The following is a 55,079-nucleotide window of genomic DNA, read 5'->3' on the forward strand; positions in this document are numbered from 1 at the left end:
CGCGCAAGCCGCGTCAGGTGTTCACCCGCGAGGTGTTGCTCGAACAGGTGTGGGGCTACCGGCACGCCGCCGACACCCGTCTGGTGAACGTGCATGTGCAGCGACTGCGCGCCAAGGTCGAGAAGGATCCGGAGAACCCGGAGATCGTGCTGACCGTGCGCGGCGTCGGTTACAAGGCCGGACCGCCGTGATCGATCACTGCGGGGCGCCGCTGTGACCACTGGTCCAGTGGCGCAGCTGCGGCGATGGGCGAGCCCGATCATGGCCTGGTTCCAGGCCGTCGGGACCGCACTCGGCCACCTGTGGCGCCGATCGCTGCAGCTGCGAGTCATCGTCTCGACGTTGACCCTGTCGCTCATCGTGATCACGATCCTCGGGGTCGTCCTCACCGGTCAGATCACCGATCGGCTCCTCGAAGCCAAGATCAACGCGGCTGTCGAGGAGATGGATCGTGCCCGCAGCACGATCGAGAACAAGATGTCGGGCGTTCCGTCCGGCAACAGCCCGGACCAGCAGCTCGCCGACGCGCGAGCCGCGCTGTCCAGCCGTGGCGGCACCGGGCAGTCCAGCGGCGCCGCGGGCAGTTTCGACTCGGCGCTGGCGATGGTCGGCGGCACTCCGCCACACGAGATCGCGGCCGGACCGCTCGCCGAGGTGCCGCAGGAACTGCGCCGGTTCGTCCAGCGCAACCAGGTCTCCTACCAGTTCACCACCGTTGCCGACCCCGACGGCTACCGCGGGCGCGCGCTGGTCATCGGCAGCCCGAGCGCCGAGATCGCGACCCTGGAGATCTACCTGATCTTCCCGCTGGCCAGCGAGGAATCGAGCCTGTCGCTGATGCGCGGCACGATGCTCATCGGTGGCGTGGTGCTGCTGGTGTTGCTCGCCGCGATCACCGCGCTGGTGACCAGGCAGGTGGTGCTGCCGATCCGGTCGGCGGCGCGGATCGCGGGACGATTCGCCGACGGCCGACTCAAAGAACGCATGCTGGTGCGCGGCGAGGACGACATGGCCCGGCTCGCGCAGGCGTTCAACGAGATGGCCGAGAGCCTGTCGAACCAGATCACCCAGCTCGAGGAATTCGGCAATCTGCAGCGCCGCTTCACCTCCGATGTCAGCCACGAACTGCGCACCCCGCTCACCACGGTGCGCATGGCGGCCGACCTCATCCACGGCTCCAGCGACGATCTCGATCCCGCCCTCGCGCGCAGCTCCGAACTGCTCGTCAACGAGCTCGACCGGTTCGAGGGCCTGCTCAACGACCTGCTCGAGATCTCCCGCCATGACGCGGGCGTGGCCGAACTGCAGGTCGAATCGCTGGATGTGCGGATGTGCGCGCGTGCCGCGATCTCCACGGTCCGCCACCTGGCTCGCGACGCCGAGATCGAGGTGGTGATCGACCTGCCGGAGGAGCCGGTGGTCGCCGAAGTCGACCCGCGCCGCGTCGAACGCGTGCTGCGCAACCTGCTCGCCAACGCGATCGACCACTCCGAGGGCAAGCCGGTGCTGATCCGCATGCGCGGCGACGCCGAGGCCAACGCCGTCGCGACGGTGGTGCGCGATCAGGGCGTCGGGCTGCGGCCGGGCGAGGAAAAGCTGGTGTTCAACCGGTTCTGGCGCTCCGACCCCTCGCGGGTACGTCGCTCGGGTGGCACCGGGCTCGGCTTGTCGATCAGCGTCGAGGACGCGAATCTGCACGAGGGCAGGCTCGAGGCCTGGGGCGATCCCGGCGTCGGCGCGAGCTTCCGGCTGCTGCTCCCGATGGTGCGCGGCCGCAAACTCGGCCAGAGCCCGCTCGCCCTGGAGCCGATGTTGCGCAAGGTCCCCGCGCTGCCGGAAGCCGAACCCGAGCCGACGATCATCGAAGCCGAGCCTGCCGAGCCTGCCGGGCCGACCGCGGCCGAGGCGACGGGGACAGAGCCGACCGGCGCGGAGCCGACCGGAGCCGAGTCGGCTGGATCCGAATCGACCGTTGTCGAACTGACGGTTGTGGAGCCGGAGGTCGAACCGCAGGACGACGCCTCGGCGGACGAGCCCGGTATCGAACCGCCCTCGGCAGGCGCGCATCCGGCGACCAACGGCCGCGACGCGGTCCCCGCCGATGCCGACCGTGACGAGTCGATGCCCACCGACACCAGAGACGGGAAGTCATGACTAGTGCGCGTGGTGATCGTCGGGATCGGCACGGCGCCGCACTGGTCGCGGCGGTTCTGGCCGGGCTGATGGTGCTCACCGGGTGCGCCAGCCTGCCGGAGTCCTCCGCACCGCAGGCACTCGGCACGATCAACCGCGCCCCCACCTCGGAGGGCCCGACCCCGCCGACCTCCGGCCGCGACCCCGACCTGCTGCTGGGCGACTTCCTCACCGCCAGCGCCGACCCCACCAACCGGCACGCCGCGGCCCGCCAATACATGGCGCCCGAGACGGCGGCTAGCTGGAACGACGAGGCGAGCACCACCATCGTCGACGATCGCCCCGACACGCTGCGCGAGTCGCGGTCGGGTGACAAGGCCAGCTACGTGCTGCGCGCCCGCAAGGTCGGCGAACTCGCCCGCGACGGCGGCTACCGTGCCACCGAGGGCACCCTCGAGAACAAGATCGAGATGAGCAAGATCGACGGCGAGTGGCGGATCACCGAGCTGCCACCGGGCGTCGTGATGGGCAACGACGCGTTCGTCAAGTCCTACCACCGCTATGTCCTGAACTACATCGACCCGGGTAATTCGCTGCTGGTCCCGGATCCGCGCTGGATCTCGGTGCCGCGCGCCCAGCTCACCGAGCGACTGATCGGCATGCTCGCCGAAGGCCCGCAGTCCACGATCGCCCCGGTGGTGCGCAACCAGTTGGCGCCGCCGGTCTCGCTGCGCGGTCCGATCACCAAGGCCAACAACGAACCGGGTGACGTCGGTATCGGCATCGGGGGAGTGCGCATCGACTTCGCCGGGATCGGCGGACTCGGCCAGCGCGACCGCGAACTGCTCGCCGCGCAGGTGGTGCTCACCCTGGCCGGCGCCGACATCCTCGGACCGTACGTGCTGCTCGCCGACGGCAAACCGCTCGACGACCGGTACGCGGCCAACGGCTGGTCGGTCGCCGATGTCGACCAGTACAGCGCCTCGGCGCCGGGCCAGAACCGGATCGGCCTGCACGCCCTGCGCAACGGCACCCTGGTGCAGGTCACCCCGGACGGGATCGTCACACCGAGTGGTTCCTTCGGCGAGGCGACCAACCTGCAGTCCGTCGGCATCTCGGCCGACGGCCAGTTCGTCGCCGCGGTCGCCGAGTCCGGCAAACCGCTGCCAGAACCCGCCCGCACCCTGCTCATCGGCAACTACGGCGCCAAGGCGTTCGCGGTCGCCGAGGGCGCCAGCATCGCCCGCCCGTCCTGGACCAGCGACGGCGGCGCCGCCTGGACGGTGATCGACGGTGATCGGGTCATCCGGGCGGTCACCGATCGCGCCACCGGCAATGTCTCCACCGAGGACGTCGACATCACGGCCCTGTTCGAAGGCGCGGGCGCTCCACGCCCGCCGATCAGCGAGGTGGTGATCTCGCGCACCGGGGTGCGCGCGGCGCTGATCGCCGACGGCAAGGTCTATGTGGCGGTGGTCCAACGTCGCCCCGACGGCAAGTACGCGCTCACCTCGCCGCTGCCGCTCGCGCTCGGCCTGAGCTCGCGCGCGGTGTCGTTGAGCTGGGTCACCGGTGACACGATCATGGTGGCCCGTGAGGGCAATGTCGACCCGGTCTTCACCGTCTCCATCGACGGGTCCCAGTTCAGTGCGGTGACCTCGCAGAACCTCACTCCGCCGGTGCGGGTGGTGACGGCGGCCCCGGCCACGCAGTACGTGGCCGATTCCCGGGCCGTCCTGCAGCTACAGACCGCCGATCCGACCCGCAACGACCGTTTCTGGCGCGAGGTACCCGGATTGACCGGAGAACAGGTTGTGCCGGTTCTGCCGAGCTGAGCATGTCGGTGCCCGCTGTCATGCTGTCCCGCTATGAGGACCCTGCTGGACCTGATCCTGCCCGACCGGTGCGGTGGCTGCGGCGCGCTCGGCGCGACGTGGTGCGCCGAGTGCGCGACCGAACTCGGCCGCGATCCCGTCCGGGTGCGGCCGCGCGCTGATCCCGGTGTTCCGTGCTGGGCGCTCGGTCCGTACGCCGGCGTGGGCAAGCGGGCGGTGCTGGCGGCCAAGGAGCAGAGCAGGCGCGACCTCGCCGCCCCACTCGGACTGGCGCTCGCCCGCGCACTGGCCCGCCTGCGCGCCCCCGATCGCCCGCTGTTGCTCGTGCCGGCGCCGACCAGAACCGCGGCGGCGCGGCGCCGCGGTGGTGACCCGGTGGCCCGCTCGGCCGAGGTCGCGGCACGGTGGCTGATCGATTGCCGGAGCGCGCCGCTGCTGCGGATGGGACGCGGTGTCCGGGATTCGGTGGGCTTGACGACGCATGAGCGTAGCCACAATGTGCGCGGCAAGATCATGACCGTCGCCGATCCGGACGAATGGGTCGCCATCGGCGCGAAAGCCCAGGTAGTGCTGGTGGACGATGTGCTCACCACCGGCGCCACAGTCTGCGAATCGACACGTGTTCTCCACCGGATCGGCATAGTTCCGTGCGCCGTTTTGGTGACTTGCGCGGCTTGACTGATGAAAGTTCGCGTGAACAGTGGCGGACTTGCCGATGGCGGACTAGCGTCGCGAGCACACACCGAACCACAAGTTTGGGAGGTGGTGCCGCGGATACAGGTGCCGGGCGATTCCCGATCGGCACAGCTCAATCCCGCCGCCCTACGCTTGTAGTTGTGCGGCCATATCCGGGAGGTACGCGTGACGACTTCTTCACGGGCATCAGTGCAAGATGCTGAACCCACGGCACTCCAGAACGGTGCCACCGAGACGATCGACCTCGAGACCCCGAACGCCGAAGTGGTGGTCTCCGGTCGCAACGTCGAAATCCCTGACCACTATCGAATCTACGTGGCGGAGAAGCTGTCTCGGTTAGAGCGCTTCGACCCATCGATCTTCCTCTTCGATGTGGAACTGTTCCACGAACGCAACCGTCGTCAACGCAAGGCCTGTCAGCGCGTGGAGATCACCGCGCGTGGCCGTGGACCGATCGTGCGCGCCGAGGCGTGCGCCGACAGCTTCTATGCCGCGCTCGAATCGGCCACCCAGAAGATCGAGAGCAGACTGCGCCGGGCCAAGGACAAGCGGCGCGTCGTGCACTACGGCGACAAGACGCCGGTCTCGGTCGCGCAGGCCACTGCCACACTGGTCGACGAGTCGCTGTTCGCCCAGCCGGACGGTTCAGTTGCCCACGACCACGACGAGGCAGCCGACGAAGCGGGCCCCGGCCACATCGTGCGCACCAAGGTGCACACCGCGACACCGATGTCGGTGGACGACGCCCTCTATCAGATGGAATTGGTCGGCCACGACTTCTTCCTCTTCCATGACAGCGAGACCGACCGTCCGTCGGTGGTCTACCGCAGACACGCCTTCGACTACGGCCTGATCAAGCTGGCCTAGAACCCTGACCGATCCGGGCATCCGCCGTGCGGGTGTCCGGATCTTGTTCAGCCGCCGAAGGTCTCGTGATGTACGGCCTCGGTCAACGATCGCCCGGACCGCCAGCCGAACCGTTCCAGGTCCGGCACCTGCTGGAATGCGTCGACGGGGCCCACGCACAGCCAGGCCACCGGTTTGATCGCGGTGGGCAGGCCGACGAGTTCGCGCAGGAATTCCGGATCGTAGAACGACACCCAGCCCACCCCCACCTGCTCGGCGGTCGCCGCGAGCCACAGGTTCTGGATCGCCAGCACCGTGGAGTACACGCCGGTCTCCGGCACACTCGCCCGACCGAGCACCTGTGGGCCGCCCCGCGAATCATCATGTGTCACAACGACACCCGTGCCGCTCTCGACGATCCCGTCGATCTTGATCGGCGCGAATGTCGTCGCGCGCTCGGCGGGCAGCGACGCGCCGAACTCGACCCGCTTGTCCGCCACATGGTCGGCGAAACGGCGCAGGGTCTCGGCCTGCCGAACCACCACGAAGTCCCACGGTTGTGAGTTCCCGACGCTGGGCGCGCGATGCGCGGCGTCGAGGATCCGCAGGAGGGTGTCGTCGTCGACGAGCTCGCCGGTGTATTCGGCGCGCACGTCACGACGCAAACGGATCGCGTCGTAGACGCTCAGTTGATCGGCACTCACGCCGCCCATACAACCGCAGCCGGTCAGGCCACGGTTCGGCGGGCCAGCTTGCGGCCGGCGGCCAGTGCGGTGCGCAGTCCCTGACGACGCCCGGTCACCGGATCGATCGAGGGGGTGGTGTTGCCGGCGAACAGGCGCTCGGACTTGGTCTCGGGCGCGTCGTCGGTGGTGTGGCGCAGGTACTTGTTCGGCAGCGACAGCTTGAGGATGGTGCGCCACGACTTGAAGTACTGCACCGGCAGCGAGCCGGTGGTGTAGGGCAGGTCGTACTTCTCGGCCAGCTCGCGCACCCGCACCGCGATGGCGGCGTAGCGGTTGCTGGGCAGGTCGGGGAACAGGTGGTGCTCGATCTGGTGGCTGAGGTTGCCGCTCATGAAGTGCAGCAGCGGCCCACCGCTGATGTTGGCGCTGCCCAGCATCTGGCGCAGGTACCACTCGCCCTTGGTCTCGTTCTCGATGTCGGCCTTGGTGAACTTCTCGGCGCCGTCGGGGAAGTGACCGCAGAAGATGATCGCGTTGGTCCACACATTGCGCATCACGTTGGCGGCGATGTTGGCGGTGAGCGTGGTGACGAACGACGGGCCGGTGAGCAGCGGGAAGACCACGTAGTCCTTGGCGGCCTGCTTGCCGATCTTCTTCAGCACCAGCGTGCGGTCGGCCTCGAACTGCTTCCACTCGGGCGAGTCCTTGGCCCACTTCTTCTTGGCGACCTTGCCCAGCTCGAGGTGCTGGATCGCCACGCCGTACTCGAACAGCGCCTGCAGCAGGAAGTTGTAGATGGGGTTGCCGAGGTAGAACGGCATCCAGCGCTGGTCACGGGTGACGCGAAGCAGGCCGTAGCCGATGTCGTCGTCCATACCGAGCACGTTGGTGTACTTGTGATGCAGGAAGTTGTGGGTGATCTTCCAGTGTGCCGAGGGGCCCGCGTTGTCCCATTCCCACGAGGTGGAGTGGACTTCCGGATCGTTCATCCAGTCCCACTGCCCGTGCATGACGTTGTGCCCGATCTCCATGTTCTCGATGATCTTGGCGGAGCCGAGCAGGGCGACACCGGCCAACCAGGCCGGGGGCAGGAAGCTGGCGAACAGGACCGTGCGGCCGCTGATCTCGAGCGCGCGCTGTAGCCGGATGACATTGCGGATATAGCGCGCGTCGGCCGCTCCGCGCGAGGATTCGATCTCCCGGCGGATCGCATCGAACTCCGCGCCTAGAGCTTCGACATCCGCTGCGGTGAGGTGCGCGTATTCCTTGACATCCGAGATCGCCATGGCGGCTACAGTACCGTAAGTTACGAGAGCGTAGGTTGGCGATTTCGGCGACGAAATGTGTGATAAGTCCTATTGCGTCATCGAGATGTAAATGTTATCAGGCGTGTCGGGCCATGCGGCGAGCTGCCTTGTCGCGCAACACACCCCGCTCGTGCACAGCGCGTTCGCCCAGTGCACGCTTGGCCTCGCGCAGCGCCAGCTTCTCCTGCCGTGCTCGCGCCTTGAGCGCCACCTTCGCCTCGCGCAGCACTTCCTTCTCGTGCCGTGCCTTGATCTCGAGCGCGACCTTCGCATCGTGCAGCGCCGAACGCAGACCGAAACGCTTGCCGGTCTCCGGGTCGACCCGCAGGCTGTCGGGCAGCGAGATACCGGCGAACTTGCGCTCCGACGACGTCTCGGGCGCATCGTCGGCGGTGCGCTTGAGGAAACGATCCGGCAGCGCCAGCTTGTGGATGGTGCGGAAGGCCAGCAGGTACTGCTTGCCCAGCGAGCCGGTGGTGTAGGGCAGGTCGTACTTGTCGCACAGCTCGCGTACGTGCACCGCGACCTCGGAATACCGGTTGCTCGGCAGGTCGGGGAACAGGTGGTGTTCGATCTGGTAGCAGAGGTTGCCGCTCATGAACGCCATCACCGGACCGGCCTTGAAGTTGGCGCTGCCCAGCATCTGGCGCAGGTACCACTCGCCCTGGGTTTCCCCGTCGAGTTGTTCGGCGGTGAACTTCTGCGCGCCGTCGGGGAAGTGGCCGCAGAAGATGACGGCATACGACCACAGGTTGCGCACCAGATTCGCGGTGGCATTGGCCTTCAACGTCGACTTCCACGCCGGTCCGGTCAGCGCTGGATACAGCACGAAATCCTTGGCGACCTGTCGGCCCGCCTTGCGGTAGAACTCGATGTCCGGCGCCGAGGTGTGGTCGCTCATCGGAATCCCGGCCAGCTCCTTCTCGATGCCGAGATCGTGGAGTGCGATACCCCACTCGAATGTCGCGGCCAGCAGCAGGTTGGCGGCGGGCTGAGCCAAATGCAGTGGGCGCCACTCCTCGTCGCGCGTCATCCGCAGAATGCCGAAACCGAGATCCTCGTCCTTGCCGAGGACGTTGGTGTAGGTGTGGTGCGAGTAGTTGTGCGCGCGCCGCCACTGCGACGAGGTGCCCGTCATGTCCCACTCCCAGCTGGTGGAGTGGATCTCGGGATCGTTCATCCAATCCCACTGGCCGTGGCTCACATTGTGGCCGAGCTCCATGTTCTCGATGATCTTGGCGACCGAGAGCATCGCGGTACCGCCGAGCCAGGCCCAGCGGTTACGGCTGCCGAACAGCACCGCGCGCCCGGCTACCTCCAGTGCGCGCTGGGCCGCGATGGTGCGACGGATGTACTTGGCGTCGCGCTCGCCGCGGGAGGTCTCCACCGAGCGGCGGATCGAATCGAGTTCTTTCCCCAGGGTCTCGATGTCGGCCGCCGTCAGATGGGCGAAGGCCTGAATATCGGTGATGGCCACCGGGGGTCCTCCTGTTGTTTATCAGCGGCTGGTGCCGCGGGTTCTCGGCCTGGGCACCTCGATCTTGCCTCGCCGAGGGCGCTCCGTGGTTGCACTCGTCGGCGAGTCCAGATCGAGGCGGCCGAAAACCGGGCGCTGCGCGCCTAGGGTTGTCGCCCTCGATGCTGGTCGGCCTGTGAGTGATCCTAAGTCGCGCCCTCAGGCATTGATCGAAGTGAGGGGCCTAAGCGATTGGCGCCGGTCACGGGTTATGGCCGACGCATACTTCGAGGGTACCCGCTCGGCGGTTCGGCAACCGGTTAGATGTCCAGCGTGCAGTCGCCTGCGGCGGCGGAGATGCAGGTTTGCACCTTGTCGCCGGGCTGACGTTCGTCGCCGTTGCGGAGGTCGCGGGCGTGTCCCGCCGACAGCGTCACCACGCAGGTCTGGCAGATACCCATCCGGCAGCCGAAGGGCAACTGCACGCCGACGGACTCACCGGCTTCGAGCAGGCTGGTGGCGCCGTCGACGGTGAGAGTGCGTCCGGTGGTGCCGAAGGTCACCGTGCCGCCCTCGCCGATCGCGGAGCGTTCCACCTCGAAGCGCTCGATGTGCAGCTTGTCGGCCACGCCCGCGTTCTTCCAGTGGGTTTCGATCGCGTCGAGCATCGGGGCAGGTCCGCAGGCCCAGGTCTCGCGTTCGCGCCAGTCGGGGTAGAGCTCGTCCAGGCTGGCCAGGGAGAACAGGCCGTGGGCATCGGTGAGTTGCAGGTGGGAGACGAAGCTGGGGTGCTTGTCGTGCAGGGCGCGCAGTTCGGCGCCGAACATCACGTCGGCGTCGGTGGGCGCGGAGTGCACGTGCACCACATCCTGGACGCCGTCGCGCCGGTCCATCGTGCGCAGCATCGACATGACCGGGGTGATCCCGCTGCCCGCGGTGAGGAACAGCACCTTCGCCGGCGGCGGCTCGGGAAGTACGAACCCGCCCTGCGGCGCGGCCAGCCGCACGATGGTGCCCGCGGCCACCCCGTTGACAAGGTGGCTGGACAACTTGCCTTCCGGCATCGCCTTCACCGCGATGGAGATGAGCCGCTTGCCGCCCTCGCCGGTCCAGTCCGGCGGGCAGGTCAGCGAGTAGGAACGCCAGTTCCAGCGGCCGTCGATCAGGATGCCGATGCCGATGTACTGCCCGGGGCGGTACTTGAAATCGAAGCCCCAGCCCGGCTTGATCACCAGGGTCGCCGAGTCGGCGGTCTCCTTCTGGACCTCGACGATGCGCCCGCGTAGCTCGCGCGCCGACCACAGGGGATTGGCCAGATGCAGATAGTCGTCGGGCAGCAGGGGAGTGGTGACCCGGGCTACCGCGCCGCGCAAGACGTTCAGCTTGCCGCCGCGGTCGGCGACCTGCGCCGCCGGTGCTTCGAGCCATTCCCGGAACTTGTTGAGGACCATGCTGTGCGATTTCTCCCTGTCGTGCATCCGGTCCACCGTGGGGTAGCCCGCTCGCAGCCAGGTTACGGCATCGTAGGTTCAGCGCCAGTTGTGAACATTGGGCAACCCCGGCGCCGACCGCCGCACATTACAACAGCTCGAGCAGGAACGGCAGTTCTTGTGGTGCGTACCAGGCAAGCTGGTGGTCCTCCGCGTCACCGAGTACGAATTCCGCGTCGGTATCGCCGAGGTCAGCGGCGTCGATGACATCCACCGCCTTGGCCACCTGCGGCTCGGCCTCGGCCAGGTCCACGTGCACCGCCGCGACCTGCTTGAAGGTGACCGGCCCCGACAGCTTCACCACAGCATCGTCGAGATCGGGCCGCAGTTTCGCCCCCGCTACATCCGCCGCGATCACCGCGCGTCGATACACCGGGCTACCCGGGGTGCCGGCCGCACCCTCGGCGTCGTCGTCGAGATCGTCGAGTCCGTCGCGCTCGGCGCCGATCAATCGCATGGAGGCGCGCGCGGCTTCCTGCATCGCCACTTCGGCGAGTTCCTCGTCGTCGCCCGCGGCGTAGGCCTCGCGCAGGGCGGGCGTCACGGCGAAGGCGGTCGCGCCGAGCGGGAGCAGTTGCTGCTCGTCGACCAGGTGGCGCAGCAGCGGAATCGTCGCCGGGATGTAGACGCGCATCGTGTCGTTCTCAGAGACAGGCACCGAGCAACTCCTCCATCGATTCGTGCACCGATGCCGCGAGGACATCGATATCGGCCATGGCGTCGCGGTCGGCGTTGAGTCCGTAGAAGACCTGACCGTCGTACGAGGTGAGTCCGAAACTCAACGTCTGATTCCGCAGCAGCGGCGATACCGGATACATCTCCAGCATGCGCGCGCCGCCGATGTACATCGCGGTCTGTGGTCCCGGCGCGTTGGTGATCACCAGATTGAAACTGTTGTCGGCGAAGGTACTCGCCGCCCGCACACTCATCGCGTGCAGGCTCGCCGGCGCGAACCCGGCCAGGTGCACGAGCGTGCGCGCCCGCACCCCGCGACGCTGCCTGCCCGCGGCCTCGGTGGCATGCGAGATGTGCGACAGGCGCATCGTCGGATTCGGTTCGCCCACGGGCAGATCGATGAGGAACGAGGACACCTCGCTGGCCGGGGTCAGCTGATTGTCGCCGTCGACATAGACCGACATCGGCACCACCGCGCGCAGATTGGTCGACTCGACCAGCGCCTCGTTGCGCGAGAGCAACCAGTTGCGCAGGGCCCCGGTGGCCACCGCGAGCACCGCGTCGTTGATCGAGCAGTCGAAATGCCGGCGGATCGTGCGGTAGTCGTCCAGATCTGTGCGCACCACGTCGAAGCGGCGGCTGCGGGAGGTGCGGGCGTTGAGCGGGCTGTCCGGCGCCGCGCTCGAGGTCGCCGCGCGCACCACGTTGGCCGCGGCCTTCACCGCCATCCGCGTGCCGCGCACCACCCCGAACGCGTTCGATCCGGCGTCGCGCATCACGCTGTAGGCCTCGCGCGGTTGCGCGGCCAGCTGCGACAGCGCCCCGGCGAGCAGTTCCACATCGGTGGGTTCGCGCGGCGCACGCCACGAGTCATCGGCCAGTTCGCGCGGCAGCGGGGAGTTGTCGAGGATCACGTGCCCGATCTCGAGGGCGGTGTCACCGTCGACCAGTGCCGAGTGCGACTTGGTGAACACCGCGGCGCGCCCGTCGGCGAGGCCCTCGATCAGATACATCTCCCACAGCGGTCGTCCCTGGTCCAGGGGTCGCGACGCGAGCCGGGCGACGAGATCGTAGAGCTGGCAGTCGCTGCCGGGACTCGGCAGCGCGGAGCGCCGGATGTGATAGCTGATGTCGAAACGACTGTCCTCGACCCAGACCGGCCTGCCCATGGCGAGCGGGATCTCGCGCACCTTGCGGCGGTAGCGCGGCACCATCGGCAGCCGGGATTCGACCAGGTCGACGAGGCGGTCGTAGTCCAGTACCTGGCCCGTGCTGTCCGGCGAGGAGTTGTTCAGGATCGCGAGAGAGCCGATGTGGATCGGGTTACTGCTCGACTCGAGCCGATAGAACGACGCGTCCTGCGGCGTCAATCTCGTGATCACGCGCTCCGAAGCTCCTTCCGGTGCCGTATGGCGCTGATCGGGCACGCGCTACATCCTACGTCACGGCAGGTGAATCGCGGTGCCGGGCAAGGAGGCTCGCCGAGCGTCGTGACCTGGGGTAATGACTGCGCCGGTACGTCGGGCACGGGTCCGCGCCGCCGGGTACGGTGGTCTGCGGACTACCATCGCCGTTGAACACAACTCCGACCAGAGGACTGACGAGACCCGTGCCTGCGCTGACACTGACGAGGTTGCTACGGATTGGTGAAGGTCGCATGGTCAAGCGGCTCTCGAACCTCGCCGATGAGGTCATCGCGTACGGCGACGAGATCGAAGCGTTGACCGACGACGAGCTGCGTGCCAAGACCGACGAGTTCCGCCAGCGCTACGCCGACGGGGAAACCCTCGACGACCTGCTGCTCGAGGCCTTCGCCGTGGCGCGTGAGGCATCGTGGCGAGTGCTGAACCAGAAGCACTACAAGGTCCAGATCATGGGCGGCGCCTCGCTGCACCTGGGCAACATCTCGGAGATGAAGACCGGTGAGGGCAAGACGCTCACCTGTGTGCTCCCCGCGTACCTGAACGCCATCTCCGGCGACGGCGTGCACGTGGTCACGGTCAACGACTACCTCGCCAAGCGCGACGCCGAGTGGATGGGCCGTGTGCACCGCTTCCTCGGCCTCGAGGTCGGCGTGATCCTGGGCGGTATGACCCCCGCCGAGCGTCGCGTGGCCTACGCCGCCGACATCACCTACGGCACGAACAACGAGTTCGGCTTCGACTACCTGCGCGACAACATGACTCACTCCCTGGACGATCTCGTCCAGCGTGGTCACAACTTCGCCGTGGTCGACGAGGTCGACTCGATCCTCATCGACGAGGCCCGCACCCCGCTGATCATCTCGGGCCCGGCCGACGCCTCCTCGAAGTGGTACGCCGAGTTCGCGCGCATCGCGCCGCTGCTGAAGAAGGATGTCCACTACGAAGTCGACATCAAGAAGCGCACCATCGGCGTGCACGAGCAGGGCGTGGAGTTCGTCGAGGATCAGCTCGGTATCGACAACCTCTACGAGGCCGCGAACTCGCCCCTGGTGAGCTACCTGAACAACGCCATCAAGGCCAAGGAGCTCTACCAGCGCGACAAGGACTACATCGTCCGCGACGGTGAAGTGATCATCGTCGACGAGTTCACCGGCCGTATCCTGGTCGGCCGCCGCTACAACGAGGGCATGCACCAGGCGATCGAGGCCAAGGAGAAGGTCGAGATCCAGCCGGAGAACCAGACCCTGGCCACGATCACCCTGCAGAACTACTTCCGCCTCTACAACCGGCTCTCCGGCATGACCGGTACCGCCGAGACCGAGGCCGCCGAGCTGCACTCGATCTACAACCTCGGCGTGGTCCCGATCCCGACGAACAAGCCGATGGTCCGCAAGGACCAGGCCGACCTGATCTACAAGTCGGAAGAGGCCAAGTTCGCCGCGGTCGTCGACGACGTCACCGAGCGGCACGAGAAGGGCCAGCCGGTCCTGATCGGTACCACCAGCGTCGAGCGCTCGGAGTACCTGTCCAAGCAGTTCACCAAGCGCGGTGTGGCGCATTCGGTGCTGAACGCGAAGTTCCACGAGCAGGAAGCCCAGATCATCGCCGAGGCCGGTCGCCCCGGCGCGGTCACCGTGGCCACCAACATGGCCGGTCGTGGTACCGACATCGTGCTCGGCGGCAACGCCGACATCATCGCCGACATCCTGCTGCGCAAGCAGGGCCTCGACCCGGTGAACACCCCCGACGAGTACGAGGCCGCCTGGCATTCCGCGCTCGAGCAGGTGAAGAAGCAGACCGAGGACGACGCCGAGACGGTCCGCGAGGCCGGCGGTCTCTACGTGCTCGGCACCGAGCGTCACGAGTCGCGTCGTATCGACAACCAGCTGCGTGGTCGTTCCGGCCGCCAGGGCGACCCGGGCGAGTCCCGCTTCTACCTGTCGCTGGGCGACGAGCTGATGCGCCGCTTCAACGGCGCCGCGCTCGAGTCGATCATGACCCGGCTGAACCTGCCCGACGATGTGCCGATCGAGGCGAAGATGGTCTCCAAGGCCATCAAGAGCGCCCAGACCCAGGTCGAGCAGCAGAACTTCGAGATCCGCAAGAACGTTCTGAAGTACGACGAGGTCATGAACCAGCAGCGCACCGTCATCTACGGCGAGCGCAACCAGATCCTGCGCGGCGAGGACATGGAGGGTCAGGTTCAGAACATGATCACCGACGTGACCACCGCCTATGTCGACGGTGCCACCGCCGAGGGCTATGTCGAGGACTGGGATCTGGACAAGCTCTGGACCGCCCTCAAGACGCTCTACCCGGTGACCCTGGATCACAAGGAACTGACCGGCGAGACCGCCACCGGCGACGCGGGCGAACTCACCCGCGACGAGCTTCGCGAAACCCTGCTCGAAGACGCCCACAACGCCTACGAGAAGCGCGAGCAGGAGATCGACGGCCTCGCGGGCGAAGGCGCGATGCGCAACCTGGAACGTCAGGTCCTGCTCTCGGTCCTCGACCGCAAGTGGCGCGAACACCTCTACGAGATGGATTACCTCAAGGAGGGCATCGGCCTGCGCGCCATGGCCCAGCGCGACCCGTTGGTCGAGTACCAGCGCGAGGGCTTCGACATGTTCGCCGCCATGCTGGAAGGCCTGAAGGAGGAGTCCGTCGGCTTCCTCTTCAACCTCCAGGTAGAGGTCCAGCAGCCCCAGCCCGAAGGCGTCTCCATCGACAAGGGCCTGCGCTCGCCGGTCGGCGCCCGCCCGCAGGACACCCCCGCGGAGACCCAGGCCCCGCCTGCGCTGCGCGCCAAGGGAATCAGTGACCAGGCCCCCCGAGCCATGAACTACTCGGGTCCGGCCGAAGACGGCCACGCCGAATCCCATTCCGACGCCCAGGAATACGGCGGCCAGCCGCAGTCCGGCACCCGCCGCGAACGCCGCGAAGCCGCCCGCACCGATTCCAAGGGCAAGCGCCGCCGCTGATCCGGTAATCGACATAACGATGGCTCCCACGGCTTTTCCGTGGGAGCCATTGTTATGAGGTGGGTACGGCGGCTTTTGTGGCGGAGTTCGACGGTGTCGACGAATTCGGGGTGGTTCGTGCTGTGGACCGACGGTGGGGTGCTCGGACCCGTTGTGGTACTCGATGGCGTTGTGGTCGGCAGCGGGCCGACGGTGATCGAGCGTGCGGTGGCTTGCCAGTCGGCGGGCAGGTCGCCCTAGATGTAGGAGGTAGGGCAGCGGTCGTAGCCGGTGCAGCCGCCGGTCTCGGCGCACCAGCTCTCCGTCACGCCGGTGAAGGTGGTGCCACTGATCTTGGTGCTCTCCGAGCCCTTGCCGTTGTCGAGGGTGACCTGGTGCTCCTCGTCGGGGGCTTCGCCGAGTCGGTCGAGCAGATAGGTGCAGGCTTTGCTGAGCACCAGCCCGGTGGCTGTCGCGATCAGCGCTGCCGTCACCGTCACCCGGCCCGTATTCTCACCGCCACCGCCTCGACGATCGGCACCACCATCTCGCACACGACTTCTTGCGCTTTGTCGCCGGCTTCCTTGCCGGCGCCGTCGGGCTCACATCCGGCAACACCGAACGCGACAACCAGCGCGAGCATCACCGTGAACAGCTTTTGCACTGCGCCAGAATGCGCGCGGATTACATACTCGCGCAAGGAATTTCATCCATGCGTCCACCGCGCTCGGGCGTGGTCATGATTTCGCAGCGTAACGAACGAGACCGAAGGATCTCGACCCCGAAGTCCCCGTCAACTGTCGTCCCCGGGGATGCCCGCCTCGGATTCGCTCGTCAGCTCGCCCGATGAATCGGGTGGACTCGGGAGAGGGCGCGTTTGGCTTCGGCCAGGGAGATCATCTGGTCTTCGTCGTCGATGTCGGCGACAGCTGCTTCGGCCCATTCGCGCAGCAGGGTGGACACGCCTACCCGGCGTTCGTCGGCGAGGGATTTCAGGCGGCTGTGCAGGCCGAGGGGGAGGCGGATCGACGTGGTCACCATGATGTCTTCGTTGACCGGAAGACGTGGTGGGGCGTCGGTGGGCTCGTCGGAGAAACTCAACCGATCCATGAAGTCGGCGAGTTCTTCTTTGCTGGACGGAAGTCCTGGCTCGCTCATGATCGGGTCTCACTTTCCCACTGCTCGAATTGCGCCAGTTCCTCGGCGCGCATCGTGCGTGCGCCGATGATCACCCACGTCCAGTCCTCCCGCTGTCGCATCACCACGATCAACGGGCGGCCGGCTGTGGTGCGCCCCCACACCGTCAGGACGGTCACCTGGCCGTCGAAGGCCGGGCGTGGCCACCGTCGTGACGCTGCGAGGACCTGCCGAACCTCGCTGGGTTCGATGCCGATCAGGTGAGCGATCGCCCAATCAGGCCACTCGAAACCCATAAGTCCATAATACGCATGTAGTAACGCCATGTGAAAGTGCTGAGTATCGGACGGGCGTCGGTACGCTCGCGGTGTGTCGATACAGCGGAGGCCGTGTTGGGCGAGGTGATGCGGCCGCTGTCGGCGTCGGAGCGGTGGTTCTGGCTCGTCGATCAGTTGTCGCCGGCGAATTGTGTGGTCCGATTGCGGCTGCGCGGCTCGATCGGCGCCTACCGCCTGGAAGAAGCCGCTGACGCGCTGGTCGCGGAATTTCCGCTGCTGCGGACGACGGTGGTCGACGGCCCCCGTTTCGCCCCGTCCGCCGACCCGCACCTACCGGTCCTGCACCGCATAGCCGAAGCCCCCGACGAGTGGCGCACGATCTTCGACGACCAGCTCGCCGAGCCCATCGACCTCGCGACCGCACCCGGCCGTCTCATCGATGTGGCGTGGCGTCCGGGCACGGGCGAGGAACACCACGACCTGATCCTGGTGTTGTCCCATGTGCTGCTCGACGGCCGCTCGATGACGTCGCTGGGTTGGCGAATCCTCGCTTACGCCTTCGGATCTGCGCTCCCCGCCGCCTCTCGCCCGCCGATCCCGGCCCCCGACGACCTCATCCCACCCGCACACACGCGCCTGCTGCGCTGCCTGCGCACCAACCTCACCGGCCAGCTCACCGCGATGGCCCGCCGCCCGACCAGCCTGCCCGGCACGCCGCCACCACTCCCGATCCGCCGCACCCGCACCGTGATCCGCACCATCGAGGGCGACACCCTCACCGACCTGCGCACCCGCTGCCACCAACACGACGTCACCATCAACGCCGCGCTGACCGCCGCCCTGGCCAACGCCCTCGGCGAACTCGCCCCCCGGTCCGCCGGCGTCGCGGGCATCGGCATTCCGGTCGACGTCCGCTCCCGCCTGCTCCCGCCTCCGGCCGACGACGAGCCCGGCATGTTCACCGCGGTGGTCCCCACTTTCGTCCCCTACGGCCCGGCCCACTCCCTCTGGGACGCGGCTCGCGCGGCGAAGACCCAACTGAACCGACGGCTGGCGAAGAACAACGACCTCACCGCCCTGGCCGCCATCCGCTACGGCTGCCCCCGCTCGCTCGAATCCGGCAGGCGCACCATCGAACTCATCGACCGCCGAGCTCCGTGGAATGTCACTCTCAGCAACCTGGGCAGACTGTCACCGCCCGAAACCGCTGAGCCGCTGGACATCACGGCGCTGACGGTCGCCGGAACGAACTCCTGCGCCAGTGCGCTGACGGTCGCGGTAGCCACGCTCGGCGCCACGATGTCGATCACCTTCTGTTACGTCGACACCATGCTCCCTCGGGCGACCATCGAATCCCTCGCCGACCGCACCCTCCGCTCGGTGACCCGCTGAGCCGACCGGCAACCGTCATTACGCGCGGGAGTCCAGCAGCTGTCCGCGTCAGGCGAGTAGCTTGCCCACAAGCTCCCGCAGCGCCGCACGGTCCGGTTTGTTCGTCCGCCCGCTGACCGGAATTCGATCCACCACCACGATGTCGTCGGGGACGGCGGTGGTGTCGATGATCTGCCGCAGCCGTTCGCCGAGCAGGGCCGCGATGTCGTCTGCCCCCGGTTCGGCGACTATGGCGAGCACGATCCGCTCATCGCCGATCTCGTCCGGCAGGCCGACCATGATCGCCTCGCGCACCCCGTCGATCGCGGTGATCACCGGCTCGTACAACCCCGGATAGATGTTGGTCTTCCCCCGGATCATCATGTCCTTCTTGCGTCCGGTGAGGACGAGTTCCGTACCGTCCCATCGCGCGAGATCCCCGGTCGCGATCTCGGTCAGCGGCTCCGCGCCGAGATACCCGCGGCACAGGTTCGGACCCGACAGCACGAGTTCTCCGTCGTCGGCGATCCGCGCCTGCACGCCCCGCACCGGAGCACCGAGCAGATCCCCGTCGTGCGCGAGCTTGGCCGTGCCGGTCGCCACCGCCACCGGCAGGATCTCCGTCATGCCGTAGATCGCGAGAAACTCGGTGTCGGGCAACGATGTCCGGGCCCGGCGAAGGAGCGCGGAGGTGACCGGTGCGCCGCCGAGGGCCACTTGACGCAGATTCGGCGGCGCCTCGAGATCGCCCGCTTCGATCGCGTCGAGCGCGACTGCGAGATCGGCCGGGGTGTAGAACGTGTGCGTCGCGCTCCGCAGATGTCGCGTGAATCGGACGGGGTCGATATGCGTCCCGAACCGTGGATACCGCGGCATCGCCCACCGTGCCCCCGCCATCAACGCGGGCAGTCCCATCATGAGCTGCTCGGTGTGCAGGAAGGCGCCGGGCGCGAGGCTGGTCTTTCCTCCCATCGCGGCGAGGCCCGCACTCAGCGACGCGCGGGTGTGCACAACGGCTTTCGGATCCTCTGTCGTTCCGGAGGTGAAGACGATCAACGCCGCCGCATCGGGCTGCGCGGCAGGCAGGGCGGTCGCGCGTGCGTCACCGGTGAACCGCCGCAACGGAATCGACCCGAACGGCGTACCGGGCAACCACACTCCGCTGTGGATATGGCGAACATCGAGCGCGCCGAACCGCGCCAGTTCCAGCCCCTTCTTGCGCCCGAACCCGGCGAGCGGACCACTCACCGCGTACAGCAGTGATTCCGTTGCGGCCCAGGCAGGTTCAACCAGACCGATCCGCTTGGCGAAGAGCTCCGGACCGACACCGGGGTCGACGAACACGATCGTCCCGCCCGCTGCGATCACCCCGAAGATCAGCACCACCGACGACACACTCGGCCGGATCGAGAACAGCATTCGATCGCCCGGCGCGAACCCCGCCTCGCCGAGATTGTGTGCCACCCTGCCGACGGAATCCGCCAGCTCGCGGTAGGTGAGCGCGCGCTTGCCGACCGTGCCGAGCGCCGACGCGTCCGGAATCCGTTCGGCTTGCGCGCCGAGCCTCGCGAGAAAGTCGGTCACCGATGTTCCCCTCCACTGCCGATCGAGCCGGCCGCGTTCACCGAATATCGACCACGTCGGGCCGATACCGATGATCGGCGTACCAGGCCAGCGTCTTGCGAATACCCCAGGCGCGCACTCGCCGGTTCGAGCCGTGCACCCGCACGTCCCGGCGCAAACCATAGTCGGTGGTGATCGTGCGCACCGCGTTGACCAGCGCCCGGTCCTCGTGCAGATCCTCGATCGCGGTGCGCGGGAATCCGCCTGCGGCAACATATAATTCGGCGGTGATGGCCATATTGCACCCCGGTGTCATCACATACGGCCCGAGATACTTCGGATCCCGATTGCCCGAGCGCACCTTGCCGAACGTCGACGCCACTTCCAGTGCCACCCGAATGATCGTGCGGTCGATCCAGGAAACGCCTTCGTCGGTGCGCGGAATCAGCTGACCGCTGACCAATCGCAGCCCGGAGCCGAACCCGGCCTTGATCCGCTGTGTCCAGTCGGGGGCGGGCAGGCAGTCGGCGTCGGTGCGCGCGAGGTAGACGGCGCCCTGGGAAATCGCGTAGCGCATCCCGGTGTCGGCGGCGGCGCCGGTGCCCTTCTGCTGCTCGTCGATCACTACGATGCGCGGCAGCGGATGGGCGGCGGCGAATGCCCGGACCACCTCGACGGTGCGGTCGGTGGAGTTGTTGTCGACCACGACAACCGTGAAATCCGTGTCCTGTTGCGCTGCGATGGCATCCAGGGTTCCGCCGATGCCACGTTCCTCGTCGAACGCGGGAATCACCACCCACAGATCACTCACGCGTCCTCCAGCAGCCGGTCGAGCCCGCCGACCTGGTCTACCCAGCGGTGGAAGTTGTCCAGGCCGGTCGTGAACGGAACCTCCGGCCGGTAGCCCAGTTCACGGGAGGCCCGCGAGATGTCATAGGTCGCCGACCGGGTGACGAGCGCGACCGCGTACCGCGACAGCGGAGGAGTCCACCGCCGCGCGACCGCAGGTATCCGCCACAGTGTTTCGATCGCCGCCAGGGCCCCGCCGAGGACCGGTGCGGGCACCGTCACGCTCGGTCCGGCCAACGAGAACCGTGCGGCCACCGCATCCAAGCTCGCCCACACCGACACCGGCTCCGCGTCGGCGATGAAATACGCACGCCCACCGACCTGCTCGGCCGTCAGCGCGAGAGCGACGGCGTCGACGAGGTGGTCGATGTAGCACAGCGAAGCCCGAACCTCGCGCCCGCCGGACAGATCCGGCAACCGCCCCGCCCGCAACTTCGCCAGAATCTGCACGATCGGCCCGTGCCGGTCGCCGGGACCCCACACCGCTCGCGGTCGCAACGAACACGTCGTGAACTCCGGGGTATCCGACGCCAGCACCAACTGCTCGGCAACTGCTTTGGTTTCGCAATAGCTGTTCAGAAATCGCGCGGGGTAGGGCACGGTCTCATCGATCCCCACCTGATCCCCACCGTCGGGCGCCATCAACGCGCTCGGACTCCCGATGAACACGAACCGTCGCACCCCGGCCGCCGCGGCTTCCTGCGTCAGCCGATCGGTCCCGGCGACGTTCACCGCGAAAAACTCGGCGGGCCTACCGAATTCGCCGAGCAGGGCCGCCGCGTGCACCACCGCGCGTACCCCGGCCACCGCCGCTGCCAGCGCACCCGCGTCCGCGAGATCGGCCACCGCCACCTCGACACCTCGCGGCGCCGAGGCCGGATCCCGAACCATCGCCCGCACCGGCACCCCGCGCGCCACCAGCCCGCGCACGATCGCCCCGCCGACGAACCCGCTCGCGCCCGTCACCAGCACTGTCATCGCGCCACGTTATCCCGTCGACGATCTCGCGAAGCCGCGGCCGGACGGCGCCGCCTCGGTCACTGTTCGCCCTCGCCCAGCGTCTTCCACCAGGTAGCCCCGAGCAGCATGGTCATCACGGCCGCACGACGACCGGAGATCCCCCGTTCAGCGGCCACTTTCCGGGCCGCCGGAATCTGCGCGGCGTGCACTCCGACGCTCAGCGCCACATCGATCCAGAAGGCCACCCGCAGCCATCGGGCCCGGAACGGCCGCACCACACCGGCGATCAGGAATATCCAGCCGATCACCGGAATCGACCGCAGGGCCAGCACCGTCGTCGGGCTCGGCGCCCCGGCCGAGATGCCGGCCCGCGCGCGATGGCGACCATGTCGCGGCACACTCACCGGATCCGGAACAACATGCAGAGACCGTGTCACCGCACACCAACCCCTCGATAGGTCACGGCCGCCGCGGTGGGTCCACCATCGGCGGCGACGAACAGCAACGGCCGATCGGCCAGTCCCGCGTCACGTGCCGCCACGAACGCGGCGGTCAACGCGGAAGTGTGTGCGTCTGCGGCGAAGTCGTCGGTCACCACCGCGCCCACGCCGAGCTGGGCTGCCAGTTCGCCGGCGAAGTCCGCCGTCGGTTTACCGCACAGCAGCACCACCTGCCCGGCGTCGATACCGTCCGCCGCCAACGCTTCTCGCGCCGCGACAGCGGCATGTTCGACGAGTTCGGCTGTCCCGGTGAGCAACTCCACTGTCAGCGCGGACCGGCCCTCGGCGCCCATCGCGGACAGCTTCACGTACCCCTGCGGGTCGGGCAGTGCGTCACCAGCGCTCACGTGGACTCCGCCGAAACCCGGGGCTTCGGCGGAATTCTCGAGCACGAAAGCCGCCCCGACCGGCTCGAACGCGAACTCCACCTCGTCTCGACCCGACGGATGCGCGTCGCCCGAGACAACAACCACGTGCCCCGCGGGCAGATCCGCCAGCAGCGACGCGGCCACCCCGACCGCGTTCACCACCCCGCAGGCACCGTTCATCAGGTCGAACGACAAGCACGGCACGTCACCGCGCCGATAGTCCAACCCGATCCCCGCGGCCTGCTGGATCAGCGCCGCGACCGCCGGTTCCACGAGGTTCGCATCGCGATAGACCCCCACATTGATCAGTGCGTCGACCTGCTCGGGCGAACAACCGGCTCCCGTCAACGCCTCGCGCGCGGCGCTTGCCGCCTGGCCTACCGAGCTGACTCCGCCGCTGCGCGTCACTGCCGCAGAAATGATGATTCCCATACTGTCCTATACCCGCAGATCGCCGATTGTCACCGACAAGAATCCGGCGACCACCCCGGAAGCCGCCGGTACCAGCAGTACTTTCGACCCCGGCGCGATCAGTCCCTGCCGCAACGCGTCGTGCAACACCACGAAATGTGAGGTCGACGCGGTGTTGCCGTATCTGTCCAGCACCGCGAGTCCGGGCGGCATCGCCGCGTCGAATTCGCGCTCGGCGATCTTGTTGATCAATTCCACAGCGGGGCCGCTGAACTGGTGATGGATCAGGTAGTCGTAGCCCTCCTCGGCGAAGCTGGAACCGCGGGCGGCCAGGAACTCCAGCTGCCGCGAGGTCCACAGCAGGTACCTGGACTCGTTGTGCATCGCCCGATTGTCGGTGTAGAGCGCGACTCCCGGCCCCTGATCGCTGGGCATCCCCAAGCACAGCTTCGCGAACGCGGCGCTGGTGTTGAGCTCCACGTAGTCGAGCCCGGGCCCGTCGGTGCCGTCGAGCACCACGGCCGCCCCGGCGTCGCCGACGGTGAGCGAGGCGAACTGCGGGTCGTACTTCTGCGAGATCTCCCGCACCGCCGTATCGGCGATCGGGGTGATGCACTCCCCGGACACCACCATGCCGCGACGCACCGCACCGGATCGAATCATCCTGTCCAGCAACAGAACTCCGGTCATCATCCCGGCACACGCATTGGACACGTCGAAATGGATCGCCCTGTTCGCCCCGAGCGCGGTGCGCAGCATCAGCGCGAACGACGGTTCCAGGCAGAAGTCCTCGCCGCGGGTCCGGGTGATCGAGCAGGAGATGATCACGTCCAGGTCGGTGGCGTCGTAGCGCGAATTGTCCAGTGCGCTGCGGGCGGCGGCGAGGGCGATGGTGAACGAGTCCTCGGATTCGCCGCGCACCCTGCGCGCCCTGACTCCGCTGACCTTCTCCAGATCCAGCGGCGCGTCGACGGCCAATTGCGCCAGCAACTCCGCCGTGGTCACTTCCCTGGCCGGCAGATACGCGCCGACGGCTTCGATTGTCGAACTCACCATGCTTGTTCACTTCCAGATATCGCGTGATGCACAGATCACCACCAGCGCATCTCGCCGATCCTAGCCACAGACCTTCACTAATCGGGCCCGCTCGATTAGATTCTGCCGAGGTGTGGAGCTCCGCCCGACGCCATGAACTAACCCTACTCGCCGCTGGTCAACCCTGGTTGCCTGGATTATTGCTGCTGGGACGGTTCGCGCGGCCGATCCGCAAGGTGCCCGAACTCGGCTGGTTCGTCGCCGATCCGCTGGTGGCCCGCCAGATCTACAACGACAGCACCCATTTCAGCATCGTGTCCGAGGGCGCGGCCGGGCACTGGTGGGCGCAGGTCATCGGCGATTGGGTCGAGGATCTGTTCGAAGGTCCCGGCCATACCGACCTGCGGACCAAGGTGCGCGACCTGTTCACCCTCGGCCACACCGATGCGCTGGTCGAGCGCGTGATCGGCCCCGACCTGCGTGACCTGCGCGAACGGCTCGCGGCGGGGGAGACCGTCGACATCGCCGCCCGCGCGCAGATCCTGGTCGGCCGCAGCGTCTCCGACCTGGTCGGCATGCGCCCCGAGGACATCGCCGCGGCCATCGGCGGCGACTACACCGACGATCAGGACGCGCTGTTCCTGCGCCTGTTCCATCACGTCGAAGAGCTGGTCAACCTGGGTTTCGGCACCATGGCCTCGACCACACTCGACCCAGCGGCGCTGGCCCGCGCCCGTGAGCTGGCCACCCAGCTCGCCGTCAACGTTCCCGCCGCGTACGCCCGCGCCGATCCCGACACCACGCTCGGTCGCTGCCGCGAACTGGGCCTCGATGTCGAGCACGCGGGCGGCCTGGCGATTCTGATGGCAGTCGCGGGCACCGACACCCTCGCCAGCGCCATGACCAGAATGGTCGCGATCATGCACGACACCGGCCAGCACCGCGCCCTGCTCGCCGCTCCCGACCGCCTCCCCGACGCGGTCCGCGAGACCCTGCGCGTCACGAGCCCGGCCTACCTCGTCGGCCGCTCGGTCACCGCGGACGTCCGCGTCGCCGACCGCGACCTGCGCGCGGGCGAACACGTCAAGATCCTCACCTGGACCATCAACAACGCCGCGGGCGAGTTCCGCGTCGACCGGGACTACAACCCCGAAACCCGCCAGCTCTGGTTCGGCGGCGGCCGCCACCTCTGCCTCGGCGCCCAGCTCGTCCACTCCGAACTCACCGCGCTCCTCGAAGCCTTGACCGCCGCCGGTCGCCCGTGGGAAATCGTCGAACGCCGCTATCGCAGAAAGGTTTTCATCCCCACCTACGAGACGCTACGCATCCGGCTCGCTCGTTGATCGGCTATGCGCCGCAGACGTTGCACCCCTCGATACTCTGCGTGCGCAGCCAGATGCTCTGCGGTAGCAGCTGAGACGACAGGTGCGCCGAGTGTGATTCCTTGCCGAGCAGCGCTTCGGCGATGCTGTCGGTGACCTCCCACTGCGAGGTGGTGGCGACGAGACCGAGCACGCGACCGGTGCGCAGCGATTCGAGCACGTGGGCGCCCGCGGGCCGGTCGCGCCCGGCGAGCAGGCCGATCGCCATGAGCGAAGCCGTCGCCGACACCAGATCGATGGCCGCGCCGAGTCCTGGTTCGGCGACCAGCCGGCCGTCCTGGCCGTAGTCCTTGGGCGCCTTCTCGGCGTTCGCGCTGCCGCCTAGCGAACACTTGACGCACGGTGTGTGGGCGGCGGGGACGCTGAGGATCACTTCGCCGCCGCGCAGTCCGGCGTACATCGCCGAACAGACGACGGGCACACCCGCGCGGTAGGCGAGGTCGGTGAGCCAGGTCTGCTGGGTCATGTCATCGGTGGCCCCGACGACCAGGTCGACCTCCGGCAGCAGGGCGCCCACCGGGACGTCGTAGAGCGAACGCTGATACGTACGCACCGTGATATCGGTGCCGATCCCGGTCAGGATCGCTTGCAGCGCGGTCACTTTCGCGGTGCCGAGATCACGGGTGGAGTACGCGGATCTCGCCAGGTTCGGCGGGGACACCAGATCCGGGTCGATCAGCGTGAACGTGCGCACCCCCGACCGGGCGAGGCGTTCGGCGATCGCGCTGCCGACCGAACCAGCGCCCGCGATCAGTACGTGCTTGTCGTCGAGCGGACCGGTGATCGTCGTGACCCGATCCAGCCGATGTTCGGTCTCCCCGCTCGGGGCTTCGTCGAAAGGGATCCGGGTCAGCGCTCCCAGCAGCGACGATCGGTGCTTCGGGTTCTCGGCGGGGTCCCACGCGAACGGCGTCGGCACCTCGGCACCGTCGGGTCCGAACGCGTAGGCCACCGGCCCCGCGACGGGATAGCCGACCGGGATCACGATCTCTCGGCGCCAGCCGTTGCGGGCGGCGGGCATCGGGTAGCTGAACCCGGTGAGGTACTGGTTGTCGACGAACCTCGGCATCGACCGCTCGACCTCGTCGCGCTGACCGAGCCAGCGCGACACCGGAATACAGAACGACGAATCACCACCGAATCCGGTCGCCGCGACGAGATCGGAGATCGGTACGACCTTCGCCTCGACCGGAGCCATCAGCCCCTGACCCGAGCGCGACAGCGACATCACGTGGAAGGTCATCCGGTGCCGCTCACCCACCGCGATCTGATTGAACTGTTCGACCGCGCCCGCGGTGACGATGGCGACGACCAGGGAGGCGATGTGCGGGTTTGCCTGCAATTGCTGGGTGGTGGACGCGACGTCCTGGCCGGACGGATTCACCACGCCGCTCGGGTGACTGTGCACGGTGCCGAGGAACCGGGCCGAACCGGCGGTCTCCAGCTGTCCGATGACCGCGCTGAGATCAGTGCTGATGTCCCAGGACACCGAGGTGTACGCGCCCGAGGTGTCGGGGATCGCGGCCACGATCAGCGAGCCGTAGCCCACCAGCGCCGCACCGCGTTCGGGGGCGTAGTCGGCGATGGTCTCGCGGATCGCCGCGACCACGGTGTCGAGGATCCGGATGTGCGCGGGCCCGCCCGAGGACGGGATCCGGCGATCGGCGGGGGATGGTGGCGCTGAAGTCATCGGACTGCGCTCCTCAAGGCTCGGTCGACCAGGTCCAGAATGTGCTGGCGCACTTCGACGACGGACTGTGCGGTGACGGGTGGGTCGAAGGCGACCATCGACGCCCCCTCGGTGAAGGTGACGGTGGCCAGGTCGAAGTGCTCGGCGTAGGCCTGCGGTTCCGGTCGCTGGGGTGCGATATCCCAGGTGTTGCCGCTGTTGTCGATGGCGAAGTTACGGAAGAGGACGAAGCTGAACTGCAGGTCGGGATCGGTGGTCTCGATGGTGCAGTGCCACCCTTTGAGAGCGTCGTAGCCGAGGTCGACCGGGTGCCATTTCCAGCGGTTGTCCGGGTCGACCTCGGCGAGCATGTCGCGGTCGTACTTGAGCCACGCGATCTCGGGTTCGGGTTCCATGGATTGCCTCCTCGCTCAGTCCGAGAAGGAGGGGTCGCGGCCGGACAGCAGCATCGAGGTGTAGAAGCTCCATTTGGCGGTCGCGCCGCACACTTCTTCGATGGTGCGGTAGCCCTCGGCGGCGTTGCTGCCACAGATCATCGGCACCCGTACGTCGTTGACGAGGACGTCGATCATGTGCGGTCGATGTCCGCGCAGCGCGTCCTGGTTGGGCCAGACCGGCGAGATCTGCCAGCGACCGTACTGATTCGCGTCGCGGAAAGTGAGGAACTTGTAGGCGTGGCCGCCGTAGGGCGGGTCGAACACGAACGACAGCGCACTACGGCCCTTCAGCCAGGGCGCGGTGACCACAGTCCAGTTGCCGACGTTTTTCGGGTCGAGTCGCTTGAGCACGGCGACATCGGAGGATCTGACGTTGTAGTCGTCCATGGTCGTCATGCCATCCGCCCGCTGGGCAGCACGGTCACCGGCGTACCGCCGATGCGCCCGTCGGAGACGTCACCGGGGGCGGCGACGATGATCTGACCACCCGGCCCGGCGTACACGCCCATGGCCTGTTCGCCGTTCTCGATCGCCTTGATGGTGCTGTCGACGTCGTCCCACCCGCTGCCGTGCATCGGGGCCGGTGTCAGGACGGTGACCGGGGTGGAAGTGGATGTTGCTGTGCGATAGATCATTTCGTTCCGATCTCGAGAGGGAAATGGGTGCGGAAGTAGACGTACGCGGCGAGGCAGCCGAATGCCGGGCCCCACAGCACGTCCAGATGCCCGGGGGTGAGCAACAGCAGACGCAGGACCATGACGACGCTCCCCGCGACGAACCCGATCGCGAACCGGCGATAGATCGCCCGGTACGCGCAGCGCGGCACCTGCCTGCGCAGGGATTGGGCACGGAACAACACCGCGAACACCACCCCTGCCAGCATCAGCAGCAGGCTCGAGGTGATGGGCGTTCCGGTGTCGAGTCGCACGATCGAGCGGTCGGTGTCGAACACGACGCGGTAGGCGCCGCGACTCACCAGCGACATCGCGGCCAGGACGAGCACCATGGCGACGGTCGCGAAGAACGCCGCGATCAGATTGACGGCGAGGTGTCGACGCGCGTGCTCCCGATCGACGCGATGGGCGGTGAAATGCGCTGCCGCGGTGGCGAAGAGACCGCCGGCGCCGCAGTAGGACCTGACCTCGGTCAGTCGCATCGGTTCGCCCGCGCGTCGCCGTGCCTCGGGCCGGTACGGTTCGCGCGTCACGGCCCGCCGACGGTTCACCGGGCGGTAGGGCTGACGGTCGGTCATGGTCGCCTCCGTTCGTTCGCAGCCTGCTGCCACCGGTGTTCGCGGTAGGCGATCCGGTCTCGGGCGACGGACTCGTACCAGGCTGTGAGCAGGCGTGCGAGCCCAGCCCAGCCGATCAGCACCAACAGCGGTGCCCACTCGCCCCACGCGCCGGAGACGCGCAGCGACATCTCGTATCCGCCGTAGCCGACCGGACCGAAGGCCACCGCGAACAACGCGCTGGTGTTGCGATTGCGGAAGAGCAGGGTGACCGTCACAGAACAGCCGATCACGACCCAGCCGCGCTGGTTCAGGTAGTCGTCGCGCAAGGCGTCCTCTGGGTGAACATCGAACCGCCACAGCAACATCAGCAGAAATGAGATGTTGCAGACCACGGCCCACAGCACCAGGTTGACCAGGAAGCTGCCGAACCCGCGTCCGCGCATGGCGCCGGTGGCGCGCCAGGTCTGTCGGCGCAGCGCCGCGCGCTGGGAAGCGAGTAGCGGAGCGGGTCCGCGGGCCCGCCGTCGTGCCGATGCGACGTCGTCGGGCACGACCGGGCTGGTCCGCGGCGATGACGTCGGCCTGGTCGCCGCCGGTCTCGGCACCGTGGGGCGGCGGCCGGTGCTGACCGGTGATCGGGGCGGTGCGGTGGTCGGCCCCTTGGCAGGCCTGGTGATCGGCTCGCTGCGCGTGCTCCAGATCACCGGGCCTTTGGTGTTGCGCCGTGGTGGCGGCTCACCGTCGCGGAATACATCGAGCGGTGAACCGGCGTCGTCGTCCGGCAGGCCCTCACTCCCTTCGGTGGGCGCGCACCACGGTGCTCGCGCGGGACATCGCTGACCACATCGCCCGCGGGAATCCGACACGTTACCGATCTTGCTGCGACACGCCGCAAATACTCAGGAACCTTTAATTGCTATGCGCCACTAATGAATTCGGGTCGAAACGTGACGCACAGCAACCATCCCGACACCGCCGACGCGAAAGGCCCCGTTCCACCGAATGGTGGAACGGGGCCCGTTGTTCGTGTGGACTACTGGTTCTCGGGCGCGTTGATCCGGTTGTGGAAGCCGATGCCGATGGCGATCGCGGCGGGGACGCCGGTCAGTACCAGGCCGGCGGCCGCGCCGAGCGGGATGCCGACGGCGGCACCGGCGAGGCAGCCGGCGATGCCGGTGGCGCCGCCGAGGGCGAGCACCGGGACGCCGAGGACCAGGCCGCCGACGCCGCCGATGGCGCAGCCCGCGAGGCCACCGGTGAGGGTGCCGACGAGGGTGCCGATGGCGGTGATGATGCCGAACTGGGTGGCGGCGGCGCCGACGGCGTCGTCGAAGGCGTCCTGCCGGACGACGTCCTTCAGCAGGGTCGACGGGCGGGCCGAGGCCACGTCGGTGCGCGGGGTCAGGGTGGCGCGGGTGCCGTCGACGACGGCGTCGATCGGGTACTCGAGGTCGTCGATCGTGTAGGCGAGCGGCAGGGCGGCGACGATGTTGCCCTGGTTGTCGCGCACCTGGAACTGGTTGTTCTCGGTGGTGAGCGAGCCCGCGTCGGTCTCGACGACGACCGCGTCGCCCTCGATGCCGGTCTTCCAGTTGATACCGGGCAGCACCTGGTTCACGCCCTGGTTCACGCCGTCGAGGAAGGCCGCGACGGGCGCGGGAGCAGGCGCCGGAGCGGCGTGCGACGTGCCGGTGGCAACGCCGAGCGCGGCGATGACGAGTGCGGAGGTTGCGGCAACCTTGCTGATGTTCATGAATGCAGTCTTTCCCTCAATGGCGATGCTCCCTGGGGAGCGCAGGCCCTCGATCGAGCACCCATGATCAAGTGTCCAACTGTTTGTTGCTGAAATGTAACTTAAAAAGTCTTAAGAGTTCAAAACGGACAGTGACGTGCGTCATTGCCGGCCAATTCGATTAGCTGTTAACAACTTTCGCTCGCCATTCACCTGCGGTGACCTGAAGCACATCGATGTCGAAGTCCTGTCACCAGCTGCAACCGCCGCGCGAGGTCGGAGGCGAATACCCGTTCGGGGTCGACTCGGTCCCTGACCCGACGCCATTCGTCGAGTCGCGGATACATCGTCGCGATCATCTCGGGTGTGGTGCGTGATTCCTTCGCGAGGTACAGGCGTCCACCCGCCGCCCGCACCCGTTCGTCGAGGTCGACGCAGAACCGGTCGAGTCCGCTGGTGAGCGCGAAGTCCAAGCTCAGCATGTATCCGGGGTGCGGCCACGACAGCGGCGCCGGGTTGCTCGGGCCCATCCGCTTGAAGACATTGAGGAACGAGTGGTGCCCCGACTCGGCGATGGTGCGCACCGTGTCGGCCAGCTGCTGCTCGGCCCCGAACGGCATCGAGAACTGATATTGCAAGAACCCTCGCTTGCCGTATGCCCGATTCCATTCGCCGAGCAGGTCGAGCGGATGATAGAACTGCGTCAGATTCTGGATGCGCCCACGCGCCCGCCGGGGGAACAGGCGATGAGCGGCCTCGGCGGCAATCCGGGTGGTCACCGAATTGACCATCCCGTTCGGAAAGATATCCGGCACTGTGAACAATTGTGGGGCGTCGAAATTCAAGGGTTTGCTACGCAATCTCGCCGGCAACTGATCGACAGTCGCCAGCGAACCTCGGCTGAATCCGGCCCGCCCGAGTTTCGCCCCGGTGGAAATGGTGTCCGGCACCGCCATCGAGTAGTCGTACCCGTCGTCGGAACCGCCGGTCAGCAATTCCATCGTCTCGTCGAGATCGCGCGTGCGGTCGTTGTCGACGAGGAAATACGCGGTCTCGGTGTGCTTCAACCGAACTCGCGCACCGACGATGATGCCGGTGAGCCCCATCCCGCCGACCGTCGCCCAGAACAGCGCCGAGTCGGGCCCCTCCGGCGTCAAGGTACGCACCGATCCATCGGCGGTGAGCAGATCCATCGACACCACGTGATTGCCGAAGCTGCCCTGCGAATGATGGTTCTTGCCATGGATATCCGCGCCGATCGCCCCACCGACCGTCACCTGCCGGGTGCCCGGCAGCACCGGGACCCACAGTCCGAACGGCAGCGCCGCCCGCATGAGCGCGTCCAGGCTGGTACCCGCGTCGACCGCGACGATCCCGCTGTCGGGATCGATGCTGTGGATGCGGTCCAGCGCGGTCATGTCGACCACCAGTCCGCCCGCGTTCTGCGCCGGATCCCCGTAACTACGTCCGAGCCCGCGCGCGATCACCCCGCGCGGCCCCGCGGTCCGCACCCGTTCGGCGATCACCGCGATGTCGGGGGTGCGCAGCACTTCGGCGACGGTCGGTGCGGTGCGGGCCCATCCGCTGAGGCTGCGGCACGCGCTGACTGGATTCGGTTGCGTGAATGTCACAGGGGCTCACGCTAAAACGGGTTCCTGTGCGCAGCCTGAGGTAATCGTGCGGTTATTGCGGAGATGCTTGCCGAGGGGTGAGCCTGCCTTCGTGCATCGCGGCGATGCGGGTGCAGGCGGCCTCGAGGAGGGGCTCGTCGTGGCTGATCAGGAGGACGCCGAGGTTGCCGTCGGCGCGGGTCATGACCAGGCGGATGATGGTGGCGGTGGTGGCCGCGTCGAGCATGGCGGTGGCTTCGTCGAGGATGAGGTAGCGGGGGTTCTGGGCGAGGGCGCGGGCCAGGCAGGCGCGTTGGAGTTGGCCGTCGCTGAGGGTGTGGGGGCGGCGGTCGAGCAGGTCGGGGGTGAGACCGACCGTGGTGGCCAGTGCGGTGAGATCGGGGACCGCGGCACGGCGGATGCGGGCGGGTTCGGCGATGATCTGGGCGAGGGTGAAGTGGGGATTCGTTGCGGCACGGGGGGATTGAAAGACCATGGCGATGGTGCCGCGAGCCCGGCGGGGTGCCTGCCCGTCGACGGTGACGGTGCCGGAGGTGGGCGTCAGTAGCCCGGCCATGGTTCGCGCGAGCGTGGTTTTCCCCGATCCCGAGTCGCCGGTGATCCCGACGATCTCGCCCGGGGCGATCCGCAGGTCGACCCCGCGGATGACGGGTTCCGAGCCGTAGCCCGCGGTGATGGAGTCGGCGATCAGCATCAGGACCTCGGTCGGCGAATCATGCGCGGCGGCTGGGGAATCAACTGTGTCGGGCCACCCGCGTAGGGGCAGCTCTCGGACAGGTTCGTCAGCGCTCGCGGGGGATGGGGGAGCGGGTGCAGGCCGCGTTCGGGCAGGGCGGCGAGCAGGTCGCGCGTGTAGTCGTGCCACGGATCGTCGAGCACGTGGGCACCGGGGCCGACCTCCATCAGGCGTGACGCGTACATCACCGCGACAGTGTCGGCGATGCCGGCGCGGATCAGATGCGCGAGATCGTGCGTGATCAGCAGGACCGCGGCGCCACGGTCGGCGCACTCGCGCAACAGTGTTCCGATCTGGTCGGTGCGTGAGCGATCGAGTCCTGAGGTCGGTTCGTCGGCGATGATCACCTCGGGATCGCCCGCCAGCGCCGCGGCCACGGCCGCCCGCTGGGCCATCCCGCCGGAGAGTTCGTGCGGGTACAGGTCGAGCGCCGTGCGGGCGAGTCCCGCTCGATCGAGGAGGTCAGCGGGGGTGTGTGCGGTGCCGAGGGCGACGATCGCCTCCTGGAGCTGGGAGCCTATGGTCCGCACGGGAGTGAAAGAGGTGCTCGGAGATTGGGGCACCAGCGCGATATGGCGGCCGCGATAGGAGTGCTCGCCGGCGAGGATGTCGACCGGTCCGGCGGCGGCGTTCGCCGGATCGTCCACGTGCAGGTGGATGGACCCGGTGGTGACGGCGTCACGCGGCAGTACACCCATCACCGCACCGGCGACAATCGACTTCCCGCACCCGGATTCGCCCACGAGCGCGGTGACGCTGCCCGCGTCGACGTCGAGCGACAGCTCGGTCACCGCATGCACCACGTCGCCCCGGCCGACCGGAATCCGAACGGTCAGCGCATCGATCGACAAGCTGGTGCCCCGAGGTCCACGGTCGGCGTCGATCAGTGCGTGCGCTGTTCGGCGGGGGAGGGCGGGTCCTGTCATCGCGGCATCCTCGACGGTTTCGGTGGGGCGAGAAGTCCGCGCAGTGACGACCCCGCGACAGCGACCGCCACCGTCGTCAGCACCAGGAAGCCGGCGGGGAACGCCAGCGTCCACCACCCGCCCAGCAGCAGCGAAGTGCGCGCTTCCTCCAGCAGCGTGCCCAGGCTCGGTTCGTGCGGCGGCAGCCCGAACCCGAGGAACGACAAGGTCGACTCGTGCCAAATCGCATGCGGGAGAAGCAGAACCACCGCGATCAACGCCTGCGGGGCGACGGCGGGCAGCAGATGCCTGAACAACAGGTGCGTGCGGCTCGCACCCGCGAGCACCGCCGCGGACACGTACTCGCGCTCGCGCAGACTCAAGCTCTCCGCCCGCACGATCCGCGCCACCTGCACCCAGTGCGTGAGTCCGATCGACAACACCACCGCCAGCGCGTTCCCCCGGAACAGCGCCACGATCACGATCCCCAGCAGCAGATGCGGCAGCGCGTTGGCGGTATCGGCGATCCGCATCACCACCCGGTCCACCCACCCACCTGCCAGCGCCGACACCGCACCGACGAGCACGCCGATCGCCGTCGACACCGCCGCCGCGCACGCCGCGACGATCAGCGAGGTTCGCAGCGCCGCCGCGATTCGCACGAACAGCGACCGCCCGGCCGAGTCGGTCCCGAACCACCACTGCCCCGACGGCGCCTGCCGCGCACTCGCGAAATCGGTCAGCCGCTCGTCGACACCACCCACCCACGGCACGATCACCGCGTACAGCACGACCGCGACCAGCACCGAAAGCGCGAGGTACAACCGTCGCTCCGCAGACCCGTGCGTGAGGTCGCGCCACCGCTCACCCATCGGCGCGCACCCTCGGATCGAGCAGCACCACCGCGACATCGGCGAGCAGCGACCCGAGCATCACCGCGCAGGTCGTGCCGACAGTCAGCACCGCCAACAGCGCCATATCGAGGTCCTTCGCCGACTGCACGAACGCACCCGCGATCCCCGGCCACGAGAAGATCTCCTCCACCAGCACCGCCCCGACCACGACCTCCGGCAGGCGTGCGCCGAGGATCGTCACGAACGGGGCCAGCGAGGTCGGCAGGATGTGCCTGCGGGTGATCGTGACGGTGTCGATGCCGCGCGTGGCGGCACCGACCACGAAATCCTCACCGCGATTGCCCGACACCGATTCCCGCACGGCCAGCAGGAGCCACGGCACCTGCGAGACGGCCAACGCGACGGCGGGCAGTACGAGATGTCGCGCCACCTGACCGACTCCGACCTCGGCCCCGGCGTCGGTGAGCCCGGCGGGGGGCAACCAGCCGAGTCCGACCGCGAACAAGCCGATCGCGGCCAGCGACACCACGAACGGCGGCAGCCCCTGCATCACCACACACGACGCGGTGACCAGCCGATCGATCATCCCACCGCGATGCATACCTGCCCAGACGCCCGCGCCGAGCGCGACGGCGATCGCCACGCTCATCGCGACCACGACCAGCAGCACCGTCCACGGAATCCGTTGGGCGAGCAGAGTGCTCACCGGCTGGGCGAACCCGCGGGAAACACCGAGATCGCCGCTGAACAGGTCGCCGATCCAGCGTCCGTAGAGCTGGTACCACGGCGCGTCCAGCCCGAGTTGATCCGTGAGCAACGCCCGATCCGACGCGCTCGTCGTCTCGTAGCGAGCGCCGAGATAGCCGACCAGCGGGTCGAACGGCGATACCGCCGCCGCGGCGAAGAGCGCGGCCGACACCGCGGCGAGCACCGGAATCAACGCCACCGATCGCCACCCGACCATTGCCCGGAGGCCGCGTCCGCGAACGCGACTGCGCCCCATCAGCGGGTCCAGGTCCGCAGCGACCACCACGGTCCCCAGGTGACGCCGTGCGCGTGCGGTTCGAGAATCGGCCCCGACATCGTCCAGGAAGAATCCTTCACCACATAGGTGTGATCGAGATGCACCAGGAAGACGTGGCTCGGATCCTGGGCATACCGGCTCTGCACCTCCCGGTACGCGGCGGCGCGCACCGCGGGATCGACACTGCGCCTCGCGGTGTCGAGTCGCGCGTCGATCTCGGGGTCCGCGTGCCTGCTCGCATTGTCGTACGGGCTGCCCGCGCTAGGGTCGAGCGACGGCGAGTGCAGGGTGTTGTAGGCCTGGGTGTCGGGATCGTAGGGCTCGCTGCCGCCGCCGAGCAGGATCCCGGCCTGCGCGATGCGCGGCTCGATCCGATCCCAGGACAGCGCCGCGAGATCGACCTCGACGCCCACCCGCCGCGCATCGGAGACGAAAGCCAGCGCGAGGTCACGGCGCAACGTGTCGGTGGAGTTGTACATCACGGTGAATCGCGCGCGCACACCGTCTCTCGCGCGCACGCCGTCGGCGCCGGTCCGCCATCCCGCACCCTCGAGGATCTGCTCGGCTCGCGCGCGATCGAAGGCGAAAGAGACTGCCGGGTTGTGGGATTCGCCGTAGACCTCGGCGAAGGGCGTGTAGGCCGGTCGGCCGTAGCCGCCGAGGATGTTGTCGATCATCGCCTGGCGGTCCACCGCGTAGTTCAGTGCCAGCCGGACGGCCGGGTCGCCGGCGACCGGATCGCGCTCGGGCATCGACACCCCGCGCCAATCCGCGGAAGTGTTGGCCTGCACCGACATCCGCTGCTCGAATGTGGCGGCCAGCAGGGGCGGCAGCGACGTTCCGTCGAGTTCACCGCCCGCCATCCGCTGCGCGCGGGTGTTGTCGTCGGGCACGTAGAGCACCGTCAGCCGCTTGACCGAAGGCGCACCACCCCAATAACTGTCGTTCGCCCCGAACACCGCCCGCGTCGGCTCCAGCGCCGTGAGCCGATAGGGGCCGGTGCCGATCGGGGCGGTATTGAGCGGCGATTCGGTCGCGGGTCCCGGCGTGGCGACCGACTCCGACGGCACGATCCCGATCAGCAACTTGGTCGGGAACGCGGCGTAGGGATGACGCAGGGTGAAGCGCACCGACAGTGGATCGACAGCGTCGACCCGGTCGATCATCGAAAACGACGACCGCACCTCCGAGGCCGATGCCGGATCCAGAATCGCCCGGTAGGTCGCCACGACGTCGGCGGCGTCGAACGCCGACCCGTCACTGAACCGCACACCGGGGCGCAGCGGCGCCGTCCAGACCGTCGCGTCGGCGTCGGGCGTCGGCAACGCCGTTGCCAGGGCGGGCTCGAAACCGGGCATGCCGGTGCCGCCGGTGAGCCGCAGCAATCCGTCGTAGACCTTGGCCTCGCCGGCCGCGCCGTACCCGGCGACCGGGTTGTATCCGCCCAGCTCATACGCGTCGGCGAGCACGAGCGAGTCGGTGGACCCGCTGTCGGGCGCTCCGCACGATGTCAGCACGACCGCCAACGCGGCCCCTACAGCGAACAGCGGCCGAGTGCGCATCCATCATCCCTACATGTTTATCTGAACAGATGAACAGATAATAGTCGCGGACGGTGCCGTCCTGTCCACTCGGCGATTAAGCTGGGCACCGCCATGGGAGAGCCACGCACACTGCACGGGTCGCCGGTCGAACTCGGCCGTCGCGCGATCGGCGACGTCGAGATCAGGGAATGGGCGCAGCGCTTCGACCTGCTGTCGGACCCCGGTCGCCTGGAAATCCTGCTGTGTCTGCACCGCTCACCCGGCATCAGTGTCGGTGAACTGGCCGCCGCGGTCGGCCGCAACGAGAACGCGATCTCCCAGGCCCTGCGCGTGCTGCGGCACGAGGGGTGTGTCACCTCGAGCCGTGAAGGCCGATCGGTCACCAACCGGCTCACCGACCCGATCATCCACGAGATCCTCCACACCATCGGCGCCAAGCACTGACATCGAGAATCCACTCCTCGGAGGCGATGATGGCGACATGCCGAAGAACGCTCGGGCGGGCTCGCTGGCCGCGGCGGTGCTCGACGCGCTGTGAATGATTGTCGCTCAGCAGAACTCGGCGACCACCTCGTAGAGGGCGGGGTTGGCGCGCGCGACCTGACGCGCCTGGTCGACCGAGGCGACGACCGTCGGGTTGAGTCCGGCGGCCTCGCAAGCCTCGGCGCTGTCCCAGTGCGCGACGTTCACCAGCTGGAACCGCGAATCGGGCAGCAAGGCGCGGTGCAGGCGGACATCGCGGAAACCGGGAGCGGTGCGCATGTGGGCGGCCCGTTCGCGCCACTGCGCGACGAATCCCTCGATGTCGTCAGCGGAAACCTCGATCACATTGATGAAAGTGACACCCTGGTCGGTCATGTGGAGCTCCTGTTCGTTCACGCGGCGGATCCGGGACGGACGATCATGAGAACGACCACGGCCGTCCACAGCAGGTTGTAGATACCCGCGAGCATCGACAGCACCCGCAGTCGCTTGCCGTCGTCGGGCTTGTCGAGGGCTTCGCGCTGCATCGGAACGATCTGCACGGCGAGCAGCCCGCCGGCCACCGCGGTCGTCACCATCGCGGTGGTGATCCAGATTTCGTTCATCCGGCCCTGAATCGTGGCCAGCACGATGCCGATCACCGGCACGATGACGGCGAGTTTCGCGTAGTTCCCGGTGATCCGGTGCATGGCGGCGGCGACCGGCCTGCTGCGCACCGACTCCGGCTCGGGCGCGCCCGCGACCGGCGCGTACCGGGGAAAAAGACTGGTGGCGACCGCTGAGCCGCCGACGAAGACGATGCCCGCGAGCACATGCACGGACAACAAGACGTGTTCCAACTACCGACTCCCTCCGACCTTCAATGTGATTGAAGCCTAGCTCGAGTTTCAGTCACATTGAAGGTCGGATTCGTCACGCCCCGGGTCGAGGGGGAATCGCCCCGGCGAACGCGTCGACGATCGCCGCTCCGACCCGCCGCAGAATCGGATCCGACTCCGCCCCGAACAGCTGGGTGTCCACCCGCGCCACCGCTTTACGCGCCTCCGCGAGCAGCCCCGCACCCGCCTCCGTCAACTCGATCGCCGACGCCGACCCCGCCCGCGCCGTCCGATCCTGCACCAACCCCGCCCCCACCAGCCCCTTCACCGCGGCATGCACACTCTGCACGCTCGTTCCCGACATCCGCGCCAACTCGCTGAACGAGGCCCCCGGCACCCCATTGATATGCCCGAGCAACCCCAGCCGAGCCACCGTCAAATCCAGCGCCCCCAACTCCACCCCCAGCGCCGCTTCCACCCGCCGCGACATCGTGATCACCAAAATGCTCGGGCTCATAGCCGGCGGTCCAGGGCGCTCGTTCTCGGTGGTCACCCCTCCATTTTCCCGCACGACACCCCAATAGTCGTGTTCCGGGAGCCGTATCCACCCCGCGCCCGCGAAATAGCCCCGGGCCCAGCGAGTTCGCTGGGTGTCTCGCCGGCCTAGGCCGGTAGGGCGGGGAGGGTTCTCGTGTGGGTGATCTCGGGGGTGACGGTGATGATGTCGCAGGCGGCGACGATGCGGTGGGGGAGGTCGGAGCCGAGGTGGGTGAGGCTGGGGGTGACGATCGCGGCGGCTTCGGTGGTGGTGACCACGTCGAGCAGGCGGCCGATCGGATCGGCGGTGCGGTCACTGAAGACGACCGTCTTGGTGAAGCGGTAGCCCAGACGCTCGGCTAGGGAACGGATCTGCGTTTCGTCCCAGGACTGGGCGACACCCGAGATGTCGCGGCGCAGGTAACCGATCGCCGGTGGCTTCATGGGGATGACGGTACCGGCGGACAGTGTCGTGGTTGTGAACGCGAGCGAACGCGAGTCGAATTCGAAATCTGAACGAGATCTATTTCGGATTTGGATCCGCCGGGGACCATGGCGTGATCTACTGCTCGCCACTCGGGCGAATCAGCGCCTCGACGACGTCGAGGGCGTCCGGCACGTAGTTGGAGACACATGATGGTGGACAGAAGAGTGCAGCGCGCGGCCGTTTTCGCCGCCGCGGCGGGGTTGGCGATGACGGCATTTCCCGGCTCGGCCGTAGCCGCTCCGGGAGCGATCACCTGGGACGACGGCAACAGCCACTTCACCAGGACGGTATCGAACACCAACCCGGTGGTCGGCGACACGGTCACCGTGACCACGAAGTTCGAACGCACCGGCATTCCGGTGGAATACATCTACTCGATCAAGGACCTGCACCCGGCGTGCCTGACGCCGGTCGCGGGCTCGGCGAAGATGTCGGGTGACGCCGTCTCGATCGATACGTCGTCCTCGGACTGGATCCGCGCCGAGTTCGGCATCACCAAATACCCGGTGTATCCGAATATCTCGCCGAAATCGCAGACCTTCGAGATCCAGTACAAGGTCGGCGTGAACTGCGCCCGCGACACCCCGCTGCCGACCTCGATGCACTATGGTGGCTCGCTCGGCGACGGCATCTACCAGGCCAAGGGACCGGCCATCACAGTGTCGGGCGACGCCGTGTCCAGCACCGCCATCACCGCGGTGTCGGGTGCGCAGGTCGGCAAGGCCGTCACGCTGGAAGCGAGTGTGACCCCGGCCGCGGCGGGCGGCACGATCCAGTTCAAGGCGGGCGACAACGTGCTCGGCGACATCCCGGTCGGCGCGAACGGCAAGGCGAGCATCGTCTGGACGCCGGGCGCCCCGGGAACCTACAGCATCGGCGCGGCCTTCTCCGGCCGCAGCGGAGTGGCGAGTTCGTCGAGCACCGCGTCGGTGACCGTGGCCGAGGTTCCGACCGACGGTGGCGGCGGTGGCGGCGGCGTCGACACGGGGTCGTTCAGCTTCTGAGCTTCACCCGGCACGGAATCGGTTGCTACCAAGCGTCATTGGCGATCAGGGCGGTCAGCAGCGTGCGAATCGCGGCGACCCGCCGTTCCGTGCCGGGCAGCTGATCGAGCGCGCATTCCGGATCGGCGGGCGGGCCGAGATGGGTACAGCCGCGCGGACAGTCCTCGATGGCGCCGGCGAGGTCGGTGAACGAGGCGATCACATCGTCGGGCGTGATGTGGGCAAGGCCGAACGAACGCACGCCGGGAGTGTCGATCACCCAGCCGCCTTCGGGTAGCGGGAGCGCCACCGACTGGGTGGAGGTGTGCTTGCCCTTGCCGACACCGGACACCTCGCCCACCGCCCGATAGGCATCGGGCACAAGACGATTCACCATCGTCGACTTACCGACGCCGGAGTGTCCGATCAGCGCGGTGAGCCGGTCGTTCAAGATTTCCAGCACCGGCTCCATCGGATCGTCGATGCCCGCGTAGAGGATCTTCAGATCGAGACCGTCGAAGGCGGAAGCGAATTCGGATTCCGAGACCAGGTCGCGTTTGGTGAGCACCAGAATCGGTTCCAGCCCCCCGGCGTACGCGGCCACCATCGCCCGCTCGACGAAACCGGTGCGCGGCGGCGGATCGGCCAGCGCGACCACGATGAACAACTGCTGGGCATTGGCCACGACGATGCGCTCGAACGGATCGGTGTCGTCGGCGGTGCGGCGCAGCACGGTGCTGCGCTCGCTCACCCGCACGATTCTGGCCAGGCTGTCGGGCCTGCCGGTGAGGTCGCCGACCACGTCGACCTGATCGCCCACGACGATCGGGGTCCGGCCCAGTTCGCGGGCGCGCATGGCGACGATGCGCCGGTCGGCGTCGTTGTCGAGCACGCATCCCCAGCGGCCGCGGTCGACGGCCACCACCATGGCGGCCTCGGCGTCGGCGTGCTGCGGACGGGTCTTGGTGCGGGGACGTGACGACGCCTTACCCGGGCGTACCCGGACGTCGGATTCGTCGTAGCTGGCTGAGGATCGCCCCTGGCGGCTCAGCGCGCCACTCCGTCACTGGATAACGCGGGAGCCAGCATCTGCTCCCACAGCGCGACGAAGGTCGGCAGGGTCTTGGCGGTGGTGCCGATGTCCTCGATCTCCACGCCCGGCACGCGCAGGCCGAGAATCGCACCGGCGGTGGCCATTCGGTGATCGGCGTAGGAGTGCCACCGGCCGCCGTGCAGCGGGGTCGGCACGATCTCGAGGCCGTCCTCGGTCTCGGTGACATTGCCGCCGAGTCGATTGATCTCGGCGGAAAGCGCTGCGAGACGGTCTGTTTCGTGTCCGCGCAGATGGGCGATGCCGCGCAGTCGCGAGGGGGAGTCGGCCAGTGCGGCCAGCGCCGCGACGGTGGGGGTGAGTTCGCCGACGTCGTGCAGGTCGATGTCGATACCCGCCAGGCGTTCCGGGCCGTGCACGGTGAGGATGCCGTCGAAGATGCGGGCCTCGGCGCCCATCCGGACGAGGATCTCGCGGATCACGTCACCGGGCTGGGTGGTGCCGCGCGGCCACATCGGGATGCTCACCTCGCCGCCGGTCACCGCGGCCGCCGCCAGGAACGGGGTGGCGTTGGACAGGTCGGGCTCGATGTCCCAGTCGACCGCGCGGATCGGGCCGGGCGCCACGGTCCAGGTCTGGGCGTTGCCGGAATCGGCGGGGGTCTGCACGGCCACGTCGGCGCGACGCAGCATTTCGATGGTCATCTCGATGTGCGGCATCGACGGCAGGGCCTTGCCGTCGTGGTGGACGGTGATGCCCTCGTCGAAGCGGGCAGCCGAGAGCAGCAGGCCCGAGACGAACTGCGAGGAACCCGAGGCGTCGATGGTGACGGTGCCGCCGCGCAGCGCGCCGGTGCCGTGCACGACGAACGGCAGCGCGTCACCGTCGACATCGAGACCGAGCTTGCGCAGGGCGTCGAGAATGGTGGACAGCGGGCGCAACTTCGCCTGCTCGTCGCCGAAGAACGCGACATCGCCGGTGGCGAGTGCGGCGGCGGGCGGCAGGAATCGCATGATGGTGCCCGCGAGCCCGCAGTCGACAGCGGCACTGCGCAGGGGCGCCGGGGTGATCTCGAGGATCTCGGCGTCGCCGGTGATCTCGGTGCCGAGGGCGCGCAGGGCACCGATCATCAGATCGGTGTCGCGGCTGCGCAGGGCACCGGTGAGCGTGGACGGCCCATCGGCCAGTGCGGCCAGGATGAGCGCGCGGTTGGTGATGGACTTCGATCCGGGCAGGGTCACGGTCGCGTGGACGGGGACCTCGATATGGGGCGCAGGCCAGAAACTCACGTCCCCATCTTCGCTTATGTGCGGTTCGGACGCACCGGTGGTGCGCTTTTCGGCGTGGGGTGGCGTCGTCGGCGGGGCCTGATGTCGGTCCCCGCGCGTATCTTGACCTTTATGTGTGGACGATATGCGACGACCACGAATCCGGGCCGGTTGGCGGCCGAACTGGACGCTGTCGACGAGACGGGGCTCGACGAGCCGGACGCCGCCGTGAGCTACAACGTCGCGCCGACCACCCAGGTGCTCACCGTCGTGGAGCGCCACGCGCACGGCGAACCCGACGACGACCCGCGACTGCGGATCCGGCGGATGCGCTGGGGCCTGATCCCGCACTGGACCAAGGCGGCCGAACCCGGCGTGCCCGCCAAGGGGAAACCGCTGTTCAACGCGCGCGCCGACAAGGCGACCACCGCGCCCTCGTTCCGCGATTCGGCCAAGCACAAGCGCTGCCTGGTGCCGATGGACGGCTGGTACGAATGGCTGGTCGAGCCGTCACCGACCGGCAAGGGCAAGGCGGTGAAGCGACCCTTCTACATGTCGCACAGCGACGGTTCCCTGCTCTATATGGCCGGGCTCTGGTCGGTCTGGCGTGATCGCGGCCTGCCCGATGCCGAGCCGCTCATGTCGTGCACGATCCTGACCACCGACGCGAGCGGCGAGCTGGCCGACATCCACGACCGGATGCCGTTGCCGATGCCGCGCGAACACTGGGACGCCTGGCTCGACCCGGATCACCCGGCGCCCGCCGATCTGCTGCGACCGCCCTCGCAGGCGGAGCTGGCGAGGATCGTGGCGCGCCCGGTCTCCACCCTGGTGAACAACGTGCGCAACAACGGCCCGGAACTGCTGGTGCCGGACGGGACCTGTGACGACAAGGCCGGGCAGACCACATTGCTGTGATCGTGCCCGGCCTCGGGCAGCAGATCTCAGAGCGAGCAGGGCACCGAATCGGTGGCGATGTTCAGCCCGCACTTGATGATCCCGGTGATCAGATCGATCACCTCGGTGGCGACCCCACCGCCGAGCTTCTCCGACTTCTCGGCCCTCTTGTCGGTCTCCGGGTCGGTCTTCGGCGAACTCTTCGGCGTGGTGCCCTGGCCGTTGAGCGGATAGTCGCCGGGTTCGGCCTGCGACGGCGGAACCACCTGCGGAACCGCGGTGGCGGGGGCCAGAGCAGCGGCGCCGAAAGTGATCACCAGGGCACCGGACAGGGCGGCGATCGTCGAACGAGCGGACATTTTCGCATCACATCCTCGGGTCGAATCGGTCGTACCGGGCGCAGAATGCGTCGAATTTATTCGGAACGAGGCGCCGACCGGATTGCCTCAGCTGGTGATCGGGGCGGTGACGGCCGCGCAGGCGCGCACCAGATCCGCGGGCGCCAACTCGATTTCGAGACCACGCTTGCCCGCGCTGCACAGCACCCGATCCCAGTCGAGCGCGGAGGCGTCGACAACAGTGGGCAACTTCTTGCGCTGACCCAGCGGTGAAACCCCGCCCAGCACATAGCCGGTGGTGCGCTCGGCCTTGGTCTTGTCGGCCATGCTCGCCTTCGGCGCGCCGAGCGCGGCGGCCGCCGCCTTCAACGACAACCGCGCGGGCACCGGCAGAACGGCCACCGCGAGCGCACCGGATGAGAGTTCGATCACCAGCGTCTTGAAGATCCGCGCGGCGCGCACTCCCAGTGCGTCGCCGAGTGCGTCGACCGCCTCGTCGCCGTAGGAGTCGGCGCGCGGATCGTGGGAATAGGAATGCACCGTATGCGCGATACCGCTGAGGGCTTTGATCGCGGGAGTCGACATAAGCGGTCACCTTAACCGCGACCACGCCCGGTCCGGCAACCACATTTCCGCCGGTGTGGGAACACGAATGCGGGGGTGCATGTTGCACACAAGTGACAAGCCAACGCGGCCCGAGACGACGTGAAGGAGAGATAGTGACACTGCTGCTCGAGGAGCGTCCTGTCCTGCCACGGGGTGCGCGATTGCCTATCGATTCCGTCGTGCCGGTAGATTCGGCTACTACGGCGATCGAAGGGATTGGTGTGACGAGCGACGACGACGTGGTGTCCGACGGTGCGTCCGGCACGGAAGTCGACGAAGCCGAGCTGGCGGCCCGGTTCGAGCGCGACGCGCTCCCGATGATCGACCAGCTCTACGGCGCCGCCCTGCGGATGACCAGGAACCCGGCCGACGCCGAGGACCTGGTGCAGGAGACGTTCGTGAAGGCGTTCCAGGGGTTCAAGTCCTTCCGGGAGGGCACCAATCTGCGTGCCTGGCTGTACCGGATCCTGACCAACACCTACATCAACTCCTACCGCAAGAAGCAGCGTCAGCCCGCCCAGTACCCGACCGACGAGATCACCGACTGGCAGCTGGCGGCCACCGCCGAGCACTCCTCGGTGGGTCTGCGCTCGGCCGAGGTGGAGGCGCTCGACGCCCTGCCCGACGATCAGATCAAGTCCGCGCTCCAGCAGCTGCCGGAGGAATTCCGGATGGCGGTGTACTACGCCGATGTCGAAGGCTTCCCGTACAAGGAAATCGCCGACATCATGGGCACCCCCATCGGTACCGTGATGTCTCGGCTGCACCGTGGACGCAAGCAGCTCAAGGGCCTGCTCGCCGATGTGGCGCGCGAACGTGGATTCGACCGTGGGGAACGCCAGGAGGTAGTCAAGTGAGTGACGATCCCGATCTCGACATGGACTGCACCGCGGTCCTCGCGGATGTGTGGCTCATGCTCGACAACGAGTGCGATCAGGCCACTCGGCAGCGCTTGCAGGAGCACATGGATCACTGCAGCCCGTGCATCGAGGCCTATGGCATCGAGGAGAAGATCAAGGGTCTGCTCAGCCGCAAGTGCGGTGGCGAGCACGCTCCCGAAGGTCTGCGCGACCGGCTGAAGCTGGAGATCCACCGGACGATCTCGGTCACCAGGATCGAGACCACCGAAGGCTGATCACCCCCGAATACGGAAACAGCACGCTCTCATCGAGAGCGTGCTGTTGTCGTCTGTGCGCAGCGGCACGACTCAAGCGTTAGGACGCTTGCCGTGGTTCGCGGCGTTGCCCTTGCGGCTGCGCTTCTTACGTCCACGCTTACCCATGGGAGCTCCCTTCTATGTCTGGTCGAGAGCCATTGTTTCACGTGTGGTTGGCTGTAGCTTCGGCGGATACTAACGAAGGGGTGCCATGCCTGAAGAAGTGCGCGCGGAGATGGTCTCGACCGTGCTCGCTGTCGAGGTCACCGTGGGCGAACACGTCCGGGTCGACCAGACACTGGTGCTGCTCGAATCGATGAAGATGGAGATCCCGGTGCTCACCGAGGTCGAGGGCGACATCACTTCGGTCGACGTCAGCCCGGGCCAGGTTCTCCAGGCGGGCGACCTCATCGCCACCATCGCGTAAGTCACCCGAGCAACGAAGCGGTAGATCCAGCGTGGCAACACTGAGCGAGCTCCTGGCCGAACACACCGACCTTCCCGGCATCGCCGTGGACCATCTGCAACGGGTGGTGGGCGATTGGCAGTTGCTCGCCGACCTCTCGTTCTCCGATCTGCTGCTGTGGGTGGGCGCGGGCCCGGTCGTCGACGGCTCCGATGTGGTGTGTGTGGCCCAGATCCGGCCGACGACCGCGCCGACCGTGCATCTCGACGACAAGGTCGACACCACTGCCTCGCGCACCGACTTCCCGCAGGTCTTCGATGCCCTGCTCAGCGGACACACGGTGCGCACCGACACCGAGGTCGAGGTGAGCGGGGTCTATCACCCGAGCCCGGTGCACGCGGTGCGTGAAGCGATTCCGGTGCGCTGCGGCGACGATGTGATCGCCGTGCTCAGCCGAGATTCCGACCTGGCGCGCTCGCGGGTCCGCAGCACTCTCGAAACGGCCTATGTGTCGTGCGCCGACGATCTGTGCCAGATGATCGCCGACGGCAGCTTCCCGACACCCGAGGATCGGGCGGCCACGCATTCCAGTCCGCGCGCGGGTGACGGTTTCATCCGCCTCGATACCGAGGGCATCGTCGTCTACGCGAGCCCGAACGCGCTCTCGGCCTATCACCGGATGGGGATGCAGGCCGATCTCGTCGGCCAGGATCTCGCGGTGACCACCCGTTCCCTGATCACCGATCCGTTCGACGCCCAGGAAGTGGTGGCCGATATCCAGGCCGCGCTCGCCGGGCGAACCGGGCGCCGGATGGAGGTCGAGGCGCGCGGGGCGACGGTGCTGTTGCGCACCCTGGTGCTGCGTCCGGGTGGGGAACTGGCCGGGCCCGCGGTGCTGGTGCGCGATGTCACCGAGGTGAAGCGGCGCGATCGCGCGCTGCTGAGCAAGGACGCCACGATCCGTGAGATCCACCACCGGGTGAAGAACAATCTGCAGACCGTGGCAGCGCTGCTGCGCTTGCAGGCCCGCCGCACCGAGAACCCGGAAGCCCAAGTGGCACTCACGGAATCGGTGCGCCGGGTCACCTCCATCGCCTCGGTGCACGAGATGCTGTCGATGTCGGTGGACGAGGAAGTCGACCTCGACGAGGTGATCGACCGGCTGCTGCCGATCATGGCGGATGTGGCGACGGTGCACACCGCGCGGATCAAGGTGCGCCGCGCCGGTTCGCTCGGGGTGTTCTCCGCCGAGCGGGCGACGCCGCTGGTGATGGTCCTGACGGAACTGGTGCAGAACGCGATCGAGCACGCCTTCGACGCGGGGGAGAACGGTACCGTGACGATTCGCTCGGAACGTTCGGCGCGCTGGCTCGACGTGATCATCTCCGACGACGGCCGCGGCCTGCCGTCAGGGTTCAGTCTGGAAGGTTCCGACCGGTTGGGATTGCAGATCGTGCGCACCCTGGTGACATCGGAACTGGGCGGCTCGATCGGTCTGCACCCCGGTGCCGATGTGGGTACCGACGCAGTGTTGCGGGTTCCGCTCGGACGTCGTTCCGGGCGCTGAGACTACGAAAAGTGCAGGTGGGCAACAATAAACCCGGCACCGTGAAGGTGCCGGGTTCTCACACATGCGTTACCGGACCGGGGCTGATGGCCCGGCAACGCCAGGTCCGTCGACTTAGACGGAGGTACGCGTACGGGTGCGCGCGTTGCGCCGCTTGAGCGCGCGACGTTCGTCTTCGCTCATTCCACCCCACACGCCGGCATCCTGTCCGGACTTGAGGGCCCATGACAGGCAATCGGCCGTGACGGGGCAGCGGGCGCAGACCAGCTTGGCATCGGCAATCTGCGCGAGCGCAGGACCACTGTTACCCACCGGGAAGAACAGTTCGGGGTCCTCATCGCGACAGATGGCCTTGTGGCGCCAGTCCATTCCTCTGCTCCTTTGCGAGGGCGCCACAAAGGGCGCCTGTAGTTAGTGGATCGTTCACTTGTGCGACTCGAATGTTTCCGCACGGTTGCTTGTGAATGCTTTCACGATCACCGTAGATGTCAATAGGTCTCCGGCGCACCGTGGGGGAGATCACGCTCTGGGCCCCCACAAGGGGAACCTGCCCGGTCCTTTGTACTCGCGTCTCCGGGTTTTCGCAGCGCAACCAGGAGATTTTTCTTGACGGTCGAGTGTCAGGACGGCTTGGGGGCCACCACATCCAGCACGCTGGGGACAGATGTGAAATGCACCATCTTGCGTTTTCCGATGAAGTCGCCATCGATTTGCAGGCCGATCTCCGTGCCCGTCTCGATTCGCACGGACGGCACATCATCGGCACGGAAAAGCATGGGCGACTTGGGGTTTCCATTCTCGGCCAGCAACTGCCGCGCAAGCAACAGGGTTCGGGTCACACTCATCGACTTGACCGCGAACAGACCGAGACCCGATTCGAAGGTGGTGGTGGGATTCGTGCGAATCGGACGGTCCTCGAGATAGGTCCACGGACTCGAATTCGTGACGAAGGCGTAATAGACCTCCTCGAGTGGATCCCTTCCCGTGACCTCGACGGTGACAGTCGGATCCTGACGCCGGGCCCGGAAGAACTGCCGCACCGTGGTGCGCAGGTAGCGCGCGGGCGTCGCCTTGCGACCTTTGGCGCGCGCGGCGTCGATCGACTCGCACACATCGGCGTCGAGGCCGACGCCCGCGCTGAAGGTGAACCATCGGTCGTCGGCGAGGCCGAGCCCGATCCGGCGGTCGGCATCGCGCGCCAGCAGATCGATGAGCTGGTTGGTTGCTGTCACCGGATCGGGGGAGATGCCGAGCGCGCGGGCGAAGACGTTCGCCGAGCCGCCCGGGATGATCCCGAGACGTGGCCGCCACACCTGGTCGTCGCCGACCTGGGGCACCGGCAGGAAGCCGTTGATGGTCTCGTTGACCGTCCCATCGCCACCGTGCACGACGATCAGGTCCATTTCCTGCGTCGATGCCCACTGGGCCAGTTCGGCCGCGTGGCCGCGATGCTGGGTGTGCGCAACGGTCAGCTGCGTTCGGCTTTCCAAGGCGTGAGCGAGCAGATCCCGGGTGGCCGGGGTCGTCGAGGTGGCATTGGGATTGACAATGAGCAGCGTCCGCACAGTGCCGAGGGTAGTGCGCGCGGGCGAACACCCGGCGCGCGCCGGGCGCCACGACGCGTCGTCGTAGGCTGGGGCACGTGGCAGAGCAGGACGTGACAGACGGTGACCAGCGCGAGGGCGGCGGCCAGGTGTCGACCGGTATCCCGATGACGGTGCGGGTGGCCGGTGGGCTGGTTTCGCTGGAGGGGCTGGCGGGGGTGGTGACCGCGATCGTGCTGATCGTGCGGGCGCTGACCGGACACGATCAGTCCGCGGCCAGCGGGGTCGGCACCGCGATCTGGTTCGGGGTGCTGTTCGGCGGGGTCCTCGCCGCGGGCCTCGGGCTGCTGCGCGGCAAACGCTGGGGCCGGGCCATCGCGGTCATCGCGAACGTGTTGCTGCTGCCGGTGGCCTGGTCGTTGCTGACCGACTCGCATCAGCCGCTGTGGGGAAGTGTGCTCGGGCTCGTGGCGGTCGCCGGATTGGCCGCGCTGTTCGCCCCTGCCACGAGTCGATTCATGGCTCAGGACTACGGCGAGATCCCCGAGGACGACGAGCGTCCGTAGGTCAGGCCGTGGCCGCACGCAGTGCCTCGCGGCACAGGTGGTCGGCCCGGCGGGTGGTCTCCGGTTGCCGGAAACCCTGTGTGAGGGCCAGTACCCGGTCGCAGGCGGTGTCGAGGTCGATGCGGTGGCCGACCGAGACGAACAGTGGCTTGACGTCGTCGCGGGTGCGCAGTGCCCGCCCGACGACCTCGCCGTCGATGGTCACTTCGCTGGCGTCACCGCGGCGCGGTCCCGGCGCGCGGTATTCGCCCCACACCGATTTGGCGACACCGATGGTCGGAATTCCGGTGAGCAATCCGACGTGACACGCCAATCCGAAACGCCGCGGATGCGCCACACCCTGTGCGTCGCACACGAGGAGATCCGGTGTGACAGTGAGCTTTTCCAATGCGGCAACCGTCGCGGGCAGTTCCCGGAACGCGAGTAGTCCCGGCACATAAGGGAATTCCGAAATACCGTGTGCGACTGCTGATTCCACCGTTTCCATGGTGGCGATGTCGATAATTACCGCGGCCGTCGCGACGGTGCCGTCGTCGGCATACGCCGAATCAATTCCGGCCGCTGTCGAAAATCGCGGCGGCGCGGGGTTTTCGGTGGATACCGAAGGGCGGAGTTCGTCCTGGAGGGCGATCGCCTCGTCGGGCGTTCGTGGCCAATCGTGGGGCAACGCGATGCGCACGGTTCAGCTCGCGGTGGCGGCCAGCGCCGACAGTTCGGCACCGGCGAGTCGATAGCCGATCCACTCGTCTTGCGGTGCGGCGCCGAGGGATCGGTAGAACTCGATCGAGGGCGTGTTCCAGGTGAGCACCGACCACGACACCCTGCTGTAGCCGTGTTCGACCGCTTCGGCGGCCAGCGCCGCGACCAAGGCGCGGCCGAGCCCCGTACCGCGGGTCTCGGGTCGCACGTACAGGTCCTCCAGGTAGATGCCGTGCACGCCGTCCCAGGTGGAGTAGTTCAGGAACCAGATCGCGCAGCCGACCACGTCGCCGTCGTTCTCGGCGACGTGCGCGAAGAGCGCGGGGGTCGGCCCGAACAGCGCGGACCGCAACTGCTCCGGGGTGAGCGTGCACTCGGCGGGCGCCTTCTCGTACTCGGCCAGATCGTGGACGAGCCCGACCATCGCGGTCACGTCGGCGGGGGTGGCGCGGCGGACGAGTGCGCTCATCGGTGGACTCCTTCGATCGGCTCGGTGCGGGTCGTCAGATTGTGGCCCCAGATGGAGCGGGCGTCGTGGTCGAAACCGAGCACGCTCACCGCACCGGTCGACATCGCGAACCGGCGGCCCTCGCGCACCGCGAACTCCGCCCAGCGCGCGATCAGCACCCGCGAGAAGTGCCCGTGACCGACCAGGACCACATCGCGCCGCGGCAGCTCCGGCTCCACCCGGGCGAGCACCCGATCGGCCCTGGCGCCCACCTGCTCGGCCGTCTCCCCGCCGGGGACGGGTGCGGTCCACACCGTCCAACCGGGGACCGTCTCGCGGATCCGCGCGGTCGTGATGCCCTCGTACTCGCCGTAGTTCCACTCGACCAGATCGTCGTCGACCTCGATCGGCGACAGGCCTGCCAGTTCGGCGGTGTGCCTGGCCCGCAGTCGCGAACTGGTGAAGCAGAGCGGATCGCGCAGGTCGAGGGATTTCAGCACCAGCCCGGCCGCGACGGCCTGGGCTTCGCCCAGCTCGGTCAGCGGCAAGTCGGTGAAGCTGGTGTGCTTGCGCTGACTCGACCACTCGGTTTCGCCGTGGCGCAGCAGGACCAGGCGGGCATCGGGTGTGGACATGGGTCCATCATGGCAGTGCGGGTTCAGCCGAGCGCGTAGAGCTGTCCGCCGCGTCGTTCGAAGACCGTGTTGCCCAGGACGGCGGTGGAGATGGTGTCGCCGCGGTAGTCGGTGCGCGCGACCGGGATCTGGGCGACGGTCGCGCCGTTGCCGCTGTCCACCGCGAGCTGCCCGTCGGGAACCGGGACCAGCAGCCTGCCCGCCATCAGGGCGGGGGTGCCGAGCGCGTCGCGCACCGTCCAGACCGGCTGTAATGAGCTGGAGCTCAAGGCGATCAGGCTGTTGCCGGTGAAGACATAGATGGCCGAGCCGAGGCGGGTCACCGTGGTGCGCTCGTCCCACGGGGCGGCGAGCTGGTGGGTCGCGATCTCGTTGCCGGTGCCGTCGTGCACGGCGATCCTGGCCGGCAGCCCGAGGCCGGTGGCGGTCGCGGCCGTCGGCGGATAGTAGACCGCGATCTTGTTGTCCGACACCGCGATCACCCGCATCTCAGGCGCGTCGGCGCCCGGTGCGGTGAGCGCCCGCGAGCCGTATTCCTCGGGGGCGGTCGATTCCTTCGGCGCCGGATTGAGCACGGTCAGCCGGTCGGTCGCGTCACCCGGGCAGCGCTCGAGCACGGCAAGACGCGAGGAACTCGACGCGGCCGACCGCAGCGCACATCCGCTGCGCGGCTGCGTATTCGGATTCACCGGGGCATCCACGTAGCCGTACTCGAGGGTGCGCACCAGATCCGAACGCCACATCTCCAGCCGGTTCGCGCCGAGCGCCAGCAGGTAGGTGCCGTCGCCGCTGACCCGGATCTCGTCGTCCATGTAGCTGCTGCGCGCGACCCGGCGCTGACCGGTATCGGCCTCGAGCATCACGGACTGGCTGCACCCACGCTGATCGCGATAGGTGGCGATCACGGTCCCGAACTGCGACTCGACCCCGCACAGCGGCATATCCCGGCGATACCACCACAGCTGGTTACCGGTCACCGGATCGCGCCCACTCACGGTGCCGTGGTCGCCGGTCACCACGACATTGCCCGACGTGAGCGCCCGCCTGCTCGACTCGTCGGCGGCATGCCACTGCTCGCGCAAGGTGGTGGGCAGCTGGGTGGCCGCGGTCACGGTGGGCGCGGGCGAGGCCGCCGTCACCGAATCCGTGCCGGTGGCATCGGCACGCGCCCAGACGACGAAAGCCGCCACCACGAGGGTGACGGCGATCGCGATTGCTACGAAGATGTCGGCGCGCGTCCGCCGTTCGGGTGCGAGCACGACAGCGACACTAGCCGATCGGTCTTACTGGACGGAGCCTGCCGTCGCGTGCACGGCGGACTCGGTGGTCGCGGCTTCGGTGTCGCCACCTGCACCGGTACCGGCGGGCTTGCGGCGGCGCCTGCGACGGGCGGGCTTGGCCGTGTCGTCGCCCTCGTTGTCGACCGGAGCCGAATCGGCGACGTCGTCGGAAGCCGCGCTCGACTCCGCGGTTGCCGCATCGGTCGACTCGGTCCCCGCGTCGCCTGCCTCGGCGGGCTTGCGGCGGCGGCGCCTGCGGCGAGCGGGCTTGTCGCCCTCGGCCGCTTCGTCGGCGTTGTCGGCCGACTCGGTGGTCGTGGTCGACTCGGTGCCCTCGGCGTCGGCCTTGCCGCCACGGGTGCGGCGACGGCTGCGGGAGGACTTGGGGCGCTCGGTGCGCTCCTCGACTACGGCGTCTTCGTCACGGGCGGGCGCGGCCTTGCGGATCACGCCCGTGATGCCCTCGGGGATGCCGAGGTCGCTGTAGAGGTGGGGGGAGCGCGAGTAGGTCTCGGCGGGGTCGGCCATGTTCAGGCCGAGTGCCTTGTTGATCGACTCCCAGCGGTGCAGCTCGTCCCAGTCGATGAGGGTGATCGCGACACCGGTGCGGCCCGCGCGGCCGGTGCGGCCGATCCGGTGCACGTAGGTCTTCTCGTCCTCGGGGCACTGGTAGTTGATGACGTGGGTGACGTCGTCGATGTCGATACCGCGCGCGGCGACATCGGTGGCGACGAGCACGTCGATGGTGCCCTTGCGGAACTTGGTCAGCGCCTTCTCGCGGGCGATCTGACCGAGGTCGCCGTGCACGGCGCCGACATTGAAACCACGCTCGGCGAGATCGTCGGCCACCTTCTGCGCGGTGCGCTTGGTGCGGGTGAAGATCATCGTCGCGCCGCGGGACTCCGCCTGCAGCACGCGCGCGACCAGTTCGGCCTTGTCCATCGCGTGGGCCCGGTAGACGAACTGCGCGGTGCGATCGTGCACCGCGGAGTCGTTGGCGAGCTCGGCGCGGATGTGCGTGGGCCTGGTCAGGAAGGTGCGGGCGAGGGTGATGATCGGGCCGGGCATGGTGGCCGAGAACAGCATCGTCTGACGCTTGTCGGGCACCATCGACAGGATGCGCTCGATATCGGGCAGGAAGCCCAGGTCGAGCATCTCGTCGGCCTCGTCGAGGACGAGCACGCCGATCTTGCCGAGGATCAGGTGATTCTGGTTCGCCAGATCCAGCAGGCGACCCGGGGTGCCGACGACCACGTCGACGCCGTCGCGCAGTGCGGCGATCTGGGTGTCGTAGGGGCGGCCACCGTAGATGGCGGCGACCTTCAGCGAACCCTGGTGGTTGGTCAGGAACTTGCTCGCGTTCTCCAGGTCCTTGGTGACCTGGATGCACAGCTCACGCGTCGGCACGATGACCAGCGCGCGCGGGGTGCCGTCGAGCGGGGTGGTGCCGGTGTCGGCGGTGGCGATGCGGTGCAGCAGCGGCACGCCGAAACCGAAGGTCTTGCCCATGCCGGTGCGGGCCTGGCCGATGAGATCCTCGCCGGCCAGTGCCAGCGGCAGGGTCAGTTCCTGAATCGCGAAGGTGCGTTCGATCCCGATCTCACCGAGTGCGCGCACGATTTCTTCGCGCACGCCCAATTCGGCGAAACTCGGCGGGATGTGGGTGTTGTCCAGTTCGGCCGTCAGGAGTGTGTCGGCCAAACCGGGTTCCTGTTCGACGGTGATCTTGCTCAGTGTTCGTGCCTTCCTCGTCATTGCATCTCGCACGCACGAGGTGGGGCGGGCCGGTCGGCCCGCGACGACCACATACCCGCCTGTGATATTCACCGGGCCGGCGCCGGATAACCATCGCCGACCAGGCGTTATGCGTGGTCGTCGAGACGGTGTCATCGGCGCGGCGCTGCGGTGATGCGGATTCGTTGCGCGCACATTTTCTTCGACATTGCTGTCTGGGCAACGCCGCTGTCCGCCCGCGCTGTGCGCCGGTGGAGTGCCACGCCGCGGAGTATGTCCGGGCGTCGAAACTAGCGTTGTCCACGGAGATTGTAGCGTGATATTCTGCGGAATCCGAATTTCGACGTGGTTTGAATGCCGTGCGAATACGGGCTCGCCACGGGTTTACCTCGGGACGAGTGGTGTGTCGCAGCGCAATTCATCG

General features: G+C 67.8%; 62 protein-coding genes. 17 read left to right on the forward strand and 45 right to left on the reverse strand.

The annotated features are described in order from the left end of the window. The 5 genes from ACFVJ5_RS15625 to hpf form a co-directional block, all read left to right on the forward strand. Positions 1 to 191: winged helix-turn-helix domain-containing protein (locus ACFVJ5_RS15625; protein ID WP_379220679.1), on the forward strand; the 191-nt coding region annotated here is incomplete at its 5' end. Between the two features lie 70 nt (positions 192 to 261). Next, entirely contained in the window at positions 262 to 2,154 is a 1,893-nt protein-coding gene (mtrB, locus tag ACFVJ5_RS15630) for an MtrAB system histidine kinase MtrB (RefSeq protein ID WP_379221859.1), read from the forward strand. Then, positions 2,151 to 3,968, forward strand: a complete 1,818-nt coding sequence (lpqB, locus tag ACFVJ5_RS15635; protein WP_379220681.1) for an MtrAB system accessory lipoprotein LpqB — start codon at positions 2,151 to 2,153, stop codon at positions 3,966 to 3,968. The genes mtrB and lpqB overlap by 4 nt, the downstream gene beginning before the upstream one ends. Positions 3,969 to 4,001: 33 nt before the next feature. Beyond that, a complete protein-coding gene (locus ACFVJ5_RS15640; protein ID WP_379220683.1) occupies positions 4,002 to 4,646 on the forward strand; it encodes a ComF family protein in 645 nt (214 codons plus the stop codon). A 183-nt stretch (positions 4,647 to 4,829) separates the two neighbouring features. Next, complete coding sequence (gene hpf / locus ACFVJ5_RS15645) at positions 4,830 to 5,531, forward strand: ribosome hibernation-promoting factor, HPF/YfiA family (RefSeq protein WP_379220685.1); 702 nt, start codon at positions 4,830 to 4,832, stop codon at positions 5,529 to 5,531. 47 nt (positions 5,532 to 5,578) lie between these two features. Here hpf and bluB read toward each other — a convergent pair whose 3' ends face one another. From bluB to ACFVJ5_RS15675, 6 genes are all read right to left on the reverse strand, one after another. Then, the gene (gene bluB, locus ACFVJ5_RS15650; RefSeq protein WP_379220687.1) at positions 5,579 to 6,223 is read right to left on the reverse strand and encodes a 5,6-dimethylbenzimidazole synthase; all 645 of its coding nucleotides are present in this window, start codon (positions 6,221 to 6,223) and stop codon (positions 5,579 to 5,581) included. Positions 6,224 to 6,237: 14 nt separating this feature from the next. Further along, a complete protein-coding gene (locus ACFVJ5_RS15655; protein WP_379220689.1) occupies positions 6,238 to 7,482 on the reverse strand; it encodes a fatty acid desaturase family protein in 1,245 nt (414 codons plus the stop codon). Positions 7,483 to 7,579: 97 nt separating this feature from the next. Continuing rightward, positions 7,580 to 8,980 carry a fatty acid desaturase family protein gene (locus tag ACFVJ5_RS15660; RefSeq protein ID WP_379220691.1) on the reverse strand — a complete coding sequence of 467 codons (1,401 nt, stop codon included), beginning with the start codon at positions 8,978 to 8,980 and terminating at the stop codon, positions 7,580 to 7,582. A gap of 299 nt (positions 8,981 to 9,279) precedes the next feature. After that, complete coding sequence (locus tag ACFVJ5_RS15665; protein WP_379221861.1) at positions 9,280 to 10,410, reverse strand: ferredoxin reductase; 1,131 nt, start codon at positions 10,408 to 10,410, stop codon at positions 9,280 to 9,282. A 127-nt stretch (positions 10,411 to 10,537) separates the two neighbouring features. Beyond that, on the reverse strand, positions 10,538 to 11,083 hold the full coding sequence (locus ACFVJ5_RS15670) for a DUF6912 family protein (RefSeq protein ID WP_379221863.1): 546 nt from the start codon (positions 11,081 to 11,083) through the stop codon (positions 10,538 to 10,540). Between the two features lie 10 nt (positions 11,084 to 11,093). After that, entirely contained in the window at positions 11,094 to 12,506 is a 1,413-nt protein-coding gene (locus ACFVJ5_RS15675; RefSeq protein ID WP_379220693.1) for a wax ester/triacylglycerol synthase family O-acyltransferase, read from the reverse strand. A gap of 227 nt (positions 12,507 to 12,733) precedes the next feature. Between ACFVJ5_RS15675 and secA the strand changes: the two genes are divergently transcribed. After that, positions 12,734 to 15,532 (forward strand): preprotein translocase subunit SecA, encoded by a 2,799-nt coding sequence (gene secA / locus ACFVJ5_RS15680; protein WP_379220695.1) that lies wholly within the window; start codon positions 12,734 to 12,736, stop codon positions 15,530 to 15,532. A 93-nt stretch (positions 15,533 to 15,625) separates the two neighbouring features. Then, positions 15,626 to 15,772 carry a hypothetical protein gene (locus tag ACFVJ5_RS15685; protein ID WP_379220697.1) on the forward strand — a complete coding sequence of 49 codons (147 nt, stop codon included), beginning with the start codon at positions 15,626 to 15,628 and terminating at the stop codon, positions 15,770 to 15,772. On the opposite strand, the gene ACFVJ5_RS15690 is transcribed toward ACFVJ5_RS15685, so the two are convergent. The 4 genes from ACFVJ5_RS15690 to ACFVJ5_RS15705 all read right to left on the reverse strand — a co-directional run bounded on the left by ACFVJ5_RS15690 (position 15,769) and on the right by ACFVJ5_RS15705 (position 16,944). Further along, positions 15,769 to 16,011 (reverse strand): hypothetical protein, encoded by a 243-nt coding sequence (locus tag ACFVJ5_RS15690; RefSeq protein ID WP_379220699.1) that lies wholly within the window; start codon positions 16,009 to 16,011, stop codon positions 15,769 to 15,771. The two genes, ACFVJ5_RS15685 and ACFVJ5_RS15690, sit on opposite strands and share 4 nt — an antisense overlap. Then, entirely contained in the window at positions 16,008 to 16,175 is a 168-nt protein-coding gene (locus ACFVJ5_RS15695; RefSeq protein WP_379220701.1) for a hypothetical protein, read from the reverse strand. The genes ACFVJ5_RS15690 and ACFVJ5_RS15695 overlap by 4 nt, the downstream gene beginning before the upstream one ends. 170 nt (positions 16,176 to 16,345) lie before the next feature. After that, positions 16,346 to 16,669, reverse strand: a complete 324-nt coding sequence (locus ACFVJ5_RS15700) for a hypothetical protein (RefSeq protein WP_378632602.1) — start codon at positions 16,667 to 16,669, stop codon at positions 16,346 to 16,348. Then, the gene (locus ACFVJ5_RS15705; protein ID WP_056813016.1) at positions 16,666 to 16,944 is read right to left on the reverse strand and encodes a hypothetical protein; all 279 of its coding nucleotides are present in this window, start codon (positions 16,942 to 16,944) and stop codon (positions 16,666 to 16,668) included. The genes ACFVJ5_RS15700 and ACFVJ5_RS15705 overlap by 4 nt, the downstream gene beginning before the upstream one ends. A 93-nt stretch (positions 16,945 to 17,037) precedes the next feature. Between ACFVJ5_RS15705 and ACFVJ5_RS15710 the strand changes: the two genes are divergently transcribed. After that, on the forward strand, positions 17,038 to 18,318 hold the full coding sequence (locus tag ACFVJ5_RS15710) for a hypothetical protein (protein WP_379220703.1): 1,281 nt from the start codon (positions 17,038 to 17,040) through the stop codon (positions 18,316 to 18,318). Between the two features lie 48 nt (positions 18,319 to 18,366). On the opposite strand, the gene ACFVJ5_RS15715 is transcribed toward ACFVJ5_RS15710, so the two are convergent. From ACFVJ5_RS15715 to ACFVJ5_RS15740, 6 genes are read right to left on the reverse strand one after another with little or no spacing between them, the layout of a single operon-like run. Then, positions 18,367 to 19,881 (reverse strand): class I adenylate-forming enzyme family protein, encoded by a 1,515-nt coding sequence (locus ACFVJ5_RS15715; protein WP_379220705.1) that lies wholly within the window; start codon positions 19,879 to 19,881, stop codon positions 18,367 to 18,369. A gap of 37 nt (positions 19,882 to 19,918) precedes the next feature. Next, the gene (locus tag ACFVJ5_RS15720; protein WP_379220707.1) at positions 19,919 to 20,671 is read right to left on the reverse strand and encodes a glycosyltransferase family 2 protein; all 753 of its coding nucleotides are present in this window, start codon (positions 20,669 to 20,671) and stop codon (positions 19,919 to 19,921) included. Next, entirely contained in the window at positions 20,668 to 21,687 is a 1,020-nt protein-coding gene (locus ACFVJ5_RS15725) for an NAD-dependent epimerase/dehydratase family protein (RefSeq protein WP_379220709.1), read from the reverse strand. Before ACFVJ5_RS15725 ends, ACFVJ5_RS15720 begins: the two co-directional genes overlap by 4 nt. A gap of 59 nt (positions 21,688 to 21,746) precedes the next feature. Then, positions 21,747 to 22,067 (reverse strand): hypothetical protein, encoded by a 321-nt coding sequence (locus ACFVJ5_RS15730; RefSeq protein ID WP_379220711.1) that lies wholly within the window; start codon positions 22,065 to 22,067, stop codon positions 21,747 to 21,749. Positions 22,068 to 22,102: 35 nt separating this feature from the next. Further along, positions 22,103 to 22,969 carry a hypothetical protein gene (locus ACFVJ5_RS15735; RefSeq protein WP_379220712.1) on the reverse strand — a complete coding sequence of 289 codons (867 nt, stop codon included), beginning with the start codon at positions 22,967 to 22,969 and terminating at the stop codon, positions 22,103 to 22,105. A 6-nt stretch (positions 22,970 to 22,975) separates the two neighbouring features. Then, on the reverse strand, positions 22,976 to 24,004 hold the full coding sequence (locus tag ACFVJ5_RS15740) for a 3-oxoacyl-ACP synthase III family protein (protein WP_379220714.1): 1,029 nt from the start codon (positions 24,002 to 24,004) through the stop codon (positions 22,976 to 22,978). Between the two features lie 179 nt (positions 24,005 to 24,183). Here ACFVJ5_RS15740 and ACFVJ5_RS15745 point away from each other — a divergent pair, with 179 nt between their 5' ends. Continuing rightward, the gene (locus ACFVJ5_RS15745; RefSeq protein WP_379220716.1) at positions 24,184 to 25,326 is read left to right on the forward strand and encodes a cytochrome P450; all 1,143 of its coding nucleotides are present in this window, start codon (positions 24,184 to 24,186) and stop codon (positions 25,324 to 25,326) included. A 4-nt stretch (positions 25,327 to 25,330) separates the two neighbouring features. Here the strand turns inward: ACFVJ5_RS15745 and ACFVJ5_RS15750 are convergent, their stop codons facing one another. From ACFVJ5_RS15750 to ACFVJ5_RS15810, 13 genes are all read right to left on the reverse strand, one after another. After that, positions 25,331 to 27,055 carry a ThiF family adenylyltransferase gene (locus ACFVJ5_RS15750; protein WP_379220718.1) on the reverse strand — a complete coding sequence of 575 codons (1,725 nt, stop codon included), beginning with the start codon at positions 27,053 to 27,055 and terminating at the stop codon, positions 25,331 to 25,333. Then, complete coding sequence (locus tag ACFVJ5_RS15755; protein ID WP_379220719.1) at positions 27,052 to 27,450, reverse strand: hypothetical protein; 399 nt, start codon at positions 27,448 to 27,450, stop codon at positions 27,052 to 27,054. The genes ACFVJ5_RS15750 and ACFVJ5_RS15755 overlap by 4 nt, the downstream gene beginning before the upstream one ends. A 15-nt stretch (positions 27,451 to 27,465) precedes the next feature. Further along, positions 27,466 to 27,888, reverse strand: coding sequence for a hypothetical protein (locus ACFVJ5_RS15760; RefSeq protein ID WP_379220721.1), 423 nt, complete (start codon positions 27,886 to 27,888; stop codon positions 27,466 to 27,468). Continuing rightward, the gene (locus ACFVJ5_RS15765; RefSeq protein ID WP_379220723.1) at positions 27,885 to 28,127 is read right to left on the reverse strand and encodes a hypothetical protein; all 243 of its coding nucleotides are present in this window, start codon (positions 28,125 to 28,127) and stop codon (positions 27,885 to 27,887) included. The genes ACFVJ5_RS15760 and ACFVJ5_RS15765 overlap by 4 nt, the downstream gene beginning before the upstream one ends. Continuing rightward, positions 28,124 to 28,744 (reverse strand): hypothetical protein, encoded by a 621-nt coding sequence (locus tag ACFVJ5_RS15770; protein WP_379220725.1) that lies wholly within the window; start codon positions 28,742 to 28,744, stop codon positions 28,124 to 28,126. The genes ACFVJ5_RS15765 and ACFVJ5_RS15770 overlap by 4 nt, the downstream gene beginning before the upstream one ends. Then, positions 28,741 to 29,592, reverse strand: a complete 852-nt coding sequence (locus ACFVJ5_RS15775) for a hypothetical protein (protein WP_379220726.1) — start codon at positions 29,590 to 29,592, stop codon at positions 28,741 to 28,743. The genes ACFVJ5_RS15770 and ACFVJ5_RS15775 overlap by 4 nt, the downstream gene beginning before the upstream one ends. A 167-nt stretch (positions 29,593 to 29,759) precedes the next feature. After that, entirely contained in the window at positions 29,760 to 30,479 is a 720-nt protein-coding gene (locus ACFVJ5_RS15780) for a hypothetical protein (protein ID WP_379220728.1), read from the reverse strand. A gap of 188 nt (positions 30,480 to 30,667) precedes the next feature. Continuing rightward, complete coding sequence (locus ACFVJ5_RS15785; protein ID WP_379220730.1) at positions 30,668 to 32,089, reverse strand: FAD-binding protein; 1,422 nt, start codon at positions 32,087 to 32,089, stop codon at positions 30,668 to 30,670. 52 nt (positions 32,090 to 32,141) lie between these two features. Next, entirely contained in the window at positions 32,142 to 32,783 is a 642-nt protein-coding gene (locus tag ACFVJ5_RS15790) for an ABC transporter ATP-binding protein (RefSeq protein ID WP_379220732.1), read from the reverse strand. Further along, positions 32,783 to 33,751 (reverse strand): ATP-binding cassette domain-containing protein, encoded by a 969-nt coding sequence (locus ACFVJ5_RS15795; protein ID WP_379220734.1) that lies wholly within the window; start codon positions 33,749 to 33,751, stop codon positions 32,783 to 32,785. Before ACFVJ5_RS15795 ends, ACFVJ5_RS15790 begins: the two co-directional genes overlap by 1 nt. Next, a complete protein-coding gene (locus ACFVJ5_RS15800) occupies positions 33,748 to 34,602 on the reverse strand; it encodes an ABC transporter permease (protein WP_379220736.1) in 855 nt (284 codons plus the stop codon). The genes ACFVJ5_RS15795 and ACFVJ5_RS15800 overlap by 4 nt, the downstream gene beginning before the upstream one ends. Then, positions 34,595 to 35,548 (reverse strand): ABC transporter permease, encoded by a 954-nt coding sequence (locus ACFVJ5_RS15805; protein WP_379220738.1) that lies wholly within the window; start codon positions 35,546 to 35,548, stop codon positions 34,595 to 34,597. The genes ACFVJ5_RS15800 and ACFVJ5_RS15805 overlap by 8 nt, the downstream gene beginning before the upstream one ends. Before the next feature lie 38 nt (positions 35,549 to 35,586). After that, positions 35,587 to 37,170: an ABC transporter substrate-binding protein gene (locus tag ACFVJ5_RS15810; RefSeq protein WP_379220739.1), complete on the reverse strand. Its 1,584-nt coding sequence runs from the start codon at positions 37,168 to 37,170 to the stop codon at positions 35,587 to 35,589. Between the two features lie 93 nt (positions 37,171 to 37,263). Between ACFVJ5_RS15810 and ACFVJ5_RS15815 the strand changes: the two genes are divergently transcribed. Beyond that, positions 37,264 to 37,596, forward strand: a complete 333-nt coding sequence (locus ACFVJ5_RS15815; RefSeq protein WP_378632642.1) for an ArsR/SmtB family transcription factor — start codon at positions 37,264 to 37,266, stop codon at positions 37,594 to 37,596. A gap of 105 nt (positions 37,597 to 37,701) precedes the next feature. Here ACFVJ5_RS15815 and ACFVJ5_RS15820 read toward each other — a convergent pair whose 3' ends face one another. The 4 genes from ACFVJ5_RS15820 to ACFVJ5_RS15835 all read right to left on the reverse strand — a co-directional run bounded on the left by ACFVJ5_RS15820 (position 37,702) and on the right by ACFVJ5_RS15835 (position 39,434). After that, a complete protein-coding gene (locus tag ACFVJ5_RS15820) occupies positions 37,702 to 38,010 on the reverse strand; it encodes an antibiotic biosynthesis monooxygenase family protein (protein ID WP_379220741.1) in 309 nt (102 codons plus the stop codon). A 17-nt stretch (positions 38,011 to 38,027) separates the two neighbouring features. Then, a complete protein-coding gene (locus tag ACFVJ5_RS15825; protein WP_379220743.1) occupies positions 38,028 to 38,474 on the reverse strand; it encodes a hypothetical protein in 447 nt (148 codons plus the stop codon). Positions 38,475 to 38,547: 73 nt separating this feature from the next. After that, positions 38,548 to 38,970 (reverse strand): MarR family winged helix-turn-helix transcriptional regulator, encoded by a 423-nt coding sequence (locus tag ACFVJ5_RS15830; protein ID WP_379220745.1) that lies wholly within the window; start codon positions 38,968 to 38,970, stop codon positions 38,548 to 38,550. Between the two features lie 146 nt (positions 38,971 to 39,116). Then, complete coding sequence (locus ACFVJ5_RS15835; protein WP_101466068.1) at positions 39,117 to 39,434, reverse strand: hypothetical protein; 318 nt, start codon at positions 39,432 to 39,434, stop codon at positions 39,117 to 39,119. A 192-nt stretch (positions 39,435 to 39,626) separates the two neighbouring features. Between ACFVJ5_RS15835 and ACFVJ5_RS15840 the strand changes: the two genes are divergently transcribed. After that, complete coding sequence (locus ACFVJ5_RS15840) at positions 39,627 to 40,481, forward strand: Ig-like domain-containing protein (RefSeq protein WP_379220747.1); 855 nt, start codon at positions 39,627 to 39,629, stop codon at positions 40,479 to 40,481. A gap of 25 nt (positions 40,482 to 40,506) precedes the next feature. Here the strand turns inward: ACFVJ5_RS15840 and rsgA are convergent, their stop codons facing one another. Both rsgA and aroA read right to left on the reverse strand, forming a co-directional pair. Continuing rightward, positions 40,507 to 41,388 (reverse strand): ribosome small subunit-dependent GTPase A, encoded by an 882-nt coding sequence (gene rsgA / locus ACFVJ5_RS15845; protein WP_379220749.1) that lies wholly within the window; start codon positions 41,386 to 41,388, stop codon positions 40,507 to 40,509. Positions 41,389 to 41,507: 119 nt separating this feature from the next. Then, positions 41,508 to 42,800: a 3-phosphoshikimate 1-carboxyvinyltransferase gene (gene aroA / locus ACFVJ5_RS15850; protein WP_379220751.1), complete on the reverse strand. Its 1,293-nt coding sequence runs from the start codon at positions 42,798 to 42,800 to the stop codon at positions 41,508 to 41,510. Between the two features lie 111 nt (positions 42,801 to 42,911). Between aroA and ACFVJ5_RS15855 the strand changes: the two genes are divergently transcribed. Next, positions 42,912 to 43,697: an SOS response-associated peptidase gene (locus ACFVJ5_RS15855; protein ID WP_379220753.1), complete on the forward strand. Its 786-nt coding sequence runs from the start codon at positions 42,912 to 42,914 to the stop codon at positions 43,695 to 43,697. A 26-nt stretch (positions 43,698 to 43,723) separates the two neighbouring features. Here the strand turns inward: ACFVJ5_RS15855 and ACFVJ5_RS15860 are convergent, their stop codons facing one another. Together ACFVJ5_RS15860 and ybaK are read right to left on the reverse strand one after the other, a co-directional pair. Then, positions 43,724 to 44,035: a hypothetical protein gene (locus ACFVJ5_RS15860; protein WP_379220754.1), complete on the reverse strand. Its 312-nt coding sequence runs from the start codon at positions 44,033 to 44,035 to the stop codon at positions 43,724 to 43,726. Between the two features lie 87 nt (positions 44,036 to 44,122). Then, entirely contained in the window at positions 44,123 to 44,599 is a 477-nt protein-coding gene (gene ybaK / locus ACFVJ5_RS15865; protein WP_379220756.1) for a Cys-tRNA(Pro) deacylase, read from the reverse strand. Between the two features lie 242 nt (positions 44,600 to 44,841). Here ybaK and ACFVJ5_RS15870 point away from each other — a divergent pair, with 242 nt between their 5' ends. After that, positions 44,842 to 45,477 carry a sigma-70 family RNA polymerase sigma factor gene (locus ACFVJ5_RS15870; protein ID WP_174552018.1) on the forward strand — a complete coding sequence of 212 codons (636 nt, stop codon included), beginning with the start codon at positions 44,842 to 44,844 and terminating at the stop codon, positions 45,475 to 45,477. A 20-nt stretch (positions 45,478 to 45,497) separates the two neighbouring features. After that, positions 45,498 to 45,755, forward strand: coding sequence for a mycothiol system anti-sigma-R factor (rsrA, locus tag ACFVJ5_RS15875; protein WP_378993575.1), 258 nt, complete (start codon positions 45,498 to 45,500; stop codon positions 45,753 to 45,755). 72 nt (positions 45,756 to 45,827) lie between these two features. Here the strand turns inward: rsrA and ACFVJ5_RS15880 are convergent, their stop codons facing one another. Continuing rightward, positions 45,828 to 45,902, reverse strand: a complete 75-nt coding sequence (locus ACFVJ5_RS15880; protein ID WP_022597109.1) for a 50S ribosomal protein bL37 — start codon at positions 45,900 to 45,902, stop codon at positions 45,828 to 45,830. An 85-nt stretch (positions 45,903 to 45,987) separates the two neighbouring features. Here ACFVJ5_RS15880 and ACFVJ5_RS15885 point away from each other — a divergent pair, with 85 nt between their 5' ends. Further along, entirely contained in the window at positions 45,988 to 46,203 is a 216-nt protein-coding gene (locus ACFVJ5_RS15885; RefSeq protein ID WP_378632681.1) for a biotin/lipoyl-binding carrier protein, read from the forward strand. A gap of 31 nt (positions 46,204 to 46,234) precedes the next feature. Next, the gene (locus tag ACFVJ5_RS15890) at positions 46,235 to 47,749 is read left to right on the forward strand and encodes a sensor histidine kinase (protein WP_379220759.1); all 1,515 of its coding nucleotides are present in this window, start codon (positions 46,235 to 46,237) and stop codon (positions 47,747 to 47,749) included. Between the two features lie 114 nt (positions 47,750 to 47,863). On the opposite strand, the gene ACFVJ5_RS15895 is transcribed toward ACFVJ5_RS15890, so the two are convergent. Both ACFVJ5_RS15895 and ACFVJ5_RS15900 read right to left on the reverse strand, forming a co-directional pair. Continuing rightward, positions 47,864 to 48,118, reverse strand: coding sequence for a WhiB family transcriptional regulator (locus tag ACFVJ5_RS15895; RefSeq protein ID WP_022567051.1), 255 nt, complete (start codon positions 48,116 to 48,118; stop codon positions 47,864 to 47,866). 251 nt (positions 48,119 to 48,369) lie between these two features. Continuing rightward, positions 48,370 to 49,314, reverse strand: coding sequence for a diacylglycerol/lipid kinase family protein (locus ACFVJ5_RS15900; protein ID WP_379220761.1), 945 nt, complete (start codon positions 49,312 to 49,314; stop codon positions 48,370 to 48,372). Between the two features lie 146 nt (positions 49,315 to 49,460). On the opposite strand from ACFVJ5_RS15900, the gene ACFVJ5_RS15905 reads away from it, so the two are divergent. Next, the gene (locus ACFVJ5_RS15905) at positions 49,461 to 49,859 is read left to right on the forward strand and encodes a hypothetical protein (RefSeq protein WP_379221866.1); all 399 of its coding nucleotides are present in this window, start codon (positions 49,461 to 49,463) and stop codon (positions 49,857 to 49,859) included. Between the two features lies 1 nt (position 49,860). Here ACFVJ5_RS15905 and ACFVJ5_RS15910 read toward each other — a convergent pair whose 3' ends face one another. The 5 genes from ACFVJ5_RS15910 to ACFVJ5_RS15930 are packed head-to-tail and all read right to left on the reverse strand — an operon-like array spanning position 49,861 to position 54,676. Continuing rightward, the gene (locus ACFVJ5_RS15910) at positions 49,861 to 50,538 is read right to left on the reverse strand and encodes an endonuclease V (RefSeq protein ID WP_379220762.1); all 678 of its coding nucleotides are present in this window, start codon (positions 50,536 to 50,538) and stop codon (positions 49,861 to 49,863) included. Between the two features lie 3 nt (positions 50,539 to 50,541). Then, the gene (locus tag ACFVJ5_RS15915) at positions 50,542 to 51,027 is read right to left on the reverse strand and encodes a GNAT family N-acetyltransferase (protein WP_379220764.1); all 486 of its coding nucleotides are present in this window, start codon (positions 51,025 to 51,027) and stop codon (positions 50,542 to 50,544) included. Further along, positions 51,024 to 51,641, reverse strand: coding sequence for an acid phosphatase (locus ACFVJ5_RS15920; protein WP_379220766.1), 618 nt, complete (start codon positions 51,639 to 51,641; stop codon positions 51,024 to 51,026). The genes ACFVJ5_RS15915 and ACFVJ5_RS15920 overlap by 4 nt, the downstream gene beginning before the upstream one ends. A gap of 23 nt (positions 51,642 to 51,664) precedes the next feature. Next, complete coding sequence (locus ACFVJ5_RS15925) at positions 51,665 to 52,900, reverse strand: hypothetical protein (RefSeq protein WP_379220768.1); 1,236 nt, start codon at positions 52,898 to 52,900, stop codon at positions 51,665 to 51,667. A gap of 24 nt (positions 52,901 to 52,924) precedes the next feature. Further along, the gene (locus ACFVJ5_RS15930; protein ID WP_379220770.1) at positions 52,925 to 54,676 is read right to left on the reverse strand and encodes a DEAD/DEAH box helicase; all 1,752 of its coding nucleotides are present in this window, start codon (positions 54,674 to 54,676) and stop codon (positions 52,925 to 52,927) included. Positions 54,677 to 55,079 lie beyond the last annotated feature (403 nt).

The sequence above is a fragment of the Nocardia sp. NPDC127606 genome (assembly GCF_042671725.1).
Lineage (GTDB): Bacteria > Actinomycetota > Actinomycetes > Mycobacteriales > Mycobacteriaceae > Nocardia.

Coding starts and splice junctions, on each gene's coding strand:
- mtrB (WP_379221859.1), top strand. CDS start 262: ATGGCCTGGTTCCAGGCCGTCGGGACCGCACTCGGCCACCTGTGGCGC.
- lpqB (WP_379220681.1), top strand. CDS start 2,151: ATGACTAGTGCGCGTGGTGATCGTCGGGATCGGCACGGCGCCGCACTG.
- ACFVJ5_RS15640 (WP_379220683.1), top strand. CDS start 4,002: ATGAGGACCCTGCTGGACCTGATCCTGCCCGACCGGTGCGGTGGCTGC.
- bluB (WP_379220687.1), bottom strand. CDS start 6,223: ATGGGCGGCGTGAGTGCCGATCAACTGAGCGTCTACGACGCGATCCGT.
- ACFVJ5_RS15655 (WP_379220689.1), bottom strand. CDS start 7,482: ATGGCGATCTCGGATGTCAAGGAATACGCGCACCTCACCGCAGCGGAT.
- ACFVJ5_RS15665 (WP_379221861.1), bottom strand. CDS start 10,410: ATGGTCCTCAACAAGTTCCGGGAATGGCTCGAAGCACCGGCGGCGCAG.
- ACFVJ5_RS15670 (WP_379221863.1), bottom strand. CDS start 11,083: ATGCGCGTCTACATCCCGGCGACGATTCCGCTGCTGCGCCACCTGGTC.
- ACFVJ5_RS15700 (WP_378632602.1), bottom strand. CDS start 16,669: ATGAGCGAGCCAGGACTTCCGTCCAGCAAAGAAGAACTCGCCGACTTC.
- ACFVJ5_RS15705 (WP_056813016.1), bottom strand. CDS start 16,944: ATGGGTTTCGAGTGGCCTGATTGGGCGATCGCTCACCTGATCGGCATC.
- ACFVJ5_RS15725 (WP_379220709.1), bottom strand. CDS start 21,687: ATGACAGTGCTGGTGACGGGCGCGAGCGGGTTCGTCGGCGGGGCGATC.
- ACFVJ5_RS15735 (WP_379220712.1), bottom strand. CDS start 22,969: ATGGGAATCATCATTTCTGCGGCAGTGACGCGCAGCGGCGGAGTCAGC.
- ACFVJ5_RS15740 (WP_379220714.1), bottom strand. CDS start 24,004: ATGGTGAGTTCGACAATCGAAGCCGTCGGCGCGTATCTGCCGGCCAGG.
- ACFVJ5_RS15750 (WP_379220718.1), bottom strand. CDS start 27,055: ATGACTTCAGCGCCACCATCCCCCGCCGATCGCCGGATCCCGTCCTCG.
- ACFVJ5_RS15755 (WP_379220719.1), bottom strand. CDS start 27,450: ATGGAACCCGAACCCGAGATCGCGTGGCTCAAGTACGACCGCGACATG.
- ACFVJ5_RS15760 (WP_379220721.1), bottom strand. CDS start 27,888: ATGACGACCATGGACGACTACAACGTCAGATCCTCCGATGTCGCCGTG.
- ACFVJ5_RS15765 (WP_379220723.1), bottom strand. CDS start 28,127: ATGATCTATCGCACAGCAACATCCACTTCCACCCCGGTCACCGTCCTG.
- ACFVJ5_RS15770 (WP_379220725.1), bottom strand. CDS start 28,744: ATGACCGACCGTCAGCCCTACCGCCCGGTGAACCGTCGGCGGGCCGTG.
- ACFVJ5_RS15780 (WP_379220728.1), bottom strand. CDS start 30,479: ATGAACATCAGCAAGGTTGCCGCAACCTCCGCACTCGTCATCGCCGCG.
- ACFVJ5_RS15790 (WP_379220732.1), bottom strand. CDS start 32,783: ATGCTGATCGCCGACTCCATCACCGCGGGCTACGGCTCGGAACCCGTC.
- ACFVJ5_RS15795 (WP_379220734.1), bottom strand. CDS start 33,751: ATGACAGGACCCGCCCTCCCCCGCCGAACAGCGCACGCACTGATCGAC.
- ACFVJ5_RS15800 (WP_379220736.1), bottom strand. CDS start 34,602: ATGGGTGAGCGGTGGCGCGACCTCACGCACGGGTCTGCGGAGCGACGG.
- ACFVJ5_RS15805 (WP_379220738.1), bottom strand. CDS start 35,548: ATGGTCGGGTGGCGATCGGTGGCGTTGATTCCGGTGCTCGCCGCGGTG.
- ACFVJ5_RS15810 (WP_379220739.1), bottom strand. CDS start 37,170: ATGCGCACTCGGCCGCTGTTCGCTGTAGGGGCCGCGTTGGCGGTCGTG.
- ACFVJ5_RS15815 (WP_378632642.1), top strand. CDS start 37,264: ATGGGAGAGCCACGCACACTGCACGGGTCGCCGGTCGAACTCGGCCGT.
- ACFVJ5_RS15820 (WP_379220741.1), bottom strand. CDS start 38,010: ATGACCGACCAGGGTGTCACTTTCATCAATGTGATCGAGGTTTCCGCT.
- ACFVJ5_RS15830 (WP_379220745.1), bottom strand. CDS start 38,970: ATGAGCCCGAGCATTTTGGTGATCACGATGTCGCGGCGGGTGGAAGCG.
- ACFVJ5_RS15835 (WP_101466068.1), bottom strand. CDS start 39,434: ATGAAGCCACCGGCGATCGGTTACCTGCGCCGCGACATCTCGGGTGTC.
- ACFVJ5_RS15840 (WP_379220747.1), top strand. CDS start 39,627: ATGGTGGACAGAAGAGTGCAGCGCGCGGCCGTTTTCGCCGCCGCGGCG.
- rsgA (WP_379220749.1), bottom strand. CDS start 41,388: ATGGTGGTGGCCGTCGACCGCGGCCGCTGGGGATGCGTGCTCGACAAC.
- ACFVJ5_RS15855 (WP_379220753.1), top strand. CDS start 42,912: ATGTGTGGACGATATGCGACGACCACGAATCCGGGCCGGTTGGCGGCC.
- ACFVJ5_RS15860 (WP_379220754.1), bottom strand. CDS start 44,035: ATGTCCGCTCGTTCGACGATCGCCGCCCTGTCCGGTGCCCTGGTGATC.
- ybaK (WP_379220756.1), bottom strand. CDS start 44,599: ATGTCGACTCCCGCGATCAAAGCCCTCAGCGGTATCGCGCATACGGTG.
- rsrA (WP_378993575.1), top strand. CDS start 45,498: ATGGACTGCACCGCGGTCCTCGCGGATGTGTGGCTCATGCTCGACAAC.
- ACFVJ5_RS15885 (WP_378632681.1), top strand. CDS start 45,988: ATGCCTGAAGAAGTGCGCGCGGAGATGGTCTCGACCGTGCTCGCTGTC.
- ACFVJ5_RS15895 (WP_022567051.1), bottom strand. CDS start 48,118: ATGGACTGGCGCCACAAGGCCATCTGTCGCGATGAGGACCCCGAACTG.
- ACFVJ5_RS15905 (WP_379221866.1), top strand. CDS start 49,461: ATGACGGTGCGGGTGGCCGGTGGGCTGGTTTCGCTGGAGGGGCTGGCG.
- ACFVJ5_RS15915 (WP_379220764.1), bottom strand. CDS start 51,027: ATGAGCGCACTCGTCCGCCGCGCCACCCCCGCCGACGTGACCGCGATG.
- ACFVJ5_RS15920 (WP_379220766.1), bottom strand. CDS start 51,641: ATGTCCACACCCGATGCCCGCCTGGTCCTGCTGCGCCACGGCGAAACC.
- ACFVJ5_RS15930 (WP_379220770.1), bottom strand. CDS start 54,676: ATGACGAGGAAGGCACGAACACTGAGCAAGATCACCGTCGAACAGGAA.